Below are 57,671 nucleotides of genomic sequence, written 5' to 3'. Positions count from 1 at the left end.
CGTTTTCAATTCTAGCGCCCCGCCTAGACTTACGGCATGGGAATCACGACATGAGCATCGGCATCCTGCTCGTGTTGGCGGCGCTGTATCTCGTGTTGATGCGTCGCTTCCTGATGCGGCGTCGACGCATCGCCCAGGGATTGCCGGTGAGCGGCCCGTGGCATTTTCCGGACTGGCTGCGCCCACGGGTGCCCCTATGGGCCCGCCGACGTTTCGGGCGCCGGCCCCGCCGACCCCGGTCTGCGCGTCGCCCCCGCCGCATCCGTTCTGCGCGTCGCCCTCGCGGTACGCGTCCGGGCCCACCTTAGGACCGTGGGCCCAGTTTATAGACTGGGCCCACGGACGGGGCCCGGGCCCCGTCCAGGGAGCGGGGCTACTTCTTCAGGGCTCGGATTACTCGGGCCAGGGCTCGGCCGGCGACAAAAAGGAACGGCACACCGACGGCGAGCAGGGCGATGACGTTCGGCTCGAATCGAGCGGTGCTGCCCGCCTTGACATAGGCGCCGATCGGCAGCGATACCCCACCGCCGCCTCCACCGGATCCGGCAGCACCACCTTCGCCGGCATCACCGCCACCGAAACCGTAGTAGCTGAGCGCCACTGGTACGAGGGTGACGCCGTCAATTTGCACGGGATCACCGTAAGCCGATTTCACACCGGCGGAACGGAAGGTGTCTGCGAGTTTTTCCGGGAGGCTGGTCATTCCAACAGGGTAGCCGACTCGTGCCTTATGGGCGAGGCTTGAAAAACGAGGCCGGACGCACGCTTCCCGCCCCGAATCGCTCGGTCACGGAGTCGACCGCCAGCTCGGCGCCCCGCCAGTCCTCGTCGGGATCCCACAGACCCACCGATCCCGACGCCGTACCGAGCTGCTCGGCCCGCACGCCGATCAGTCGCACCCGAATACCCGACGCGGCCAGCAGGTCGAACGCAGCGACTGCTTCCTCATAAATTCGCCGGCCGACATTCGTCGGTTCAGCGAGGGTACGCGACCGGGTAACGGTGCTGAAGTCGGTGTAGCGCAGCTTGAGTGCCACGCGCCGTGCCACGAGATCGCTGCGCCGCAGCCGAGCGGCCACAAGGTCGCACTGCCGCAGCAACTCACTGTGCAGTCGGTCGATGTCGGTCTCGTCGTGCTCAAACGTCACTTCGTGGCCGACGCTTTTCTCTTCCCGCTCGACCGTCACCGAGCGTGGGTCACGCCCCCAAGACAACTCGAACAGCTTCACACCGGAGGCCTCCCCCAGCATCTTTTTCAGCACGTCTAGCGGCGTGTGCGCAATATCGCCGATGAGTTTCAGGCCGAGGCGCGTCAGCATCTGCTCGGTAGCGGACCCCACGCCCCACAGGGCGGTCACGGGCAGCGGATGCAAAAACTCGACCGTCGCATCGGCCGGCACGACGAGCAGACCGTTGGGTTTGGCCAGGCCGGAGGCAAGTTTGGCGACGAACTTGGTCGACGCCGCGCCCACGGAGCAGACGAGGCCGGTTTCGGCAAACACGCGCGCGCGAATGAGTTCGCCGATCACAGCCGGAGAACCGAATAAATTAGTCGCGCCGGCAACGTCAAGAAAGGCTTCGTCGATTCCGAGCCGTTCCACCAGCGGGGTGACGTCGTCGAAGATACTCATCACTCGGTTGGAAAAGTGCCGATACTGTCCCATGTGCGGCTCGAGTACGATCGCGTTCGGGCACTGGCGCAGCGCGAGCGACATTGGCATGGCCGAGTTCACGCCGTATTTGCGGGCAATGTAGTTGGCCGCGGTGACGACCGAACGTCCACCGCGGTGGCCGACGATCACCGGCAGGTGTACGAATTCGGGGTGGGAGAGCAACTCGACCGAGACAAAGAACGCGTCCAGGTCAACGTGCAGCATCGTCGCTGAACGGTCGTCGACGTCGTCCGCCGAAATCTGCCGCCCGCTGCCGTCCTGTCTGCCCACCGAAAAACCCTAACCCGATCCGGACCGGGGGCGCGTCCATTTTCGGGCATATCTCCTGCAATTTGCAGGAGTTATGCGGTGGCGGGGGTGGTTCAGGGCTGGCAGCTACCCGATCGCGGTGCCGAAGACCAGCCCGAGCAGGTAGGTGACCGCGGCCGCGCCGAGGCCGATGACGAGCTGGCGCAGCGCACGCTTGAGCGGCGGACCGCCGGAAAGCAGGCCCACAACGGCACCGGTGGCAAGAAGCGCCACGCCGACCAGCACGGTCGCGACGATGATGGCCGCGTAGCCGCTCATGCCGAACAGGTAGGGCAGCACCGGCAATAGCGCGCCCGAGGCGAAGAAGCAGAAACTCGACAGTGCCGCTCCGGTGCCGGTGCCGACGGCCTCGTGTTCGTCATGCGTGGGAGTCTGCGACCGGACCGCGGAGATCGGTCCGGTCGCCGCGTAGGCGGTGGCCAGTACCCCGCGGGCGTACGCCTCCGCCTCGTCTTCTGACATGCCCCTGGCCCGGTAGACGAGGGTCAGCTCGTTGGCTGCGAGGTCGAGGTGGGAGAGCACGCTCCTGGCCGGCGCCGCGGGCGTGGAAGCGTCGAGCAGTTCCCGCTGGGACCGCACCGAGACGTACTCACCGGCACCCATCGAGAGCGCCCCAGCCAGCAGTCCGGCGACGCCGGTGAACAAAATGGTCGCGGCGGGTACGCCGGTCGCGCCGATGCCGAGCACGAGAGCGAGGTTGCTCACCAGCCCGTCATTGACGCCGAACACGGCGGCCCGAAAGGTTCCCGACAAGCGTTTGCGGCCCCGAGCGGCGAGACCGCGCACAACCTCTTCGTGCACGGTCTCGTCGGCGGCCATGGCGTTGGTCGCGTCGGCATCCGCGTCGTAGGGCGACCGGCCCTCGGCCCGCTGGGCGAGGGCAAGCACAAACACCGAACCGAACCGGCGGGCGAGCAGCGCCAGAAATCGGGTGCGCAGCGCGCCACGTTTGGGCGAGCCCACGTCACTGCCCAGCAGTTGCCGCCAGTGTTCCTCGTGCCTTCCTTCAGCGTCGGCGAGGGCGAGCAAAATCTGGCGCTCTTCGCCGGCGCGACGGTTGGCGAGGTCGCGGTACACCGCGGCCTCGGCCTGTTCGTCGGCCAGGTATTGCCGCCACCGACGGATGTCGCGGGTCGACGGGGTGCGTTCGCCCGGCTCTGGAAAGATCGCGTTCACGCCTCCGGCGCCGCTTCCAGAAAACTCTGCGGGATGCGGGCGGAGTCGTGCGGGCCGGAGCCGTCGAGACCGAAGAACGGCTCCTCGAACTGGACGACCCAAAATCTTTCCCGCACCACGGTGGGCGCGTACAGTCCAGCGCCCTCCGACTCCCCTGCCGCCACGATCACTCCGATCGGGTCGTCGATCAGGGAGTCGGGAAACCGGGTGCGATCGAGCCGCACGATAACCTGCACGCCAACCCCGAAAGCCTGAGTTGTCACCTGCTACTCGATTGTGGCGGCGCGTTCGAGCACGAGTTCGCGCACGCGCGCAGCATCCGCTTGCCCGCGCATGGCCTTCATGACCGCGCCGATCACGGCTCCGGCGGCCTGCACCTTGCCGTCCCGAATCTTGGCGAGCACGTCCGGCTGGCCGAGCAGCGCCGCGTCAATGGCCGCAATGAGCGCGCCGTCATCGGAGACCACGGCGAGGCCGCGGCTGTCGACGACCTCGGCCGGGGTGCCCTCCCCGGCGATGACGCCCTCGAGTACCTGGCGGGCCAGACGGTCGGTGAGGGTTCCGGCCTCGACGAGTTCGATCAGCGCGGCGAGCTGCGCCGGTGTCACGAGCGAGTCGGCGGCGACACCGGCCGCGTTGGCGAGCCGGGCGATTTCGCCGGTCCACCACTTGCGTGCGGCCTGAGCGGATGCCCCGGCTGCGACGGTCGCTTCGACCGCGTCGAGCAGGTCGGAGTTCACGACGTCCTGAAACTCAAGGTTCACAAAACCCCATGCCGCCTGCAGGCGTTTGCGACGAGCCGCGGGCGGCTCGGGCAGGGTCAGGCGCAGTTCTTCAACCCATTCGCGCGACGGCGCCATCGGCAGCAGGTCGGGCTCGGGAAAGTAGCGGTAGTCGTCGGCGTCGCTCTTGGGCCGACCGGCACTGGTGATTCCGGTGTCTTCGTGCCAGTGCCTGGTCTCCTGCGTTATGGTGCCGCCGCTGGCCAGCACGGCAGCCTGGCGCTGGATTTCGTAGCGCACGGCGCGTTCGACCGAGCGCAGCGAGTTGACGTTCTTCGTTTCGGTGCGAGTGCCGAGCACGTTCGACCCGCGCGGGCGCAGGGAGACGTTGGCGTCGCAGCGCACGTTGCCCTCCTCCATGCGCGCGTTGGAGACGCCGAGGGCCTTGGCGATCTCACGAATCGCGGCGACGTAGGTCTTGCCGATCTCGGGGGCGTCGTGTTCGGCGCCCTCGATCATCTGGGTGACGATCTCTACCAGCGGGACTCCGCCGCGGTTGTAGTCGACGAGCGAGTAGTCGGCGCCCTGGATGCGTCCGGTGGCGCCACCCATGTGGGTGAGCTTGCCGGCGTCGTCCTCCATGTGGGCGCGTTCGATCTCGACGGTGACCAGACGACCACTTTCGAGTTCGATCGTGATCGAACCGTCGTGGCAGATCGGGTCGTCGTACTGGCTGGTCTGAAAGTTCTTCGCCGTGTCGGGGTAGAAGTAGTTCTTGCGGGCGAACCGCGAGTGTTCCGCGATCTCACACCCCAAAGCCAGCCCCAAGCGGATGCTGGATTCGATCGCCTTCTTGTTCACCTGCGGCAGCCCGCCGGGCAGGCCAAGGCAGGTGGGACAGGTGTTCGTGTTGGCGCCGGAGCCGAACTCGTTGGCGCAACCGCAGAACATTTTGGTTTTGGTGTTGAGTTCGACGTGCACCTCGAAGCCGAGCACCGGCTCGAACAATTCGAGTGCTTTGTCGAAGTCCATCAATTCAGCCTTGGCCATCAGACGGCTCCCTCTTCGCTGGCAAACATTTCGGTCGGGGTCAGGGCGGGTGCCTGGCTGAGCATGGTGTGTCCCCAGCGCGCTTCGAGCAGCTGCTCGATAGCGGCGCCGACGGTATACAGGCGGGCATCCGCTTTGGCCGGGGCCATGATCTGCAGGCCGACGGGCAGGCCATCTTCGGGCGCGAGGCCCATTGGGATGCTCATGCCGGGCACGCCGGCGAGGTTGGCCGGAATGGTGGTCACGTCGTTGAGGTACATGGCCATCGGGTCGGCGAGCTTTTCACCGAACTTGAACGCGGTGGTCGGGGCACTCGGCGAGACGAGCACGTCGACCTGGCTGAACGCGGCGGCGAAGTCACGCTGAATGAGCGTGCGCACCTTTTGCGCGCTGCCGTAGTAAGCGTCGTAGTAGCCGGCGCTGAGTGCGTAGGTGCCGAGGATGATGCGGCGCTTGACCTCGGGGCCAAATCCGGCCTCGCGGGTGGCGCTCATGACGTGCTCGCTCGTGAGCGAGCCGCTGTCCGGGTTGACCCGGATGCCGAAGCGCACCGAGTCGAAGCGGGCCAGGTTGCTCGAGGCTTCGGCCGGCAGAATGAGGTAGTAAGCCGCGACCGCGTATTCGAAGTTCGGGGCGGAGAGCTCGGTGATCTCGGCGCCGGCAGCGACGAGCAGGGCGAGGGTCTCCGTGAAACGCTGGGTGACGCCGGCCTGGAATCCGTCGCCGGAGAGCTCTTTGATGACGCCGACGCGCACGCCCTTGAGGGCGCCGTCCTTGAGGCCGGCTTGGGCTGCGGCGGCCATGGAGGGCCAGCTGTCGGTCAGCGAGGTGGAGTCCAGCGGGTCGTGCCCGCCGATGACGTCGTGCAGGAGGGCGGCGTCGTATACCGAACGGGAGACCGGGCCGACCTGGTCAAGGCTCGACGCGAGGGCGATAGCGCCGTAGCGGGAGACTCCGCCGTAGGTGGGCTTGACGCCGACCGATCCGGTCACTGCGGCCGGCTGGCGAATCGATCCGCCGGTGTCGCTGCCGAGGGCGAGCGGCGCCTGAAAGGAGGCGACGGCCGCAGCCGAGCCGCCGCCGGAACCGCCGGGGATGCGGTCGCGGTCCCAGGGGTTGCGGGTGACGCCATAGGCGGAATGTTCGGTGGAGGACCCCATGGCGAATTCGTCCATGTTGGTCTTGCCGAGCGGGATCAGCCCGGCTGCACGCAGGCGGGAGACGACGGTCGCATCGTACGGCGGCACCCAGCCCTCGAGAATTTTCGACCCGGCTGTGGTGGGCATGTCCTGGGTGGCAAGCACGTCTTTGATCGCGATCGGAACACCGGCAAGCGGGTTCAGCACTTCACCCGCAGCGCGGCGGGCATCGATCTCAGCGGCGGTCGCCAGGGCGGCGTCGCCGGCGACATGCAGAAAAGCATGCAGGTCGGTGTCGACGGCCGTGATGTGGTCCAGGTGAGCGTGGGTCGCTTCGACGGCGCTGACCTGCTTGCTGACCAACAGTTCGCTCAGCGCGGCGGCGGAGAGTTTGGTGAGATAGGTCATGCTTACTCCTCGTCCAGAATCGCGGGCACGCGGAATTTGTCACCGGCGCGGTCGGGCGCACCGGACAGGGCCTGCTCGACCGTGAGCGATGGCACGACGACGTCTTCGCGGAACACGTTGGTCAACGGCATCGGGTGGCTCGTGGCCGGAGTATCGGCTGTAGCAACCTCAGACACTTTGGCGATCGAGTCGACGATCTGGCCGAGGTCATGGGTGAGGCTGGTGATCTCGAGGGGGCTGAGGTCGATCCGGGCTAGGTATGCCAAATGGGCAACCTGCTCGGCCGTGATTTCAGACATGGTGCTCCGATACGCATTGGGGTGGATACTCCAATCCTATTCGCCAGCCGCCGACCGCCCTTCCCTCGTCTAAAGCCGCAGCGTCGCAAGCGGGCGCGGTCGTGCCGAGTTCGCGGGGCGACCGTCGCAGTTGCCCCCTGGACTAGCAAGACGGCCCGATCAGCGCGGCGACCCGATCAGCGCGACGTCCCGTGCCGCCCCAAGCCCCACAAGGTCGCGGCGACAACAACTCCGTAAGCCAGGTGCGGAGCGATATCGCTTGCCCAGTCCTTGGCGGTCCAGGTTCGGGGGTCGGTCACTTTCAGTACCGTCATCGGCACATTGCCGCCGATTAACGCGCCGACCGTGGCCGCCATGCCGCTCACCACCGGGCCGGGTCGCCAACCGGCAGAGCGGGAGAGTCCGAGGAGTGCCCCAACACCCACGCCCACGACCAGACCGGTCAACGGCCCGATGCCGGCGATCCGATTTTTCCTGACCTCATCGGATCCGGCGATTGTGAGCTGGGCGACGTGGGCGAATTTCTCGACGGTGTCCTGCGGCGTTGTGCTGGCGGGTCTGCCTTTGACCGCCATCTCCAGGTAGCTCACGGCGTTGAGGGCGGTGGTACCTGCCGCGCCGGCAGCTGCACCGCCGAGGAGCCCACGGAGCAGGCTCATGATCGACGAACGAGTTCGGCGTAGAGTCGCTGACTGCATTTGCTGAGCATGACACTCCTTCGTAAAGGGCAATATCGCATCGGTCTGCAACTCGGTCTACACCGGCAGCAACCGCACTTCAAGGGGGGCAGGCTATGTTCAAACCATTTGACGACGAAAGAGAAATCTGCGCGGAGCCATAAATCCCACGGGAAGGCACCGTGTAGGAGCACACTGCAGATATGAAGGCAATTGTTATTGAGCAGAACCCGAGTGGATCCGTGCTTGCGATGCGCGATCTCCCGAGCCCTGAACCGAGCCCGCGTCAGGTGAAGATCCGTGTGCGGGCTGCGTCGGTGAACCGTGCCGACCTTGCCCAGCGCGCCGGAACCCACCAGCCGGTCAGCTCGGGCAGCGCACCGGTCATTGTGGGGCTGGATGCGGCGGGCGACGTCGTATCGGTGGGGCGCGAGGTGACGGGCGTGCGGGTCGGGGACCGTGTCATGGCCATCGTCAGTGGTGGTTTGAGCGAGGAAGTCGTTGTTGACGCTGCGCTGGTCGTACCGATTCCGCATGCGTGGTCCTACGAGGAGGGTGCCGCTGCCATCCTCGGGTTGATGACCGAGCACAACGCGCTCCGCACTGCGGGCGGCCTCAAGCCCGGCGAAACCGTGCTGATTCATGCCGCTGCCTCGTCGGTGGGGCTTCAGTGCGTACAGCTGGCAAAATACCTGGGCGCTGGAGCGGTTATTGCTACCGTTCGCACGGACCGGGCAACGGACCTGCTCCGTTCTCAGGGTGCCGATCACGTGGTCGAGGTTGGCGAGGCCGGTTTCGCTGATCGGGTTTTGGAACTGACGGATGGCCGCGGGGTCGACGTCATCGTTGACCATGTTGGTGGCCCGTATCTTGCGGACAATATTCGCTGCGCCGCACTCCTGGGGCGCCTGGTCGGTGTGGGGCGCCTCGGCGGTGCCCACGGTGTTCTGGATCTGGAAACGCTGGCCTTTAAACGATTGAGCATCATTGGGGTCACCTTTCGTACCCGTGACGCTGCGGAAAAGGCCGCCATCGTCGGTGCGCTGCTGTCCGAGGTCGACCCCTCTTTCGAAGCATTACGCCCATCGATCGATCGGATTCTGCCCTGGACCGAAGTCCAACAAGCGCAGGATCTCATGGCCGCCAACTCCCACCTGGGCAAAATCGTGCTGAGTATCGAGGAACGGTAAGTCAGACCGTCTCGAATGCACATTATGAAAGGACAGCGCATGCGCGAGACTGATTTATTTGACGGCGTCAGGGTGCCCGTCATTGGCCAGGGAACCTGGCATCTCGGTGAGGACGCCGCGAAGCGAAAGAGCGAGGTGTCGGCCCTCTGCGCGGGGATCGACGCGGGCCTGACCGTGATCGACACCGCCGAAATGTATGGTGATGGCGCCTCGGAAGAACTGGTCGGCGAGGCCGTCCGAGGTCACCGCGATGAGGTCGTGCTGGTCAGCAAGGTCTACCCGCATAACGCGAGCCGCAGCGGCGTTGTGGCTGCATGCGAGCGCAGTCTGCGCCGGCTCGGCACCGATCGGCTCGACGTCTATTTGCTGCATTGGTCCGGAAGTTTTCCACTATCCGAAACCGTCGAAGGGTTCGAAACCCTTCGTGCGGCTGGCAAGATTCGGAGCTGGGGTTTGTCGAACTTCGACCGGGATGATCTGAGGCGAGCACCAGACGGATGCGCCACCAATCAGGTGCTCTACAACCTCGGCAGTCGGGGCATCGAATTTGACCTCCTCCCTTGGCAACAACGCCTGCGCATGCCGCTCATGGCATATTCGCCACTCGGTCAGGGTCCGACCCTGCTCAAGCATCCGCTACTGGCCGAAATCGGAGAGCGGCACGGAGTGACTGGTGCCCAGATCGCTCTGGCCTGGGTCATCAGGCAACCGGGCGTCATCGCAATCCCCAAGGCCTCGTCCCTCGAACACGTGCATCAGAATGTCGGCGCGGGTGCGGTGGTCCTCGACGCCGAGGATTGTCTGTCGTTGGATAACGCATTTCCGCCGCCCCGCCTCAAGCAACCGCTCGATATTTTGTGAGGTCTTCTGCTTTTTCGTGACGAGCACGATCCGGCCAACGCACTGCGGCCCAACCCGCACACGAGGGACACTGGCAGGTCAAATGCGATCGTGATAGACCTGAGGTCTACACACTTTTCGCGCAGCCCGCAGCTGTCCGGACATTCATACTCGGTACATCTCCGTCAGTGGAGACGGAACTTCCGTCTTCACGGTCATGAAAATCAAGGAGTGAAGAGAAATGAAGGCAGTCGTTTATAAAGGCCCTAACTCGGTCAGTGTTGAAGACGTTCCGGACGCCAAGATCGAACGCCCCACCGACGTTCTGGTACGCATTACAGCGACAAATATTTGCGGTTCAGATTTGCACATGTACGAGGGACGCACCGATTTCGAAGTTGGACGCACGTTTGGTCACGAGAACATGGGCGAGGTCATCGAGGTCGGTAACGGCGTCGACGCCGTCAAGGTCGGCGATCGGGTCGTGCTGCCGTTCAATATCTCCTGCGGCTTCTGTAAAAATTGCGAGCGCGGATTTACCAACTATTGCATGACTACCCAACCGGACCCGGTCGGCGCGGGCGCCGCCTACGGCTTTGCTGGCATGGGTCCGTATCCCGGTGGGCAGGCCCAAATGCTGCGTGTGCCCTACGGTGACAACAACTGCCTGCGCTTGGGGGAAGACGCGATAGAAAAGCAAAACGATTACGTGATGCTGTCGGACATCTTCCCGACCGGATATCACGCGACCGTGATGGCCGGCGTCATGCCCGGTGACACAGTAGTGGTTTACGGTGCGGGTCCGGTCGGGCTGATGGCCGCCCTGTCTGCGACGATCAAGGGCGCGAGTAAAGTCTGGGTTGTGGACCGACGCCCGGACCGGCTGGCCCTCGCTGAGCAGATCGGTGCAATCGCCGTTGATGACTCAAAGACGGATCCGGTTCAGTTCGTACTGGACCAGACCAAGGGTATTGGCGCAGACCGGGGTTGTGAATGCGTGGGCTATCAGGCCCACGATCCGCAGGGCACCGAAGACCCCGCCATGACTCTGAATCGGCTGATTCAGTCTGTGCGCATCACTGGAGGAATCGGTGTTGTCGGGGTCTTTTTGCCGGCCGATCCTGGCGGCTTCGACGAGAATGCCAAGCAGGGCAAGCTTGCCATTGACTACGGCCTGCAGTGGCTCAAGGGCCAGAGCATGGGCAGCGGTCAATGCCCAGTGAAGAAATACAATCGGCAATTGCGCGACCTGATTGCTGTGGGCAAGGCCAAGCCATCCTGGATCGTTTCCCACGAGATCCCCCTCAGCAAAGCCGCGGACGCTTACCAGAACTTCAACGACCGCACCAATGGTTGGACCAAGGTCATCCTCAAGCCTGAGTAGGCCAACGTCGAACGATCTCGCCGCATTTACCGTGCGAATTCGACCAGTGCAACGGTGATGGCATCAGTCGTTGTCATTGCGGTCCTGGCCAATATTCAGCTTCCCCTTGACCCGCTCGATGCCTTCGGTGACGAGCGCCTTCGCCGAGTCACGGATGACATTCATCTCGTCAGGGTCGCCCTTGAGCAACGCTTCAGCGGTGTTCTTCGCGAACTCACGGGAGATGTGCGGGGGAAGCGGCGGCACGTTTTTGCTCGTGTACGCATCGATGAGGGTGATTCCTCGATTGGCGAACGCGGCGTCCCATGCGGCTTCCACCTCATCGTCGGTCTTGACTCGGATTCCGGTGAAGCCGAGCAACTCCGCCCACCCGGCGTAGTCGACCGACTCGACATTCTGTGAGGTTGGCCACACCGGGTTGGCGTCTTCGGTGCGCATCTCCCACGACACCTGGGAGAGGTCGTCGTTGTGTAGAACCAGGATGATCAGCTGGGGGTTGTCCCACTCGTTCAGGTATTTCTTGATTGTGATGAGCTCGTTCATGCCGAGCATCTGGAAGGCTCCGTCGCCGATGGTGCAGATGACCGATCGGTCGGAATAGGCGAACTTAGCGGCAATCGCGTAGGGCATGGCCGCCAGCATGCTCGCGAGGCGCCCGGAGAGATCGCCCAGCATCCCGCGGCGGAGGCGGATGTGATGGCCATACCAGTCGGCGGTCGTTCCGACGTCGGCGGTGACGATGGCGCGTGGGGGAAGGCGTTTGTTGAGTTCGTGGTACACCCGCCGGGGGTTGACACCGTCCTTATAGGTCACCATCGCCTGGGCTTCCATCTCATTTTCCCAAGCCACCATCTCCTCGGCGATGGTGTTCTGCCAGGACAGGTCGGTCTTCTGGTCGAGATGCGGGATGAGGGCAGCGAGGGTCGCCTTAACGTCGCCCCACAGGTTGAGCTCGGTGGGGTAACGCAAACCCATCTGCTCGGGCTTGAGGTCCACCTGGAGAGCTCTGGCCTGTCCGCTGGCCGGCAGGAATTGACCGTAGGGGTAGTTGGTTCCGAGGAACACGAGGGTGTCGCATCCGCTCATCTGGTGCACGCTCGGCAACGAGCCGAGCAACCCCAATTGCTGGGAATGGTACGGCACGTCGGACGGAATCACCTGCTTGGCGCGCAATGTCGTGATGAGCCCGGCGCCACAGGCCTGGGCTGCTTTCAAGACCTCGTCCGTTGCCCCGTTGGCGCCGTGACCGACGATGAACGTGACCTTGTTGCCGGCGTTGATGAGGGCAGCCGCCCTGAGGATTTCGCTCTGCGGCGGGACGATCGAGGTCGAAGGGGCGACGGCGCTCGAACGAGACACCCAGTTCGCCGGGGCCAGCTTTGGCATCTTCATGCCCTGTACGTCGTGAGGGAGGATGATCACGGCCGGGCCGAGTCGCACGAGGGCGGTTCGAAACGCCGTATCCACGACGGCCTGAGCCTGCTCCGGAGAGACGATCGTCTGCACATAGACGGCGACATCCGCCATGGTGCGCTCTAGGTTGCTCTCCTGCTGCGTGAAGGTGCCCAGGGCATTCAGCCCCTGCTGGCCGATGATGGCGACAACCGGTTGATTGTCCATCTGGGCGTCGTAGAGCCCGTTGAGCAAATGGAATGCGCCCGGGCTCGATGTTGCAATGCAGACGCCGACTTCACCGGTGAATTTGGCGTGTGCCGTCGCCATGAGCGAGCAGATCTCCTCGTGTGTCGGGCGCACGTACTGCAGGCCGACGCCGTCGCGTTCGGCCTTGCCGAGGGCACCGTCGAACTCACCGATACCGTCCCCGGGGTAAGCGAACACCCGGCTGACACCCCATTCCCTCACGCGCTGGATCACGAATTCGCTGACGGTTGCCATGTCTTCACCTCTCTGTGCTTTCCGGCATTTCCAGCATGCTCGCGGCAGTCGAAACTGGCAAGGGCGAGACCAGTCGGTCAGTGAGTAGGTCAGTCGGTCTCTGCGGCGGAGGGTGATTCGGGCGCAGGCGCCAACCCGGCCGGTCCCTCGGTGAGCAGGGTTCGAAACTCGTCGGCGTCGAGAATTCGGATACCGAGGGTTTCGGCCTTGCCCAGCTTGGATCCTGCGCCCGGCCCGGCGGCCACGAAGTCGGTGTTCTTCGACACGCTCGATGCGCTCTTGCCGCCGGCGGCGATGATCGCTTCCTGCGCGCCTTCCCTGGTGAAACCCTCAAGCGATCCGGTGGCGACGACGGTCAGCCCGGCGAGCACTCCCCCGGCGGCCTCGGCCGCGCCCGGCCCCGGGTGCCCCGGCGTGGCAAACTGCACACCGGCCGCGGCCCATTGCGTCACGATATCGACGTGCCAGTCCACCGGGAACCAGTCGAGCACGGCGTCAGCGATAATGCCGCCGACCCCGTCGACTTCGGCGAGTTCCTCACGGGTCGCGGCACGAATGGCATCGAGGGAACCGAAATGGTTGGCCAGCGCTCGAGCAGCGACCGGGCCGACATGACGGATGTTCAGGCTCACCAGAATGCGCCATAACGGCTTCGTCTTGGCTTTCTCAATCTCGACGAGCAGCTTGAGCGCGCTCGACGACGGCTGGAGGCCGGTCAGACCCTGCTTCTTCTCGGCAGGATTCGGATTGCGACAGAACGGCATACGAATTTTCAGGGCCCCGTCGTCGTCCTTCGGCAGGCCCGTTTCGGCGTCGCGCACGATCACCTGGATCGGCAACAGATCGGCAAGTTCCAGGGCGAACAAGCCGGCCTCGGTCGACAGCGGGGGGTCGACTGGCACGGTCGGCTGGGTGAGCGCGGAGGCCGCCACCTCGCCGAGCACCTCGATGTCGAGGCCGCCGCGGCTGCCGATGTGTTCGACCCGTCCGCGCACCTGGGCGGGGCAGCTGCGGGCGTTCGGGCAGCGCAAGTCGATGTCGCCGTCTTTGGCCGGGGCCAGCGGGGTACCACATTCCGGGCAATTCAGCGGCATGACGAATTCGCGTTCGGTGCCGTCGCGCAGCTCGACGACAGGACCGAGCACCTCGGGAATGACATCGCCGGCCTTACGAAGCACGATGGTGTCGCCGATCAGCACGCCCTTGGCCTTGACGACGTCCTGGTTGTGCAGGGTCGCCTGGCGCACCTCGGAACCGGCCACGAGCACTTTTTGCATCACGGCAAACGGGGTGGCGCGTCCCGTGCGGCCGACACTCACGACGATGTCGAGGAGTTTCGTGTTGACCTGCTCCGGCGGGTACTTATAAGCGATTGCCCAGCGCGGCGCCCGGTTGGTGGCGCCAAGCTCGGCGTGCAGGGCGAGCTCGTCGATCTTGATCACGATACCGTCGAGTTCGTGTACGACGCTGCCGCGGTGTGCTCCGTAATACTCGATGAACTCAGCCGCCTCGGCCACCGACGGGACCACGCGAAAGTAGCTGCTGGTCGGCAGCCCCCAGCCCTCGAGCAGACCGTAAACCTCGGACTGAGTTTGCACGGGCGGGTTCTCCCAGGCGCCGATGCCATGAACCAGCATGCGCAGCCGGCCCAGGCGCGCCTTCATGAGGCGCAGCTGGTCGGCGTTCTTGCCGGCGGCTTTCTGCCGCAGTGACCCGGCCGCAGCGTTTCGGGCGTTGGCGAACACCCGCTCGCCGGCCGCGGACTGCGCCGCGTTCAGTTCGTCAAAGGCGACCGTGGGAAAGAACACCTCACCGCGCACCTCCATGAGCGACGGATGCCCGGTGCCGGCCAGGCGACTCGGGATACCGGGTACGAGGTCGATGTTCTCGGTCACGTCTTCGCCGACGACCCCGTCGCCGCGGGTGGCGGCGGAGACGAGCACTCCGTTGGCGTACCGCAGGTTGATGGCGAGGCCGTCGATCTTGAGCTCGCACAGGTAGTGCACCGCGCGGCCGGAGTTCTCCGCGGCTTTGCGAGCCCAGGTCTCGAATTCTTCGAGGGAGAAAACGTTGTCGAGGCTGAGCATGCGTTCGGCGTGGGTGACCGGGTCGAACAGTGTCGTTTCGGCGCGGCCGCCGACCGTCTGAGTGGGGCTGTCCTGACTTTGCAGCTCGGGGTAGAGCCGTTCGAGCTCGGCGAGGCGCTGCACCAGCAGGTCATATTCGGCGTCGGAGATGACGACCGTGTCCTGCCCGTAGTAGGCATCCCGGGCGGCGAGCACCCGGGTGGTAATGTCGGCAGCCTCCGCGGCCGCGACGCCCAGGGCGTCTGGGGTGGTGTCGGCGACGGACTCAGGCATTGACCGGGACGGGGCTGGCCGAAGCGGTGCTTGCTGAAGAGATCGGGACGGCGCTGACCGTGCGGTCGATGGTGCACTGGCCGAGTACCCGGGTGCCGACGTAAACGACGGCGGTCTGCCCGGGGGCGACACCCGCGAGCGGCTCGTTGGGAATGATACGCAGTTCGACAGATCCGTCGATGCCGGTCACACCGGTGGTCGACACGACCTGCGCGACCGCCGGAACCGGATCGGCGTGGGCGCGAATCTGCACGTGGCAGGCGAATTCGGTCTCGGGGTGCTCGGGTGCGAGCCCGGCCCAGGTGTACGTGTTGCCGGCGATCTCCTTGATGGCGAGCGCCTCTTTCGGGCCGACGATGACCGTATTGGTGATCGGGCGAACCTCGAGCACGAAGCGCGGCTTGCCGTCGGCCGCCGGGGTGCCAATTGACAGGCCTTTGCGCTGGCCGACGGTGAACGAAACGGCGCCCTCGTGCTGGCCGAGAGTGTTGCCTTCGCGGTCGAGGATGTCGCCGGCCTTCGGGGCGACGCGTTCGCCGAGCCAACCCTTGGTGTCACCATCGGGGATGAAGCAGATGTCGTAGGAGTCGGGCTTGTTCGCCACCGAGAAGCCGCGTTCGGCCGCTTCTGCCCGCACCTCGGCCTTGGTGGGAGTGGCGCCGAGCGGAAACATGGAGTGGTTGATCTGGTCGGCCGTCAGAACGCCGAGCACGTAGGACTGGTCCTTGGCCCAGGCCGCCGCGCGGTGCAGTTGTTTGTTGCCATCGGCATCCGTGAGAATGCTCGCGTAGTGGCCGGTGCAGACCGCGTCGAAGCCGAGGGCCATGGCCTTTTCGAGCAGGGCGGCAAACTTGATCTTCTCGTTGCAACGCATGCACGGGTTCGGCGTGCGGCCGGCGGCGTACTCGGAGATGAAGTCGTCGACGACGTCGAGCTTGAAGCGTTCGGAGAAGTCCCAGACATAGTAGGGAATGCCCATAATGTTGGCGGCTCGCTGGGCATCCATCGAGTCTTCGACTGTGCAGCAGCCGCGGCTGCCGGTGCGCAGCGTGCCCGGCATTCGGCTCAGCGCCAGATGCACGCCGACCACCTCGTGCCCTGCTTCGACCGCACGCGCGGCTGCGACGGCGGAATCAACACCGCCACTCATTGCTGCTAAAACCTTCACTCAACGAGTGTACGCGGAGTGCCCGTTTGAGCCAACGTCAGCGCCCTGGCACCCGATCGGCCATGCCTGCGGCGAGCGCCTGGGCGTGCGCGGCCGGCAGCGCCGCGAGCAGTGCGTCGACGTCGGCGTCGGTCGACGAGTGGCCGAGGGTGATGCGCAGGGCGCCGCGGGATTCACTCTCGCTGCGTCCCATGGCCCGGAGTACGTGCGAGGGTTCCGGCACGCCGGCTTGACAGGCTGACCCGGTCGACACGGACACCCCGGCGGCGTCGAGCAGAAACAACAGCGAGTCGCCCTCGCAGCCGGGAAAGCTGAAGTGCGCGTTTCCGGGCAGCCGGTTGGTCGGGTCGCCGTTGAGTACAGCGCCGGGAGCGACCCCCGCCACACCGGCAATCACCCGGTCGCGCAGCGCGGCCAGACGCGCGGCTTCGACGCCGCCCGCAGCCGGAGACAACGCGGCCGCCCGCTGTTCAACGGTCAGGGCGGATGCCGCCACCGCGAACGAGACCGCCGCCGCGACATCCTGGGTACCGCTTCGCACCTTACGCTGCTGCCCGCCGCCGTGGATGAGGGGCTCGACGGTCGTCGCCCGGCCAAGCACGAGCGCGCCGATGCCGACCGGGCCGCCGACCTTGTGCGCCGATACGCTCAGCGCCGACACACCGGCGGCGGCGAGCGTGCGAAAGTCGATCGGAATGTAGCCGTAGGCTGCGACAGCGTCGACGTGCACCGGAATGCCGTTGGCCGCGGCGAGCGCTGCCACTTCGGCAACGGGTTCGATGGTGCCGACCTCATTATTAGCCATGATCACACTCACCAGGGCAACGTTCAGGGGGTCGCGCGCAATGGCATCCGCCAGCGCGTCGAGGTCAATGCGTCCCTCATGGTCGAGCGGAATCCACTCGACGATGGCCTCGTCGTGCTGCGCGAGCCACTCCACCGTATCGAGGGTCGCGTGGTGCTCGCCGCCAGGCACCAAGATGCGCCGGCGCGGGGCTCGGGCCCAGTACAGGCCCTTGATGCCGAGGTTGATCGCCTCGGTGCCGCTGCCGGTGAAGACCACCTCGATCGGATCGCAGGCAAGACTCGTGGCCACGATTTCACGTGACTCTTCGAGCATCCGCTTCGCATTCTGGCCCTGGCTGTGCACCGAGGCGGGGTTACCGACGACGCTCATCGCTTCGGCGTAGGCGGCAATAGCGGCGGGAAGCATGGGCGTGGTCGCCGCGTGATCCAGATAGACAACCATTCCACTATTTTACAGTCGAGCGGATGCCGGTGGTCGTCGCACTCCCCCCGCACTGATTACTCTTGAATCCATGAGTTCCACCGACCCCCTGCGCAACCTCGGTGTGCGATTGACCAGCGCGGGCGGTGAACTCCGTGTCTGGGCCGAACACGCCGATGCCATGGAGCTGTGCCTGTTCGACGACACCGATCCGAATTGGATCATCAAGAGCGTGCCGATGGCACAGGACGTGCACGGCGTGTGGTCCGGCAGGTCGCGCACCCTCTCGCCCGGGCGTCGTTACGGCATCCGGGTGTCTGGTCCGGCCAGCCCGCAGAATTCGTTTCACCCGGAAAAAACCCTGATCGAACCGTATTCCCGCGGTCTGGTTCGGGTGGGTGCCGGGCTGTGGCAGTCCACGGTGGTCGACGACTATTTTGACTGGAACGGCACCGAGAAGCCAGCCACAGCCCTCGACCACACCGTGGTCTACGAGGCGCACGTGCGCGGTCTCAGCCGGCTCAATCCGCTGGTTCCGGCCGCGTTGCGCGGTACCTACGCCGGCCTCGCCCATGAATCCACCATCGGCTACCTAAAGGACCTCGGCGTGACCGCGGTTGAACTGTTGCCGGTGCAGGCGTTCGTGTCGGAGCAGCGCCTGATTAAGCAGGGTCTGATCAACTACTGGGGCTACAACACCCTCAACTTCTTTGCGCCACACGCGGACTACGCCACCCAGGCGGCCCATTCCGCCGGGCCGGCAGCGGTGCTTCGCGAGTTTAAGGGAATGGTCAAGCTGCTGCACGAGGCGGGGCTCGAGGTCATCCTCGACGTGGTCTACAACCACACCGCCGAGGAGGGTCGCAACGGCCCGGTCACGAGTCTGCGCGGCATCGACAACGCGGCCTACTACCGGCAGGACGAGTCCGGCGCCTACATCGACGTGACCGGGTGCGGCAACACGGTCAACTTCGGCCACGACGTGCCCAAACGGCTCGTGCTCGATTCTCTGCGCTACTGGGCCAACGACGTGCAGATCGATGGCTTCCGTTTCGATCTGGCCGCGACGCTCGGTCGCGACGCTGGTGTCGTCTACGACCCGGAGCATCCGTTGGTCACTGAGATTCGCGACGACCCGGAGCTGGCCGGCGTAAAGCTCATCGCAGAACCATGGGATGTCGGCCAGGGCGGCTGGCAGACCGGCAATTTTCCGCCCGGCTGGACCGAGTGGAACGACCGCTACCGCGATCGCATGCGGGACTTCTGGCTCTCCGATATGAAGAGCCTGCGCCAAAGCGGCTCGGCCGGCAGCGGGATCGGACGGTTCGCGACCCGGGTCGCCGGTTCCTCGAACACTTTCTCCGAGAAGCGCGGCCCGCTCGCCTCACTCAACTTCATCACCGCGCACGACGGGTTCACCCTCGCCGACCTGACCGCGTACGACGTGAAGCACAACCTCGGCAACGGCGAGTCGAACCGTGACGGCACCGACAACAACAGCTCGTACAACCACGGGGTGGAGGGGCCGACTCGCGACGTGGCCATACTGGCCACCCGCCGTAAGGCCATGCGCAACCTACTCGGCACTCTGCTACTGTCGGCCGGCATTCCCATGCTCACCGCCGGCGACGAGTTCGGGCGCAGCCAGCGGGGCAACAACAACGCCTACTGCCAGGACAGCGAGCTGACCTGGCTGAACTGGGATTTCGACGACTGGCAGCAGGACCTGCACCGGGTCACTCGCCGCCTGCTTCAACTGCGCCGCGAGAACCCGGCGTTGCGTCCGGTGCACTTCGGGCGGTTCGGCGAGACCACGCCGAGCGCCAGCCAGCTGGACTGGTACAACGTCGCCGGTGAGGCGCTCACCGGCGACGCCTGGAACTCACCGACCGAGCGCACTCTGCAGTACATGGCGGCGTCGACCCCCGAGCATGAAGCGTTCAACCGCATCCTGCTCGTGATCAACGCGCGGGAGCAGGACGAGACCGTCATACTGCCAAGGCATGAGGGAGTGGATGCGTATACGCTGCTCTGGGATTCCAGTCACGACGACCTGCGCGACTCGGTCATCGAACACAGACCGGGAACTTCCCTGTTTGTTCCGGGTGCCTCGATGCAGCTCATGCGCGCTCACGGCGCGTTCGTGCCGCGCCGCACGCCGCTTGCCTAAGCCAGTTCGGGGTCTTCGGATTCGAAGGCCCCGAACAAGCTAACTTGCGACGGCGACCAACCCCATTTCGGCCGGGCTGATCAGCAGGTCATTCTTGGGAACGACGCGCACGGTGTAACCGAAGGCTCCGGCCCGGTCGAGTTCGACCGTTCCCGTGAACAGGGTGGCTCCCCCGGCCGGTGCACCTTTCACGAGTGCCGGTTCGAGCGCCTGAGTCGCCACATCGCGCAGTTCGTCGGTGCCGAGGCTTTTACCATAGACAACCTCGACGGTCACGTCGTCAGCAACGAGTCCACCGAGCTGCACGTGCGCGCGCAGGTGCAGGTCATCACCCACTTCGGGCACCGACGAAACGCCGCCCGATTCGACGTGGGTCACCGCAACCTGCGGCCAGGCCGCAACGATCCGTCCCTTCCACGCCGCCAGTTCGCGGGCCGCGCGGTAGTTGTTCGCCGACATGAGCGCCTGGTAGTGCCCGGCCGGGCGATACAGACGCTGCACATACTCGCTGACCATGCGGTCAGCGGACAGTGCGGGCGACAGGGTACTGAGAGTGTGCCGGATATTTGATACCCACCGTGCGGGTACATCGTCACCGTTGCGTTCATAGAACGTCGGCGCGACCTGGTGTTCGATGAGGTCGTACAGCGCTTCAGCTTCGAGCCGGTCGCGTTCGGCGGAGTCGCCGGCCGAATCGGCCGACGGAATTGCCCAGCCGTTCTTGCCGTCGTAATATTCAGGCCACCAGCCGTCGAGGATCGACAGGTTGAGGGCGCCGTTCAGTGCCGCCTTCATGCCGCTCGTGCCACAGGCCTCCAGCGGGCGTAGTGGATTATTGAGCCAGACATCCGTTCCCGGATACATCAGCTGGGCCATGGCAATGTTGTAGTCGGGGAGAAAAGCGATGCGCGTGCGCAGGGCAGGATCCGCCGCGAACTGCACGATCTTCTGGATCAGTCGTTTGCCCTCTTCATCGGCGGGGTGTGACTTGCCGGCGATGACGATCTGAATCGGATGCTCCGGGTGCAGCAGGAGGGCGCGCAGCCGTTCAGGGTCATGCAGCATCAGGGTCAGGCGCTTGTAAGTGGGGACTCGGCGGGCGAATCCGATGGTCAGCACGCTCGGGTCGAACACTCGGCTAATCCAGGCCGGAGGGATCCCGCCCGGATTCTGGTCGCGCCAGGCATTGAGCAGACGGCGGCGGGCATCCTCGACGAATTGCAGGCGCATCTGCCCCCGCACCGACCACAGGTCCTGGTCGGACACATCAGGGGAGGCCCAGTTTGCCGTCGAGGTGTCGCTCGTGCCGAGCTTCGTGTTGGCGAGGCTCTTCAGGGCCGGGTCGGTCCAGCTCTGCGCGTGGACACCGTTAGTGATCGACGTGATCGGCACATCCGCTGAATCAAAACCAGGCCAGAGCCCGTTGAACATTCTTCGACTGACCTCGCCGTGCAGGGTCGATACGCCGTTGGCGTGCTGGCCGAGGCGTAATCCCATAATGGCCATATTGAACACCTCGGAGGAGCCGCCGGAGTAGCTCTCTGCTCCCAGCGCGAGCAGGTCTTCCACGTCGACACCGGGCAGCAGATCGGTGCCGAAGTAGCGCCGCACGAGGGAACGCTCGAAGCGGTCGATGCCAGCGGCGACCGGGGTGTGGGTGGTGAAGACGGTTCCGGCGCGGGCAACCTGCAGGGCTTCCTGAAAGCTCAGTCCCTCGCCGATCAGGCTGGAGATACGCTCGAGGCCGAGGAACCCGGCGTGGCCCTCATTGGTGTGGAACACTTCCGGCTCTGGCAGTCCGTGCAGCGAGCTCCACAACTTCACGGCGCGGGCACCGCCGATACCCAGCAGAAGTTCCTGAAGCAATCGGTGTTCGCCGCCGCCGCCGTACAGGCGGTCGGTGACCAGCCGCAGGTCGTCAGCGTTCTCGGGAATGTCGGCGTCGAGCAGCAGCAGTCGAACCCGACCGACCTTGGCCTGCCAGACGCGGGCATGCAGCGTGCGGTCGTCGGGCAGAGCGAGGGAAACCTGCACGGCCGAACCGTCGGCTCGACGCAGCACGGCGAGCGGCAGCCCGTCAGGGTCGAGCAGCGGGTAGCTCTCCATCTGCCAGCCGTCAGGCGAGATGGCCTGGCTGAAGTAACCGGCGCGATAGAACAGCCCCACGCCCACCAGTGGCAGGCCAAGGTCGGACGCGCTCTTAAGGTGGTCACCGGCCAGAATGCCCAGGCCCCCTGAATACTGCGGCAGGGCGGCAGCGATGCCGAACTCCGGTGAGAAATACGCTATCGCAGCGGGCTTTTCGCCCTCGAGCTCCTGGTACCAGCGTGGCTGTTCGAGATAGTCGCGCAGGCCGTCTCTGGTGGAGTCAACCTGGGCCACGTAGTCGTGGTCCTGCGCCAGCTCGTCGAGGCGACGCGGGTCGACGGCGCCGAGCAGGGCGACCGGGTCGGCACCGATCTCGCGCCAGAGCTCAGGGGCGATGCGCTCGAACAGCTGCCGGGTGGGTTCATGCCACGACCAGCGGAGATTGCCGGCAAGCTCCTCGAGAGCCGCGAGGGGCTCGGGGAGAACGGCTCGGACGGTAAATTTGCGGATGGCCTTCACGAGGTCAACCTTAGGGGTGCTGGGTGTCCAATCTGTAACCCTCGATCAACGCACGCGGGCAAGCCCAACCGAAGGGGAGCGCCATGGCCGCGGTTCACGCTACGGTCATGGTGTGGCCAAGACAGCAGCGAAAAAGACGATCCCGCCGGCAGTATCGAGCGAGGCTCGCACGACCGTGTCCGCAGACGCCGGGGCGGGGAGCCGTTTCGCCGCCGCCATTGGTCGTATCCCGGTTCTTGACCTGTCTCCTCAGCTGGGCGACAATCGCTGGCCGGTCCGCGCCTTCGTCGGCGAAGTCGTACCGTTTGGCGCGACCGCTTTTCGCGAGGGGCACGACCTCATCGGTGTCGACCTGCAACTCACGGCGCCGGACGGCAGCACGACGCGGCATCCGATGGTGCTGCAGGCCGACGGCACCGACCGCTACGGTGTCGAGGCGCAGCTCGGCGTTCCGGGTCGCTGGCAATATCGGGTGCGCGCCTACGCCGACGACTTCGCGACCTGGGAACACAACGCGGCGATCAAGATACCGGCGGGCATCGACGTCGAGCTCATGTTCACCATCGGCGGGGTTCTCCTGGCACAGGCCGGCCTCGACACGGGCCGCCCAGTCGCTGCCCGTCGTTTATTCCAGGCCGCTGCCAAATCGCTCGCCGACACCGGCAAATCGGCTACGGAGCGTTTTCTCACGGTAGCGGATGCCGCGCTGCGGCAGGCCATCGCTGCCCGCCCCCTCGCTGGCCTGGCCTCGCTCTCGGCCGAACGCACGATCATCGTCGAACGAGCAAAAGCCGGTGTCGGTGCCTGGTACGAGTTCTTCCCGCGCTCTGAGGGCGCCGTTCGCCGCGCCAACGGCAGCTGGAAGAGCGGAACCTTTCGCACTGCAGCCAAACGCCTGCCCGCCGTGGCCGCCATGGGATTTGACGTGCTTTATCTGCCGCCGATCCACCCCATCGGGCAAGCCTTCCGCAAGGGCCCGAACAATTCGCTCACCGTCGTCCCCGGCGACCCGGGGTCGCCCTGGGCGATCGGCTCGTCTGACGGCGGGCACGACGCCATCCACCCAGACCTCGGCACCGTCGCCGATTTCAGCTATTTTCTGAAAAAGGCAGCCTCCCTTGGCCTAGAACTCGCTCTCGACTTCGCCTTGCAGGCCTCCCCCGATCATCCCTGGGTAGCGGAGCACCCGGAGTGGTTCACGAGCCTGCCCGACGGCACAATTGCCTTCGCGGAAAACCCACCAAAAAAATACCAGGACATTTACCCGATCAATTTCGATAATGATCCCGCCGGCATCCGGGCCGAGGCGCTGCGACTGCTGCGCTACTGGATCAGCCTCGGCGTGCGCATCTTTCGCGTGGACAACCCGCACACCAAGCCGCTCGACTTCTGGGAGTGGCTCATCGCCGCGGTCAATGCAACTGACCCCGACGTGGTGTTTCTGGCCGAGGCATTCACCCGTCCGGCGCTCATGCAGGCCCTCGGCAAGGTCGGCTTTCAGCAGTCGTACACCTACTTCACCTGGCGCAACACGAAGAGCGAGCTCGAGGAATTTTTCGACGGTCTAGCCACCGACACCCCCGACTTTCTGCGCCCGAACCTGTTCGTGAACACCCCCGATATTCTCACCGAGTATCTGCAATTCGGCGGCCCGGCGGCGTTCAAGATTCGGGCGGCGCTCGCCGCCACAGCCGCGCCGAGCTGGGGGGTATATGCCGGTTTCGACCTGTTCGAGAACGTCGCGAGGCCCGGTGCCGAGGAGAGCATCGACAACGAAAAGTACGAGTACCGGCCGCGCGACTGGAACACGGCCGAGGAGCTCGGAAGGTCTCTCGCGCCATATCTCACCCTGCTCAACCGCATCCGCTCCGAGCATCCCGCCCTGGGCCAGCTGCGCAACCTCGACATCCACTCGAGCGACGATGACTCGATCCTCGTCTACAGTAAATTTCTCGACGCTGCCTTCACCGGTACGGGTCAGGCGGATGCCCTCATCGTCGTCGCCAACGTCGACCCGCACTCGGTGCGCCAAACGGTGGTACACCTCGACGTGACCCGGTTCGGCATTGCCCGCGGCGACAACTTCGACGTGCACGACCTCGTCTCAGGCGCCACCTGGACCTGGTCGTCCGATAACTTCGTGCGTCTCGACGCTTTCACCGAACCGGTGCATATTTTGCACGTCACGCCACACGATCCAACCCGGGTCCGCCCATGAGCGGCGGCAAAGACAAAGACAAAAAACGCAAGAAACAAGAAACAGCAAACACGAAGGGTCAGGGAAAGAACATCGACGGCAAGAAGGCACAGTCCCCGAAATCCGGGACCAGGAAAGTCCAGAAGCACGCGGCCCCGATCGAACTGGTGCCCGACCACGTGCTCGAGGCCGTCGCCGCCGGCCGCTATTACAACCCGCACGAAGTTCTTGGCCAGCACCTCGCGAACCACGACGGTGGGTCAGACCCGGTCGTCATCATCCGGGCACTACGTCCACTCGCCACCGAGGTGTTCGCCATTCTCGCCAACGGATCGCGAGTCGCGCTGACCCACCTCGCGCACGGTATCTGGCAGGGCGAGAGCATCGTCGGACTCAGCGACTACACGATCGAGGCCCGCTATGAGAGCGCGCCGGCCTGGATCTGTGGTGACCCGTACCGGTTCATCCCGACGCTCGGCGAGCTGGACCTGCACCTGATCGGTGAGGGTCGCCACGAACGGCTCTGGGACGTGCTCGGGGCCCACCACCGCCGGCACCAGGGTGTCACGGAGTCATCCACCGGCACCTCATTCGCGGTGTGGGCGCCGCACGCCAGCGCCGCCCGTGTGATCGGCGACTTCAACGGCTGGAACGGCGTCACCCATTCGATGCGCAACATGGGCAGCACCGGCGTCTGGGAGCTGTTCATTCCGGGCCTCGAACTCGGCGCCAACTACAAGTTCCAGCTGCTCGCGCAGTCCGGCGACTGGGTTGAGAAAGCCGACCCGATGGCCCGGCTCGCCGAGGTGCCGCCGCAGACCGCGTCGATCGTCACCGAATCGCACTACGAGTGGTCGGATGCCGCCTGGCTCGCTAATCGCAAGTCTAACGATCCCCACAACCAGGCTATGAGTGTCTACGAGATGCACGTCGGTTCCTGGCGCCCTGGCCTCGGGTACCGAGACCTGGCCGATGAGCTCGTCGGGTACCTGCACGAACTCAACTTCACTCACGTGGAATTCATGCCGCTCGCGGAGCACCCGTTTGGCGGTTCCTGGGGTTACCAGGTGAGCGGCTACTACGCTCCGACCAGCCGGTTTGGCTCCCCCGACGACCTGCGTTATCTCATTGACCGGCTGCACCAGGCCGGCATCGGCGTGATCATGGACTGGGTTCCCGGCCACTTTCCGAAAGACGACTTCGCCCTCGCTCGCTTCGACGGCCAGGCGCTCTACGAGCACGCCGACCCGCGTCGCGGCGAGCAGCTGGACTGGGGCACCTACATCTTCGACTTCGGTCAGATGCAGGTGCGCAACTTCCTGGTCGCGAACGCCCTGTACTGGCTCGAAGAATTCCACATCGACGCGCTGCGTGTCGACGCGGTCGCCTCGATGCTCTACCTGGACTATTCGCGCGAAGATGGCCAGTGGGAGCCGAACCAGTACGGCGGGAACGAGAACCTCGAGGCGATCAGCCTGCTGCAGGAGATCACCGCAACGGCGTACAAGCGCAATCCGGGCACCATCATGATCGCCGAAGAATCCACGAACTGGGGCGGGGTGACGGCGCCGACCAGCGGGGGCGGGCTCGGCTTCGGCTTCAAGTGGAACATGGGCTGGATGCACGACTCGCTGGAGTATATGCAGGTCGACCCGATGTACCGTTCGTACCACCACAACGACATCACGTTCTCGTTCATTTATGCCTTCAGTGAGAACTTTCTGCTGCCAATCAGCCACGACGAGGTCGTGCACGGCAAGGGTGCCCTGGTATCGAAGATGCCCGGTGATTCCTGGCAGCAGCTCGCCAACGTGCGGGCCTACCTCTCCTTCATGTGGGCGCACCCGGGAAAGCAACTTTTGTTCATGGGAAGCGAGTTCGGTCAGCGCTCGGAGTGGAGCGAGGAGCGCGGACTGGACTGGTGGATGCTCGACCAGCCGGCGCACCGTGGCCTGTTCAACCTGGTTGCCCAGCTCAACCGGGTCTACCGCGACAATGCGAGCCTGTGGAGCCGCGATAACGACCCGGGCGGCTTCGAACTCCTCGACGGCGGCGCAGCGGCCCAGAATGTCGTGTCGTTTCTGCGCTGGGACAACCACGGCGTTCCGGTCGCTTGCTTCTTCAACTTCGCCGGGCAGCCGCACACCGACTACCGCGTCGGCTTGCCGTTCGCCGGGCAGTGGGAGGAGATTCTCAACACGGATGCCGGCGACTTCGGTGGGTCGGGCGTGGGAAACCAGGGCGCCGTGGAGGCCTACAACGAGCCGTGGGCCGGTCGTCCGGCATCCGCTACCCTGACCCTGCCGCCGCTGGCCGGCTTATGGTTGCGTCTGCGCCGCTAGCGCATCCCGCTCGAGCGCACAGGGGAAATCAGTACAGGGTAAATCAGTACAGGAGGGCAGTGAGCCGCGAACGGGTGGGGGGAACCCGTGGATCATCCTGACCGACGACCTCGAACAGCTCGAGAAGGCGCTCGCGAATCGTGTTGCGGCCTGCGGCGGGCTGTGCCGTAAAAAGTCCCAGCAGGCGATCGAAGGCGTCCTCGATGTGACCACCGGATAAGTCGAGGTCGGCGACCAGTAATTGTGCATCGAGATCGTCGGGAGCGGATGCCGCGCCATTGCGAATCTGGTCGATGGTCTTGCCCTGCAGCCGGGCGAGCAGGCTGACCTGGGCCAGACCGGCAACGGCCATCGTGTCGTTCGGGTTCTGCGCCAGCGCGGTGCGGTACTCACTCTGAGCGGTGGCATAGTCGCCGGCCTCGATCGCTGTGTACGCCTCAAGGTGGTGCGGCGGCAGTGGCTCCGGGGCCGCGGCGATCGGTTCGGCGTCGGCGTCCGCGTCTGTGGCCTGGGCCGTGCCCGTCACACCCTGCTGCGCTGCGAGCTCCAGAACACGACCGAGCACCTCGGTGATCTGCTCCTCACCGAGCGGACCGTTGAAAAGCTGCACCGGCTGACCGGTGATGACGGCGGCGACCGTCGGCACGGACTGGGCCTGGAATGCCTGTGCGAGCTGCGGATTCGTGTCGATGTCGACGCGGGCCAGCACGAACTTGCCGGCGAAGCCCAGAACGATCCTTTCCAATGCGATCATGAGCTGCGTTGAGGGTTCACTCCAGGATGCCCACAGTCCGACGACTACGGGAACGCGGGAAGACAGCTCGAGCAGTTCACCAAAGTTGGCGTCGGTACCGTCGAGAACAAGGCTCGGCAGGGTGACTGCGCCGGAGGGTGCAGCAGCCTCGCCGGCCACGGGTGCGCCAGTGGTGGCCGCCGGGGTCGTTCCCGCCGGGGCACGGTTCACGAGCGAAGAAAGATCGACCGCTCCGCGCAGGTTCGATCCGAGAGGGGGCATATTCGTCATGGGAGCTCCGCCGATGTGATGAGGCCCTGGGCAAAGCCCAGAAGCACGATTTTGTCGCTAGAACCGGCCGTGGGTACGTAGAACAGCAGTTGGTCGCGGTAGGTGTTTTGAAAGCCCTTAGCCGTGGTGGTGATGCCGGATAGCGCCTTCGTGGCGAGGGCATCGGCGGCCGGGCCCACCGTGGCCCCGGTATCGACCGGTTTGACCGTTTCAGTCTCCGTCATGCTGACCGCCACGATGCTGCCAGAGTCGTTGGTCGCGAGGGCTACGGCCTCGTCGCTGCCCGCAGCCGCTGCGAATTCGATCGAAGCGGTCGACGGCAAAGCGGCGATCTTGGCCGCGTTCAGGTCAGCAACCTGTACGCGAAAATTATCCCCCTCGCTCTCGAACAGTCCGAATGAGGGGCTCGCCTCGCCCTGCAGCAGGATGTCGGCATACGCTGCGGCCAATTCGTTCGGCGGCAGCAACAACAACTTGTTGTCGGGAGCGATGGCGGGGGCGCCGACGACGGCCGGCGCCACCTTCGGAACGTGCGCCGACTGCTCCAGTGCGAACAGATACTCCACTTGATAGTTTGTGCGGGGTGATTCCTGCTTGAGGATGACCGCCATGGTCGGGATGCTGGGTTCGTTTTCGTCTTGAATCACCGTCATGACGACACGAGGCCAGGAGTTAGTCTGCTGCGGCAGTGTAAACGTGAGGGGCGCACCCGCCAGAGCAATCAGGGGGGCTACTGCCGGATCGACGGCACGAATCTTGTAGTTGGCCAGTCGTTGTTCCAGTGCCGGGCCGGTGAATCGCGTTGCAATAGTCTCTGCATTCAGGTTCACATCGGCGTCCGCGCTGAGCAGCGAGATCTCGCTCATGATCGTTTCCAGCTGGGAGACCGTGACGGCGGGCGGCGGCAGCTCGGCGGCGGCTTCGACGGAATCAGTGGGCTGAGGCGTCGGTGTTGGCGTCGCGGTAGCCGTGCTGGCCGTGCTGAAATCGGGCCACAGGTCGGCCGAACAGCCGCTCAGCGCCAGGCCGGAGACCACGATCATGGGAAGAATGGCCACCCGGCGGGCGATCCCCCGCCGCGAAGTCGTGATCTGACTGGCCTTAATAGCCTTCGGGCGTGGTGCGCGCGGCAAACGCGGCATGCGAGGACCGCGTGGGACATTGCGACGCGGCCTGCGCGAGCGCCGCAGATGCAGCAGGGCCAGCACGTACAACACCAGGCCGGCCAACAGAAGCACGGCACCACCAGCGAGCAGCGGGCCCGCCCACGGGGTGGAATTGTCGGACGCCCACGACAAACGGATGCTGGACGGTGCCGGTTCGATCCCGTCCGACGCGACGAGCACAGAAATACCCTCCGGCAAGGTCAGCGTGGTAGTCACAGAGTCCGTGCCGGTGTATTCCTCGAGCCACAGGTCTGAGCCAGCCGGATTCACAATCGCGGCGTCGGCATCCGGTGTGGCGGCATCACCCGCGGTTCCCTCGGCATCATCGGCGGTTTCGGCGTCGGTGACTGTGGCGGTGAGCTCGCCCGTTTTCTCGCTGAGGGTGACAGTGGCGTACGCGTCGTCCGCGATCCAGGCCGCGACGTCTTCCGAACGCCCGTACGCGAGGAAGATCGCGCCATCTCCGCGCACGTCGATGGTCTGGCTGCCCGTCGACGCTGCCAGCGCGCTCGGATCTATCACGGTGTATTTCGCGTCGCCGGTGACGGAAGATGTCAGGGAAGTAAAAGCGGGCTCGAGCAGGATCGTTCGCTGTGCGATGCCGAGAACGATCATCACGGCAGCAAGCACGAAGGCCACAATGGCAAGAACAAAACGCACGTATCACCCTTCAGCTTGTGGCTGGTTGGTACTCTTCAGTCACTCTGGCTGACTCCTGTGCCTGAAGGTGCTCCGACACAGACGTTCTACGTTACTGCCTTCTCCTGAGAGGTGCCTAATAGCGCCAGAGAGCCCACCGTCGAATGGGCGGGTACTCGCGGCGGCGCCAACACACTAAAATTGGGGGTGTTCCCCGTCATGCATGATCCACCGAGGGCCGGGGCCCCATTTGTAAGGAGTAATACGTGTCTGACGACGAGGCTGATTTCACCCAGGTATTTCGCGGCTACGACAAGGACGAGGTCGCCAAGGCCATCCAGTCCCTGCGTCGCGAACTGATCCAGGCCAACACTCAAAACGCCGAGGCCGGTCGTGAAGTCAAACGGTTGGTGACGCGTATTGACGATCTCAACGCTGAGATCGAAGAGGTCGGCAGCCCCACCTTCTCCGGCCTCGGGACCAAACTGGAGAATACCCTTCGCGTGGCCGAAGAGCAGTCCACCCGAGTCATCGCCCAGGCCGATATCGACGCGGAGAAGCTGCGCGCCGCGACGACCGATGAGGTGCAACTGCTTCGCCACAATGCCCTCGAGCAGGCCGAACGCACCCTGTCTGATGCCGCCGTCAAGGCACGTCGGGTACTCGATGACGTGCGAGTTGAAGCAGATGACGTGCGCGCCCGCGCCCAGGACGACCAGGCGCAGGTTGTCCAGGATGCGGTTCGCGATGCCTCCCTGATTCGGGGCGCTGTCGCCACCGAGGCCGCCGAAGCGCGGGCAACGGTCAAGCGTGAGGTGTCGGCCATCCGCTCTGAAGCCGATCGTGAGGCGGCAGAAGTGCGTGTAGTGGCCCAGCGGGAAGCCACCGAGGCTCGTGAGATCGCGGCGGGGCTTACCCACGAAACCGAACTCACCCGCGCGGAAGTGGCCTTGGAACTCGACCAGCAGCGCGCTGACCTGCAGCGCGAAACGGAACAGGCCCGCGTCGATCTGGCCGCCGAAACGGAGCAGGCCCGGGTCGATCTGTCCAGGGAATCCGAGCAGGGGCGGCTGGCCGGCGCCCACGAGGCAGACCAGGCCCGCACCTTGCTCGCCGCCGAGGTCGAGCAAGGGCGAATCGACCTGGCCCGCGAAATCGAACAGGCACACGCCGTGACCGAGGTCGAACAAGAGCAGGCCCAGACCGATCTCGCTCGCGAGCTCGATCGCAAACGCGCCGGTCTGGCCCGCGAGATCGAGCAAGGCCGCGCTGCCCTCGCCGCCGAGGTTGAGCAGGCCGCCGCCGACCTGGATCGGGAGAACCAGCAGGCCCGCATCGACGCCGAGGCCGAGGCCGAGCAGGCCCGCATCGATCTGGAGAACCACCTCACCGCCACGCGCAAAAAGGGCGAGCACGAGGCGAGCCGGCTGGCCAGGGAGATCGACCAGGCGCGAGCCGACTTTGATGTCGAGCTGAAAGCCCGCCGCGACGAAGCCGAGCAGGGGCACCTCGCCCGGCACCAGGAGGCCGTGGCGCAGACTCAGAAGTTTCAAGCGGATGCCGCCAGGCAGCTCACCGAGACGAGCGAGCGCACGGCCGAGCTGCGCACCCTCAACGAACAACTCGATGCCGGCGCCCGCGAAGAGGCCAAAGCGAACAAGGAACTCGCCGAAGAGAACGCCGCACGCATTCTCAGGGACGCGCACACCGCTGCTACCGCTCTCGTGACCGACGCTACAACACGCTCACGCACCCTCGTGGCAGACGCCGAAGACCGGCTGTCCCAGATTAGAATTGAGCGCGACGCCGTGGCCGGTTACTTTGAAAGTCTGCGTAGCGTTTTGACCCAAGCAGAACGGGTCGCAGCCGAGTAATTCCCCACTCCTGGAGTCGACACGTGAGAATACAAAATGCCTTCCGGTTCGGACTCGTCGGAACGTTGGGCGTTGGCCTTGGCCTACTGATCATCACCTCGGTGATCACCCTGCAGACGATCATCATCTACGTCGGGGCCGCGCTGTTCATCGCGCTCGGCCTCGACCCGGCCGTCTCGTGGCTGGAGAAGAAGAAGTTCCCACGCTGGGCGGCGATTCTGACCGTGGTCGCAGCGGTGCTCGGCGTGCTCACCGCGGTGATTTTCGCGATCGTGCCGATCATCGTCGGCCAGGTGTCCAAGTTGTCCAAGCTCGTTCCGGAGCTGGTGCGAGGGGTGAACAGCTCGACCTTTCTGGACGATCTGAAAAAACAGTTCCCCGGTCTCGACATCGACGAAATCACGAAGACGACCACCGATTTTCTCGGCGGCAACCTCACCAACATCACCACGACGGTCGTTCAGTCCGGCCTCGCCATTGTCAACGGCCTTTTCGGCGGCCTCATCATCCTCATTCTCACGCTCTACTTCACGGCCTCACTGAACAGCATGAAGCGCGCCACCTATCAGCTGGTTCCCGCGTCCAAGCGGGAGCGGTTCACCGATATCAGCGAGCAAATCATCACAGCCGTCGGTCGCTACATCGTGGGACAGGCCGCTCTGGCCTCGGTGAACGGCGTGCTGAGCTTCATCTTTCTCTCGATCATCGGAGCCCCGTTTCCGGCGCTGCTCGCGTTCATCGCCTTCCTGCTCTCGCTGATTCCGCTCATCGGTACCATCTCGGGTTCGGTCATCATCGTGCTGACCTGCCTGATCCCCGAAATCGGCAGCTCTCCGCAGACAGCCCTGGCCGCAGCGATCTATTACCTCATTTATATGCAGGTAGAGGCGTACCTGCTCAGTCCGAAGATCATGAACCGGGCCGTGTCGATTCCGGGCGCGGTCGTCGTGATCGCGGCCCTGGCCGGGGGCAGCCTGCTCGGCATCCTCGGCGCGCTGATCGCCATCCCCGTCGCCGCGTCGGTCATCATGATCGTCAAACAGGTCGTTATCCCCCGCCAGAACGAACTCTGAAGCCGGTACCACCGCACGTTCAAGAAGCGTTGGGCAAACCGGTGTTCCACTCAGTCGGCAGGGGAAGTGCGCCGGGGTTCACGGTGGCAACGATCTCGCTGAGGACGCGGCGGGTCAGATTCTCGCCAACCCACAAGTGTTTGCCACCCTCAACGGCGACAAAGCGAAGATCGGGCACGCTGGCGAACCGCAAGCGGGCGGCGTCCGGCCTGAGATAATCGTCGAATTCGGGGATCACAGCTACCAATTCTCGTTCGTTCCCCGCCCACGCCGCCAACTCTTCGTTGGTCGTGCGGTGCAGCGGGGGTGACAATAGAATGGCGCCACGGATGGGATGCTCCAGGCCGTATTTCAGGGCCAGTTCGGTGCCGAATGACCAGCCGACCAGCCACGGGTTGGGCAGGTGACGCTCGGCGACGAAGGCCATCGCCGCGGCGACATCGGCCCGTTCGGTCAGTCCGTGACCGAAATTGCCGTCGCTCGTACCGCGCGGCGATGACGTGCCGCGGGTGTTGAACCGTAGCACGGCCAGATCAGCCAGGGCGGGCAGCCGGTTTGCCGCCTTCCGAAGAATGTGCGAGTCCATGAAACCGCCGGCGGTGGGCAGCGGATGCAGCGTCACGAGCGTCGCGACCGGGGTGCTGCCGACCGGGGTGGCCAGTTCGCCGACCAGGGTGAGGCCGTCGCTCGTTTGCAGCTCGACGCTTTCGATGGTGGCCGGCAGTTCGATGCCGCCACGAATGTCAACCGACACGGTCGCTGGTTCTCCTCTGCTCTCGGGGCCATTGGTCACTTGATTTTCCAACAGTGGGTGTGCCAGTGCCGCCGGTTGGCGAGGTCGGCATCGTCACCGAGCACCCCATCACCGCGCCACGTGACGATGTGCGCGGTACCAGGGGCGATGCCCTGGGTGCATCCGGGACACAGGTAGGACTTGATTGCCTGTTTGGCGGGAACCGGTTGAACGTGCCAGAGGCCGTCACGTCGAACTTCGCTGCGACGCCACCCCTCGAGCAGATGATTCAGGCTAACGTCTGCCTCGTCGTCGCCCGACTGCGGGGCCTTGCGGCCTCGGGGTCGATTGCTGCGCGCCATGGTCCCAGTCTAAAGTGCGGGCCTGGTGCCGAACGCCAGCAGGCTCAGCGCACCAGAGCGCGCCTAGTACCAGCCCGAAGCCTGGGACTTCTCCCAGGCGCCACACGGAGTGCCGTAGCGGCCCGTGATGTACCCAAGACCCCACTCAATTTGGGTCCCGGCGTTTGTGGCCCAGTCGTCGCCAGCGCTAGCCATCTTCGAGCCGGGCAGCGCCTGCGGAATACCATAGGCACCACTCGAACCGTTCTGGGCGCTCACATTCCAGCGTGACTCTTTCTGCCAGAGCGAAACCAAGCAGTTGTACTGGTCTTCACCCCACCCGCGACCCGCAACGGCGTCGTAGGCGTATGCCTGGGCCGAGCCTGGATCGGGTACAGCAGCCGATGGAGCGGTGAAGCTCTGGGTCTTCTTTTCTACCGCGACCACGACGGGCACCGGTTTGGGCTTTTCGGTGACGGCATAGCCGTCCCGAGTGATGGTATTCGTGTAGCTGCCGGCGACGAGAACGGCCTGGGCGGGCCCGTCGTCGGTCGTACTGCCAGCTATTTGAAAGTATGGTGACGCCGTAGCACCCGAGTAGGGGTCGACCACGGTGACGAGCACGAACGCGCAGGCTGCGGTGAACCCGAAAAGAAAGTGCGCTGGCTTCACCCGGGATCGAGTTCGACGAACAGTCGGCCGTGCCGTGGCCGGGACAGTGTCGATTACTTGCAGATGCCTACCCATTACTAAATGACCTTAGCCGACAAATTTGATAACGGCCAAGCAACGGTGACCAAGTCAGCGGACCGCGAGCATGACGTCCACGACGCTGTCCAACACGAGGTCTACCTGCGCTTCCCGGTATCCTCCACGTTCAGGCCGAAATACTGCCGTTCGCACCTCATCGACCGTGAGCTCACGACCGTCCTGGAAATACTTCACCAATTTGTTGGCGAGACGGTCAACGTCCACTCGTTTGTAGCCGACCGCCAGAACGCTCGTGCGCGTGAAGCGGTAGCCTGGGGGGCGGCTGAGCCGAGCGACGATCACCTCAGCGGTGCCCTCGGCGTCAACCATCCACGCCCGCTCTCCCCCGTCTCTGGTCGCCTGATCGCGTTCTCGAGCGGCAAATGCGTCTTCAAGCCGTTCCAGTGCCGCATCGACCTGGTCGGGCGAGTATCCGCCCTTGTGCATTGCGAAGGCGGTGTGCCGGATCCCCTCGGCCGTCAAGCTCGCACCGGTGCGGGTTTCTTCCGCCTCGGCTCCTTCCGCGACCAGCGCGTGGATGGCCTCGGCGCCGTCGGCGGCGCCCGACCCGTCGCCCATGGTCGGCGGCAGCGTGGTGTCGGTCTCGGCACCGGCGGCGATCTCGTCAACGGATCCCACAGCACCGGTATCAGCATCGAGTTCGTCGTCGTGGGGGTCAGGCTGGTCGTATGCGCGCCGGGCCGCAGCCAGAAACGCATCGACCTGGGTGACGTTGTAGCCGAGGGACTTCTTGCCCACTCGCGAAAATATGGTGCTCATACCTTTATTGTCTCGTACCGGGTTCGCGGGGGGAAAATCGGTTGCGCTCACGCAAAGACCAGATAGAGGGCGTAGGCGGCAGCGGCCGACGGCAGAATCGAGTCGAGCCGGTCCAGAAAGCCGCCGTGTCCGGGCAACCATGAACTCATGTCCTTGATTCCCAGGTCGCGTTTAATGAGCGATTCGGCCAGGTCGCCAAAAGTCGCGGTGAGCAGAATGACGGCTCCGAAGACCAAACCGAACCACCAGGGCTGGTCAAGCATAAAGATCGAGAGCAGCACGCCAGCGATCATGCAGATCAGTCCGGCGCCAACAAAGCCCTCCCACGTCTTCTTCGGGCTGATCGAAGGCGCCATCGGATGCTTGCCGAAGTTCAGGCCGCTGACGTACGCACCGGTGTCGGCAGAAATGACCAGGATCAGAAAGGCGAGCGTCCACCACTGACCGTGGTCCTGGGCGACCAGCAAAACGGCAAAACTCGCGAGAAAGACGACGTAGACCTGAATCAGGATGCCACCGCCCACGTCGCCGAGGAGGGAACGGGCGGTGGCGCGGTGCGACGGCAGCACGAGCAGGGCCAAGCGCCACAGTCCGATTAGTACGATGCCGCCGAGCATGACGAGCCATTGGCCGGTTGCCCCGCCGTAGAACGCAGCCGGAACGATGGCAACCGCAGAGATGATCACGGGGATGCGCGGCACGTTGCGTCCGGCGCGCCGCAGGGCCTGCGCCAGTTCGAACGCACAGAATCCGACAATTACGACCGCGAAGATCATGAAGAGCTGTTTGATGATGATGAGGCTGACCAGCATTGAGCCGCCGAGCACGAGTCCGATCAGGATGGCCAAAATGAGGTTGCGCCCGGTGCGCGCTGCGATGCGTTCGTTCGTTGCATCGAGTTGAGCCCGGGTGGCCTGCACCTGGCGTTCAAAATCGGCCTTGGTGGTCTGCACCTGACGCTCGAAATCAGCGCGCGTCGTTTTCACTTGCGCCCGAAACTCGGCGCGACTGACACCGTGACCGCGTTTGTGCGGCTGGCCGTTTTCCGGTTGCTCGGTCATCTGAACGCTTCCTAGATCTCGAGGAGTTCGGCTTCCTTGCGTTTGAATGCGTCGTCAATACCGTCCACGTGGCTCTTGGTGATCAGCTCGAGCTCTTTCTCAGCACGACCGACCTCATCGTCGCCGACCTCGCTCTTGAGCGCATCGAGCTCGTCCTTGGCCTTGCGGCGAATGTTGCGCACTGAAATGCGGGCATCCTCTGCCTTGGCCTTGACGATCTTCACAAATTCCTTGCGGCGTTCCGTGGTGAGTTCGGGCAGCGTGGCCCGGATGGTGGTGCCGTCGTTACCGACGTTGGCGCCCAGATTCGGAGTGTCGCGGATGGCGATCTCAATGTCGCGCAGCGCTGCCTTGTCGTAGGGACCGATCAGCATGGTGCGCGCTTCCTGGTTTTGCAGCGATGCGAGTTGTTCCAGCGGGGTCAGTGTGCCGTAATAGCTCACCAGAATTTTCGCGAACATTTGCGGGTTGGCGCGGCCGGTACGCACGGTGCCAAAGTCGTCTTTGGCGGCCTCGAGGGCCCGGTTCATGCGCGCAGTGGCGTCGGAAAGAACATCCGCGATCACGGTGACTCCTTTATTGGTGGTGGAACAATTCTAGTTGGAGACGCGAGTGCCCAGATCGGCGCCCAGGATGGCCGCGGTGACGTTGCCTTCCGGTGCCATGCCGAAGACCTGCATGGGCATGTGGTTGTCCATGCACAGGCTGAACGCGGTCGAGTCGACCACTTTGAGGCCGCGCTGGAGGGCTTCCAGGTAGGTGATGTGGTGGATCTTCTGGGCGTCGGGATTCGTACGGGGGTCGTCGGAATAGACGCCGTCCACGCCGTTCTTGGCCACGAGCACAACGTCGGCATCGATTTCGAGGGCGCGCTGCGCGGCGACGGTATCGGTCGAGAAGTAGGGCAGTCCGGCGCCGGCACCGAAAATAACGACACGTCCCTTCTCCAAGTGGCGTTCCGCGCGCCGCGGAATGTACTGCTCCGCGACCTGGGTCATCGAGATGGCTGACTGGACGCGGGTTTCCGCCCCGGCCTGTTCGAGAAAGTCCTGCAGGGCCAGAGCGTTCATGACGGTACCGAGCATTCCCATATAGTCGGCGCGTCCGCGGTCCATGCCGCGCTGGGAGAGCTCGGCGCCGCGGAAGAAGTTTCCGCCGCCGACGACGATGGCCACTTCGACCTGCTTGGCACCCTCGGCGATCTCTCTGGCCAGCGAGCTGACCACATCAGGGTTCACCCCGACGGCGCCGCCGCCGAAGGCCTCACCGGACAGTTTAAGGAGCACCCGTCGCTTCTTGACGACCGCGGTGGGATTCAGTGGGGTGGTGTCAGTCATGTCGTGCGGGGCCTTCCGAGAGGGGGTGGAACCAAACTACCAAGTGCGCAGCGTGTACCCACGAGGGGCACACAAAAACGGAGGCCGGATCGCTTTCGCAATCCGACCTCCGTCATTTTGTGTTAGGCGCCGACCTTGAACCGGGCGAAGCCCGACACGGTCAGTTTTGCATCATCCAGAACCTTGGCGACGGACAACTTGTTGTCTTTCGCGTAGTCCTGTTCGAGCAGGGCAACCTGCTTGAGGTAGGCCTTGACGCGTCCCTCAACGATCTTGGGCAGTGCCGCTTCCGGCTTGCCCTCATTCTTCGAGATCTCGGTGACGATCTTGCGCTCGGTCTCCACGAGGTCAGCAGGAACATCGCTCGCCGCGAGGTACTCGGGGTTGGCGAACGAAATGTGCTGGGCTACGCTGCGGGCGGTCTCCACGTCGGCTCCGGAGAAGCCGAGAACAACGCCGACCTGCGGGGGCAGGTCCTTGCTGGTCTTGTGCAGGTAGATCGAGAACGACTCACCGGTGACGGCGGCAACACGGCGAAGTTCGAACTTCTCGCCGATGATTGCCGCTTCGCCGTCAATGAGCTCGGCGACGGTCTGGCTGCCGGCCGTGGCGGCCAGTCCGGCCTCAACCGTGGTCGCGCCAGCGGCGGCGATCGCGTCGAGAACCTTATCGGCCAGAACGACGAACTTGTCGCCCTTGGCGACGAAGTCGGTCTCGCAGGCCAGTTCGATCATGTACGCGGTCGTGCCGATTTCCTTGGCAGCGACGAGTCCCTCAGAGGTGGAACGGTCAGCGCGCTTGGCGTTGCCCTTGGCACCCTTGAGACGCAGGATCTCGATGGCCTTGTCCATGTCTCCGTCGGCTTCAACGAGGGCATTCTTGGTGTCGACCATTCCGGTGCCGAGGTTCTCGCGAAGAGCCTTGACGTTTTCGAGTGTGAAGTTTGCCATACCGGGTTCCTTACTTGGTCTCGTCGGCAACAACGGTCGTGTCGTCCGCGACGGCAGCCAGTACGGCTGCAACGTCGGAGTCGGCGACAGCGTCGGCGATGGTGGGCTCTGCAACGACGGCCTCGTCGGCTGGGACGGTAGCGTCGGCAACCTTCTCGGTCTCGGCGGAGGACTGCGCTGGGGTGGTCTCGGTGTCGGAGGCCTGGAGCAGTTCAGCTTCCCACGCGGCGAGGGGCTCAACTTCGGCCTCCGGCTTGGCGTGGCGCTGGATGAGTCCTTCGGCTGCGGCGTCCGCGATGATGCGGGTCAGCAGACCAACGGAGCGGATGGCGTCGTCGTTACCCGGGATCGGGTACTGCACGTCGTCGGGGTCGCAGTTGGTGTCGAGGATGGCGATGACGGGGATGCCGAGCTTGCGCGCCTCGTCAATGGCGAGGTGCTCCTTGTTGGTGTCAACGACCCACAGCGCAGACGGGGTCTTCGTGAGGTTGCGGATTCCGCCGAGGCTCTTGTGCAGCTTGACGAGCTCGCGCTTCTTGATGAGCATTTCCTTCTTCGTGAAACCGCTCTTGGCGGTGTCTTCGAAGTCGAGCTCTTCGAGTTCTTTCATGCGGGCCAGACGCTTGGACACGGTCTGGAAGTTGGTGAGAAGTCCACCGAGCCAGCGCTGGTTGACGTAGGGCTGGCCTACGCGCTGCGCCTGCTCTGAGATGGATTCCTGGGCCTGCTTCTTGGTGCCGACGAAGAGAATGGTGCCGCCGTGGGCAACCGTCTCCTTGACGAAGTCATAGGCCTTGTCAACGAACCCGAGCGACTGCTGCAGGTCGATGATGTAGATGCCGGAGCGCTCGGTGAAGATGAAGCGCTTCATCTTCGGGTTCCAACGGCGGGTCTGGTGCCCGAAGTGCACGCCGCTGTCGAGCAGCTGGCGGATGGTTACGACGGCCATGTGCCGTACTCCTGTTCTGATGCAGACTGGAAAGCCACATCAATCGGTTTGTGTAACGATCGGTCGATCGCTACTCCTGGTGCCCGGCACACGTCCGCCCTGTTCACGTAAGTTTCGCGTGAGACGGGACCGATTGGACATGGCGGCCAAATGGGCACGCGTAGTCAGCGCACAAAGCGCTGCTGGGGATAGCGTATCACCGCCGGGCATACTGCTGCGACCGCCTCCTGCACAGGTCAGGTAACGGTGGATGCCTACACGGATGTGCCCGATGCCCGGGCGGGATCGGGGCCGAGCGGCAGGGTAGGGGCATGCAGAACTTACGCGCACTGGCTGCATCCGCTCTCATCATTGTGATCCTGGGTGCGGGCGCTGGCCAGTCGTCGGGTGCCGCGTTGGAGCGGACGGCGGTTTCAGCCCCCACCATGGCAGCGACCTGGGTGTGGCCGGTCGCGTCGCCGCACCGGGTGACCCGGTCCTTCGAAGCACCGGAGTCGCAATATACGAGCGGTCATCGCGGCATCGATCTGGCTGCGGCGGCGAATGACGCGGTGTTTGCGCCGCACGACGGCGTCGTATCGTTTGCGGGTCGTGTCGTTGATCGGCCGGTGCTGTCGATCACCCAGCCGGGTGATCTGATCTCGACGGTCGAGCCCGTGATCGCCACTGTCGAGGAGGGAGACCGTGTACGCGCCGGAGAGGTGATCGGTACAGTGGCGAGCGGTGGCCATTGCCCTCCCGGCTGTCTGCATTTCGGTGTGCGACTGCACGGGCTATACGTGTCGCCCCTACTCTTTCTCGGGACAGTGCCGCGCGCGATTTTGTTGCCGTTGGTGCCGTGATGGGGCCGTGACCCGTGCACGAAACGATATCTCCCTCGGCCGGGTCAGGCGCGGGGGTGGGCGAGCCCGTAGCTGGCTTTGAGGCGTTCCGCCGACACATGGGTATAGATCTGGGTGGTACCGAGACTGACATGCCCGAGAAGTTCCTGCACGGCGCGCAGGTCGGCTCCGCCGTCGAGCAAATGGGTGGCAGCGGTGTGGCGCAGGGCGTGCGGTCCGGCCGGGCCGGTGCCGGGGACCGCGGCCAGCAGCGCCGCTACAAGGCGGTAGACGCCGCGCACGCCGAGGCGCTGGCCCCGGCGGCCAAGGAACAGCGCCGGGGCATTTGACGCGTTGCTGATTGGTGCCGCGGCGTCGAGCGCCCCGGCGTTTGATCGAGCTTTTGTCGTTGGCCCGGACGTCACGGCGTCTGCCGAGACCGCGGCAAGTACGTTCCGCCCCTGACGCAGGTAGTCGACGAGGGCGCGCTTTGCCGGAACGCCGAACGGAACCACACGTTCCTTCGCCCCCTTACCGGTTACGCGCACGGTCAACCGTTCCAGGTCCACGTCGGCGACATCGAGGCCGACGAGCTCCGAAACTCGCAGCGCCGAGGCGTAGAGCAGCTCGACGATGGCGAGATCACGCAGCGCGACGGCCTCTCCCCCGGTGGCGCGGGCCGCCAGCAGTTCGAGCAGTTCGCTCATCTGGGTCTGGGCGATCACGCGCGGCAACGTTCGACCCGGTTTCGGCGAGCGCAGACGCGCCGCCGGGTCTGTGCTGTCGTCGTGACTGCGCGCGAGCCAGGCGGTGAAGCTGCGCGCCGACGCCGACCGGCGGGCCAGCGTGGTCCGGGCCAGGCCGGCCTGGGTTGCGACCCAGAGCCATTCCCGCAAGAGTTCGAGGCTCAACTCAGCGGATGCCTCGGCACCCCGTTCCGCCGCAAAGCTCGCCAGCTGGGCCAGGTCGGTGCGATATGCCCGAACGGTGTGCGCCGAGTAGCCTCGCTCGGCGCTCAAGTAGCGTAAAAAGTCTTCGATATCCTCGGTCAGCAACACGGCTTCTCGCTCCCTCGACAGGCCTGTGCCGGCGGGTACCCGGTTTTCGTTACAGCCTTCGCCGTCATCGCTGCCGCGAGAATGCTTGCAAGCGTTCCCCGGGTGTAAGCACCCCGAGCTGATCGACATAGTCAGACGGAAACTGTGTGACGGTGGCGAAGGCCCCGAGGGGCACCTGTGAGTGCGTGATCTGGTCGGCGTAGACGTGCACCAGATTGATGGTCTGACCGCCGTTCACGCCGATGAGTTCACGCTCGGGGGCGCTGAGGTCCATCGTGTAGCAAGTGGCCGCTGCGACAGATACGGGAATGCCGGCGAACATGCCCTGGGTGGAGTAGTGCAGGTGCCCGCCGAGAATGGCTCGCACGTCACTGCCGGCCAGAATGGCGGCCAGTCGCGGCTGGTCCTGCAGTTCGAGCACCTTCATCAACGGAATCGGCGTGGGAATCGGCGGGTGATGCAGCGCCAGAATCGAGCCGTGGCGGGCGGGCGTACTCAGCACCGCACGCAGCCACTCCAACTGGGCGTCGCTGACCTCGCCGTGGTGATAGCCCGGAACGCTCGTGTCGAGGGCGATGACGCGCAAGCCGTCGATGACGTGCACCTGGTCGACGGGGTCCTGATTTCCAGTGCCCTGGTCGACGGCGCCGCGATCAGCTGCGTCCGCCGATTCGCCAGAGTGGCGCTGGCGCAGCAGGGTAGAACGAAAAGCGGCGCGCTTGTCATGGTTGCCCATGACCCAGATGATTTTGGCCTCCCATTCGGCGGCGGCGGCTTCAACAATGTCGCGAATGCGACGGTAGGCATCCGCTTCGCCCCGATCGGCGACGTCACCGGTGAGAACGATCGCGTCGGGGCAGATACCCGACCGATGCAGCTGCTCGAGGGCACGATGCACCGTGTGGTCGGTGTCGACGGTACCGTAGAGGGCCGCAGCATCCGCTAGAAAATGCGTGTCGCTCAGGTGAACCAGTAACTTCTCGGCGGGCGCATGCTGGCCCCAATGCACGGTCGCCATGCCTCGTCCTCTCGTTGGAATCCACCCTACGGGCTGCCACCGACAGAAGCGTCGTGCGGGGCTATCATGGCGGCATGTCTGCCCAGCCGGACGCCTACACCAAGGCTCTGGATCGTGCACTTCTGCACGCCCAGGCCTGGCTTGCGTCGCTTCCTACCCGCCCGGTCGGCCCCCGCGTCGACGCCGATACCCTGGCCGCGCTGTCGGCCGGCCCCCTTCCCCCGACTCCGACCGCTGCGGCCGAGGTCATCGATGAGCTGGCTTCCTTCGCGGAGCCCGGTCTGATGGCGATGCCGTCCGGTCGGTTCTTCGGCTGGGTGATTGGAGGAACCCTGCCAGCGGCCCTCGCCGCCGACTGGCTGGTGACCGCGTGGGACCAGAACGCCGGAATGCGGTTTGCCACTCCAGCGGCTGCCGTGCTGGAGGAGACCGCCGGCGGCTGGTTACTCGATCTGCTTGGCCTGCCACCCGGAGCGGATGTCGGATTCACCACTGGCGCGACGATGGCCAATTTCGTCGGCCTCGCCGCCGGTCGGCAGTGGGTTCTGGATCGGGCCGGATGGAACCTGGACCGGGACGGTCTGGCCGGTTCGCCGCGAGTGCGGGTTTTCGTGGGGGCCGAGCGTCACGACGTCATCGATCTCGTGCTGCGCTACCTTGGCCTCGGCGCACCCATCGTGGTGGACGTCGACAGTGAAGGACGGTTACGTCCCGAGAGTCTCGCCGAGCTGATGGCCGCCGGCGTCGGCCCGGCCATCGTCTGCCTGCAGGCCGGCAATTTGCATTCCGGAGCATCCGACCCAATGGTCGCGGCGATCGACGTGGCGCACCGGCTGGGAGCCTGGGTGCACGTGGACGGGGCCTTCGGTCTCTGGGCGGCGGTCAGCCCGAGTTCTCGCGACCAGCTGACCGGTCTGGATGGCGCTGATTCCTGGGCGACAGACGCCCACAAAACGCTCAATGTTCCCTACGACTGCGGGGTGGCGATCGTGTCCCGGCCCAAAGTCGTGCGCAAGGTATTCGGCGTGCACACGAGCTATCTGGTGGCAGCCGATGGTGCTCCCGGACACGTTGGCCCCGGCGACCCGTTCGAAAAGGTGCCGGAGCTGTCCCGTCGGGCGCGAGGCGTTCCGGTGTGGGCGGCGCTCCGATCGCTCGGTCGCGATGGCACGATCGCGCTGGTTGACGGTCTCGCGTCCAATGCGCGCGCCATGGCCGACGGCCTGCGGTCGATGCCAGGGGCCGAGGTACTCAACGAAGTGGTGTTCACGCAGGTGTGTGTGAGTTTCGGCAGCGACGATCGCACCCGTCGGGTGACGCAGCAGCTCATAGCCGACGGTTCGGCGTGGATGTCGGGGTCGCGCTGGCACGACCGGGACATTCTGCGCATCTCGGTCAGCAACTGGTCGACGGATGCCGCGGACGTCGCGCTCTCCCTCGTCGCCGTGGAGCGGGCCTGCGCGGCCGTGGACGGTGCCGATCACCTAGCCGCGCACCCAGACTTTGTCGCCCCGGAAGTCGCAGCCGACCGCAGACCGGCCGCCACGTCCTCGGCTGCGCACCCGTCGGCAACGACGCACGCGATCCCTCGCCGGACGCTGTGAGCCCAGCCACGGGAGGGTCGCTCCAGCCGGCTCCTCTTTACGCCCGGCGTACCCAGCCGGCCTCCCGCTCCTGGGCTGCCCCATCGAGATCGAGCCCGCCAAGGGCGCCGCGCACGGCCGAAGTCGAGAGCCCGGCGCGGCGTGACAGATCGGCGACCGTGCGAGGCGTGCGACCGCTCAGGGCGTCGAACACGCGCACCTGGTCGCTCGTGCGGGGTATCGGGCCCGGGCCGGCATCAGTGTCGCAAAAGTCCAGGGGCACCTGGATCGACCGCTCACCAACCAGCTCGGCCATCTCGGTCGGGTTGGTCACGCACACCGCGGCGAATTCGCGAATGAGGCGATGACAGCCGGCCGAGGTGGGGCTCGTGATCGGCCCGGGCACGGCGCCGAGCGGCCGGCCCAGCGCCGACGCGTGCCCGGCGGTGTTGAGCGAGCCCGACCGCCAGCCGGCTTCCAACACGATCGTTGCCGCACTCGCTGCGGCGATCAATCTGTTTCTTTGCAAAAAACGCCATTTCGTGGGGGCGGCGCCGCAGGGCAGCTCGGAGATAACGGCGCCGGCGGCCACGATGCGGGTGAGCAGGGAGTCGTGTCCACTCGGATAGAACCGGTCGACTCCCCCGGCGAGGAAGGCCAGGGTCATGCCGTCACTGGCCAGCGCTGCACGGTGGGCCATCCCGTCGATACCGTAGGCGGCACCAGACACGACGGCAAAACCACGGTCGACCAGCCCGGCCGAGGCCTCCATAGCGATGTGCTCGCCATAGCCGGTGGCAGCCCTGGCTCCGACCAGGGCGATGGAGTTGGGCAGCGCGGCCAGGGCGCCGGGCACACCCCGCCACCACAGCGCCAGCGGCGCATGCTGCTCAAGGTCATCGATCGCCGCGGGCCAGAGGGTGTCCGTGGCCAGCAGTAACCGGGCGTCGACGCGAGCTGCTTGTTGCAGCGAGCGGATGACGTCACCCGAATTGAGCCGCGGCCGCCAGCGTTGAAGTCCCGCGTCGAGGGCCTGTTCCAGCTCGGCGCTGGTGTCGGCATCCGCTTCGGTGTGATCGGAGCTGGGACTGGTGGCAAAGACGACATCCGGGGCGCCCGGCTCATCAGCGAGAACGTCGCGCACGAGGGCGCCGATGCGCACGGGGCTCCATGCCTCGAGAATGGCCGTCAGCGCTACGCTCGCGCCAAGGCTCGCCACGAGCAGGCCGGCCGTACCATCACCGGGTTCGGCGATGCCCGACCAGGCGGCGCGGGCGAATACCTCGCCGGCCGTTGCGAGGGCGTCGACCGGCATTCCACCGCGCACGCCTGCGATGAGTTCGCTTACCCGGGTCTCGTCGAGGCCGAACAGCGTCATGATGTCATTCCTTTGCGTAGGTAGAGGGCGTGGCCGATTTGGTCTGGGCCGGGACTGGTGAGACCGTCATAGTCGGCCAGGGTCCAGGCGATGCGCAGAACCCGGTCGTAGCCGCGCATGGTGATTCCGCCGCGTTCGAGCGCCCGGTCGAGGCCCGCGGTGGTGTTCGGGGCCAGTCGAGTCGATGTGCCGCGCAGCCACGGGCCAGGTACCTGGGAGTTCAGGGTCCAGGGGGTGCTGCCGAGCCGCTCGGCCGCCGCCGCACGGGCAGCGACCACCCGCTTTCGGGCGGTGACGCTCGTCATCCGCTGCGTATCGGTGGCAAGGCGCAGCTGGGCGGCGGTGATGCGCTTGACGTTGAGCTGGATGTCGATGCGGTCGAGCAGCGGCCCCGAGATGCGAGCAAGGTAACGGCGGCGTGCGTTGGGCGGGCACGTGCAGCTGAGGTCTCCCGCACCGTACTGTCCGCACGGGCATGGATTAGCTGCCATTACCAGTTGAAACCGGGCCGGAAAATGCGCGACGGCGTTGGCGCGGTGAATGCTGATCCAGCCAGATTCCAGGGGCTGGCGCAGGGCGTCAAGCACCGGAGTAGCGAATTCGGGGGCCTCATCGAGAAAGAGAACTCCGTGCGAGGCCTGCGACGCGGCCCCCGGCCGAATCTGTCCATTACCACCGCCGACCATGGCCGCAGCGGTCGCCGTATGGTGTGGCGCTTCCCAGGGCGGCCGGGTGATCAGGGCTCCGCCCAATCCGAGCCCGCTGAGCGATCGGAGGGAACTAACCTCCAGAGAGCTCGCCGGGTCGAGGTCGGGCAGCAGGCCGGGCAGCCGGGCCGCGAGCATAGTCTTTCCGGCGCCGGGCGGGCCGAGCAGAAACACGTGGTGCCCGCCCGCGGCGGCTATCTGCAGGGCCAGAATGGCGTCATCATTGCCGATCACGTCTGCCAGGTCGGGTTCGGCGGCCAGGTTGGCCGGCACGGTCGCCGCCAGAATGGCCTCGACCGGTATCGGCGGGAGTGTGGCGCCGTGGAAGATCGCCGCCTCACGCAACGATGCGACACCGATGACGCGAATATTGGGTACGAGTCGTGCTTCAGCCTGGTTGCCGATCGGCACCATCACCGTTGTATGCCCGAGGCGAGCCGCGGTCATCACACCCGGAAGAATGCCCAGCGTCGGCCGTAGTCTGCCATCGAGGGCGAGCTCGCCGAAGTGCACGACCTGACCGACCGATTTTTCGGAAACGGTGCTGTCGGCGGCGAGGCAAGCCAGCGCGATCGCGAGGTCAAAGCCGGCACCGTGCTTGGGCAGCGCGGCCGGCGACAGATTGATGGTGAGGCGGTGAACGGTGAGCGGGCATCCGCTGTTGGTGGCCGCAGCGCGCACCCGCTGGGTGGCCTGTGCGAGGGCCGCATCGGGCAGCCCGATCAAGATCATGCCGGGCAGTTGCGCCGAGATGTCGGCCTCGACCTCGACGAGCGCTCCGGTCAGTCCGAGCATTGCTACGGCGTGAGTGCGGGCGATGCCCATCAGAACACGCCCTCGAGGTGTTCGATGACCGGTTCGCGGCCGACCGGGGCGATTACCGCGATGACGTCGAGCCGGATTTGGCGCGGCCAGCGCTCGGCCTGCACACACCAGGCGGCGGCCAGGCGCCGCATCCTGGCCAGTTTTTTCACAGTGATGGCTTCAAACGGATGCCCGAAACTCAGGCTGCTGCGCGTCTTCACCTCGACAAAGACAACGGCAGCGCCCTGTTGCACGACGAGGTCGATCTCCCCCTCTGAGCAGCGCCAATTGCGGGTCAGGATCGTGTAGCCGGCGCCCTGAAGAAAGCGCGCGGCCTGATCTTCGCCGAGTTTGCCGAGTTCGTCTTTGCGCGCCACGAGTACCTCCGAAAACCAGAGTGACGTCTCGGGGCTCAGGTGACACCGGCCGCCGCAAAATTGGTGGAGAAGGCCGCAACGTGGGTGCCTGTGGAGGAAGCGCTACTCGTCGTGCATCACAAACAGGCGGCGCACGACGTCGCCGGCGACGAGCGCATCCAGGCTCTCGTTGAGGTCGGCGAGTGGGCGGGTATCGGTGTGCAGCAGTTCGACCGGCAAGAGGCCGTCTCGCCACAGCTGCAGGTAGCGCGGGATGTCCCGGCTCGGCACCGAATCGCCCATGTAGGATCCGAGCAGCCGATGGCCGAGCCCGGCAAACTGGAGCGCCGGCGTGGTGATGGTCTGCTCTGGATGCGGCAGGCCGACCGAGACCAGGGCGCCGCCTCGGGTGAGCAGGGCGAGGCTGGCTTCCATTACGCGAGCGCTGCCGACGGCCTCGATGGCGAGGTCGACGCCATCTCCGGCGTGCGTTCGCACGAGCTCGGCCGCCTGGTCGGGCGGCCCGGCATGCTGGGCGCCTAATCGAAGGGCCAACTCCTGCTTCTGCGGCAACGGATCGATCGCGATCACGGTCGTGCCGACCATCTGTGCCGCGGCCATGACGGCCATCAGGCCGACCGCGCCGAGCCCGAACACGATCACCGACTGCCCGGGAGCGAGGGCGCCGGTGTTGAGCACGGCGCCGATGCCGGTCAGGGCCGCGCAGCCGAACATGGCGGCGACGTCGAAGGGAACATCCTGGTCGATCGCGACGACAGATTCCCGGGCGACAACCGCGTACTGCGAGAACGCCGAGACGCCCAAGTGGTGGTTGATGCGCTCCCCAACGTCACTCGCCAGCACCGCCGGGCCGTGCAGCAGGTCGCCGGTTCCGTTCGCCGTCGCCCCGCGGTGGCAGAGTGCGGGGCGCCCGGCCAGGCAGGCCCGGCACTCGCCGCAGCTTGGCACAAACACCAGCACGACTCGGTCGCCGACGGCGACATCATCGATGCCGTCACCGATGGCTGCCACGGTGCCGGCCGCCTCGTGACCGAGCGCCATCGGCAGGGGGCGAATGCGCGAGCCGTCAATGACCGAGAGGTCTGAGTGGCAGAGACTGGCACGTTCGATGCGCACGAGCACCTCGCCGGCGCGCGGAGCCGGGACTGGAATCTGCTCGAACGTCAGTGGACGGCTGTCGGCGTAGGGCCGCGCCGCGCCCGCGCCGCGAAGAATCGTGCTGAGCATCGTTGCTGGAATCATTCCTCCAACCTATCGTCAGCGCCACGTACGCTTGGCGTATGAAGACGCTGCGCCATCGGATGACTGACTTCGGCATGCACGCCATGAACGGCGTGCACCGGATGCTGCTGGCTCTTTCGGGCGGACGCCTCGGCTGGACCATCGGCACCATGCAGACCGTCGAACTGCACACGATCGGCCGCAGTAGCGGACAGCGTCGGTCGACGCTGCTCACGGCGCCGGTGCAGGAGGACGGTCGATACATTTTCGTGGCGTCCAAGGGCGGCGACGACCGGCATCCGTTCTGGTACCTCAACCTCGTGGCAGAGCCGGATGTGGACCTGACCATACGCACGGTGACGCGACCGTTCCGGGCGCGCACCGCGTCATCCGCTGAGAAAGCCGAGCTGTGGCCGCGCATCGTCGCCGCCTACCCCGGCTATGGCGCCTACCAGGGCAAGACCGAGCGCGACATCCCCGTGGTCATCTGCGAGCCGCGCGTCTAATCGCGGACGGGGCCCGGGCCCGGACCCCGGGCCCAGTTTATAAACTGGGCCCGTGGACGGGGCCCGGGCCCCGTCCAGATCACGTAGGTCAGGCGACCGGCTCGAGGGTTTCGGCGGTGAGGATGGCCGGGAAGATGGGCGCGTGCACGCCGGACATCTCTTCGAGCACCCGGATGACCTGGCAGCTGTAGCCGTATTCGTTGTCGTACCAGACGTACAGAACGGCCTTCTGGTCGGTGACGATGGTGGCCAGACCGTCGACGATCCCGGCGCGACGGGAGCCGAGAAAGTCGCTCGACACCACTTCGGGCGAGTCGATGTAGTCGATCTGCCGGTGCAGCGAGGAGTGCAGCGACATGGTGCGGAGGTACGTGTTGAGCTCGTCCTTGTCGGTCGCGAGGGCAAGGTTGAGGTTGAGAATGGCCATCGAGACGTCGGGGGTGGGAACGCGGATAGCGTTGCCGGTGAGTTTGCCGGCGAGTTCGGGCAGGGCCTTGGCAACGGCCTTGGCCGCTCCGGTCTCGGTGATGACCATGTTGAGCGCGGCGGAGCGGCCGCGGCGGTCACCGGAATGGAAGTTATCGATGAGGTTCTGGTCGTTGGTGAACGAGTGCACCGTTTCGACATGACCGTCGATGATGCCATAGCGGTCGTTGATGGCCTTGAGCACCGGAGTGATGGCGTTCGTGGTGCAGGACGCCGCGGTAATAATGCGGTCGCTCGCCAGAATATCGGTGTGGTTGATGCCGTGCACGATATTTTTCAGCGCGCCCTTGCCCGGTGCGGTCAATAGCACCCGGGCGATGCCTAGGCACTTGAGGTGCTGCGACAGGCCTTCTTCGTCGCGCCACTTGCCGGTGTTGTCGACGACGATGGCGTCGTGGATGCCGTACCGCGTGTAATCGACGCTGGCCGGGTCACCGGAGTAGATCACCTGGATGAGTGTGCCGTTGGCGAGGATGGTGTCGTTCTCCTCGTCGATGGTGATCGTGCCCTCGAACGGGCCGTGCACCGAGTCGCGGCGCAGCAGGCTGGCACGCTTCACGAGGTCATTGGCGGAACCGCGCCGCACGACGATCGCGCGCAGGCGTAAGCCCTGGCCGCCGCCGGCGTGTTCGATCAGGATGCGGGCAAGCAGCCGGCCGATGCGACCAAAGCCGTAGAGCACGACGTCGGTGCTGGTGCGCGCGTCGAGTCCGTGCTGGCCGACGACGTCGGCGAGTTCGGCGCGCAGGTACTCTTCGAGAGTGACGCGGCCGTTCTGCTCGCGAAAGCCGAGGGCGAGCCGCGCGAGGTCGATCGACGCTGCTCCGAGGTTGAGGCCGTCGATGGCCTGAAGAATCGGGAGGGTCTCTTCGAGCGGAAGCTCGACATCCGCTATATGGCGGGCGAACCGGTGTGCCTTGAGCAGGCCGACGACCGACTTGTTGACCAGGCCGCGGCCGTAGACGCTCGTCACGACGGTGTTGTCCCGGTAGAGGCGCCCGATCAGGGGAATCATCGCCTCAGCGAGAGCCTCACGATTACTCCACGTTGCACGGGCACGATCAGCGTCCTGGATCACAGGGTTGCCTTCCTAAACCTTCGTTGGTTAGTCCGTTAAACGGAACATGTCCGGCCACCCACGGCCCCGGAGTCATTGCTTATTCGTCGATTGCAAGTTCCTTGGGAAGTTCGAAGTCCTTCGACGCGAGTTCTTCCACGTTGACGTCCTTGAAGGTCAGCACGCGCACCGCTTTCACGAATCGGTCCGAGCGGTAGACGTCCCAGACCCAAACGTCCTTCATGGTCAGTTCAAAGTAGAAATCGTGTTCCGTGTCACGGCGCACCAAATCGACCTCGTTGGCGAGATAGAAGCGGCGTTCGGTTTCGACGACGTACTGGAACTGGCCAACCACGTCTCGATATTCCCGGTACAGGGCCAACTCGACCTCGCGGTCGTAGTCCTCGAATTCGTCTTCTTCCATGGTGATCTCATCTTACGCTGAGATTTTGAGCCACGATTTGCGGTGTAAGGGGGTCGGCCCGAGCACGTCGATCGCGCTCAGGTGGGCGGCGCTGCCGTAGCCCTTGTTCGAGGCCCAGCCGTAGCCGGGCGCGTCGTCGTGCGCGGCGATCATGAGGCGGTCGCGGTGCACCTTGGCGATAACGGATGCCGCCGCCACCGACCCGCAATCCCGGTCGGCTTTGATACGCGTCACCACGTTCAACGGGGTGGCCAGCGCCTTGTTCAGCCAGTCGTCGCTGCCGTCGAGCAAGACGATGCTGCCGGCCACATCGACACCCTGCGTATACAGCTCGGCCAACGCACGCTTGCCGGCCAGCCCGAGGCAGGCGATGATTCCGAGCTCATCGACCTCGGCGGCCGAGGCGAGCCCCACGGCCGAGTATGTCGCCCAGGCGACGGCGAGCGGTGCGAGCAGTTCCCGGCGCGGTTCGCTGAGCATCTTCGAGTCGCGCAGTCCCACTGGCATGCTCAGAACGGATGCGTCCACCGCGGCGAATCCGACAGCCACCGGCCCGGCGAGAGCTCCGCGCCCCACTTCGTCACAGCCGATCACAAAGCGTGCGCCGGTGCGCAACAGATCGAACTCCACCTCGAGGGTGGGGTCGGACACCGCCACTACTCGGAGCCCTGGTCGGCCTGCTCCACCTCACGGAACACGTCCGGATAGTCATCGAGCCACGCCCAGTGCGCGAGCGGCCAGCTCACGACGAGCGCGCGACCGACGACGTTGTCGATCGGGACGTACCCCTTGCCGACCGTGTCACCGTTGTAGCGGGAGTCTTTGGAGTTGTACCGGTTGTCGCCCATCATCCAGAGTGAGTCCGCCGGGATCGTGACATCGAAGTCGTCCTTGGAGACCTTGGTATCGCCAGCCGGCAGCAGCACATAAGCCGATTCGTCAAGCGGAACATCGTTGACGCTCATCTGGCCGAGGGCGTTGCAGCAGACCACGTGGTCGCCGGGTAGTCCGATCACCCGTTTGATCAGGTGGTCGTTGCTGTCGGGCGCGGACAGTCCAACGACCGAGAGCAGCCAGTCCACCCCCGCAATGATCGGATTTTGCACGATCTCAGCCTGCGGCAGCAGCCATCCGCCGGGATCTTTGAACACGATGACGTCGCCGCGGGAGATCGGGATCAGCTCGGGTTCGAGCTGATTCACGATGATGCGGTCGTCGATCTGCAGGGTGTTCTCCATCGACCCGGATGGGATGTAGAACGACCGAATCAGAAAGGTCTTGATCAGAAAGGAGATGAGCAGTGCGACCACGAAAATGATGAGGAGGTCGCGGATGAACAGCAAGACGCTGCGTTGTTTGCTTGGCGCCTTCTTGCTGCGTGCCATCGTGCTTCGGGACTTCTTCGACTCTGATACCCGACGATCGGACCTGGAGGCGAGCACTTCATCTGTCATTTAACCGCCTGAGCTCCCCATCAGTTTAGGTGATGGGGAGCTCAGGGAAGAATCCGATTGGATCTTTGCAAAAGCGCGAAAGTTAGCGCTTTTCCTTGATCTTGGCTTTCTTGCCACGCAGGTCGCGCAGGTAGTACAGCTTCGCGCGACGAACATCGCCGCGGGTCACGATCTCGATGTGGTCGATGACCGGGGAGTGCACCGGGAAGGTACGCTCGACGCCGATCTGAAAGCTGACCTTGCGAACGCAGAACGTTTCGCGCACGCCTTCGCCGGAGCGGCCGATGACGACTCCCTGGAAGACCTGGATACGAGAGCGGGTTCCCTCAATGATGTTGACGTGAACCTTGACGGTGTCGCCGGCACGGAAGTCAGGAAGATCCTTCTTCAGCGATGGGGCGTCTACCGCGTCGAGAATATGCATGTTGTTTCGCTCTCTGTACCCGCCACAGGTCGACTACGCTAGGTGCTTCATTCGAAGCAATCAGTATGAGGATGTGCACCGCAACGAGCAGGTTCCCCTGTGGCAGAGTCCTGCAGCGGCACAAGCGCTTATTCTGTCATGAACTCGCACCCGTTGCAAAGCGGAGCCGGGCGGGTCAGAGCCGATCGCGCTTTTCTTCGATGACGATGACCTCTGGCTTGGCACCTCGGCCAAAGTTCGGTGCCGGCTTGGTCTCGCGGGGGCGTGGCCGGTTCGGCAGTGGATGCTGGGCCCCGGCCGGGGCAGACTGCCCGTGCGCCTGCTGCTCCACCAGGTCGACCATCGCCAAAACTCGGCGCCGGGCTGTGTCGAACAACTCCCAGACGGCGAACCAAAACACAGCGAACCCGCCGATGATGACGAGCACGCTCAGCCAGCCGGCGGCATCCGTGGAGAACGGAATGGCGATGATGAGCGCGTGCCAGAGGGCGAGCACGCCGACGTCGGCGTAGGAGACGGCCCGGGTTTCGCGCACTTCTTTGCGCGCATAGACGACGAGGGCAACGAGGAGCAACCCGAGGCCGATGAGTATGGCGCCGAAGAAGATGCCCAGCACGGCCCAGGCGCCCGATCCGAAGATCGACGACCCGATGAGGAGCCAGAGCGGCAGGGCTCCGGCGGCGATGAATTGCCAGTGGTAAAAGGCGCGGCGGATGATCACTGGGTCAGTTTATCGATGGGGGCTGACACTAACCTCGGCGTTCGCTGGAGGCTGAAGTCATGAGATCGTGGGCGGCAGAAGGTCGGGCCGCACGCGTTCGGTGCGTTCAATTTGCTGCTGGTGGCGCCAACTGCTGATGGCGCCATGGTTGCCGCTTCGCAACACCGGCGGAACGTCGAGGCCGCGCCAGCTGGCGGGCTTGGTGTAGCTGGGGTATTCGAGCAGCCCGTCTTCGTGGGACTCCTCGACCAGGCTTTCCGGGTTGCCGACGACGCCGGGAATGAGTCGGCCGATCGCTTCGATCATGGCCATCACGGCCACCTCTCCCCCGTTGAGCACGTAGTCGCCGAGGCTGACCAGCCGCACCCGGCCGCGCTGCTCGTAGTGGTCGACGACGCGCTGGTCGATGCCCTCGTAGCGGCCACATCCGAAGACGAGGTGTTGCTCGAGCGATAGCTCGCGGGCCATCCGCTGGGTGAACTGGTCCCCCGCCGGCGAGGGAAAGATGACGATGGGGCCGTCGTCGACCGGCTCAGGGTCAGCGCCGAGTATGGCATCGAGGGCGTCACCCCAGGGCTCCGGCTTCATGACCATGCCAGCGCCGCCACCATACGGGGTGTCGTCGACCGAATGGTGGCGGTCGTGGGTGTGGTCGCGCAGGTTGTGCACGCCCAACTCGATCAAGCCGCTCTGGCGGGCCTTGCCGAGCAGCGACAGATCCAGCACATCGAAGAATTCGGGAAATATGGTGACGATATCGATGCGCATGGTCAAATTCTAGAAGATTTGGGCTTGCTCTTTCGCCTCGAGGTACCGGTCGACGACCAGGTCAACCAGAGGAGCCGGGGCCGTTTCACCCGGCAGCAGCAGCGGGGCGGTGACCCGGTCGGCGCCCACGCTCTGGGCGCGCGTCAAGTCGAAGAAGAATCCGGGCGCCATTAAATAGGTGCTCACGGTGACGCTGGCCCCGCGCAATCGAGCCGCGGTGACGGCGCAGGCCAGCCGGGGCGTGGCCGCGGAGAGAAAGCCGACGGTGACGCGAACGCCGAGGCGCTGTTCCAGCAGGGCACCGACCGTGCGGCAGTCGTGCACCGCGCGCGCGTCGCTCGAGCCTGCGGCGGCGAGCACGATCTCCTGGCCGGGGACACGTTTGTCGAACCCGTCGGCGCGCAGGCGATGTTCGAGTACGTCGATGAGTCGGTCGTCCGGGCCGAGCGCCCGCGACACGGTCGTCACGCGGTCGTGCGCGCTGGTCTCCCGTTGCAGGTCGACGTGCACGTGGTAACCGGCGGAGAGCAACAGTGGCACCACGACCGCGGCAATATCCGGGGGAACCGCACCGAGGCTCGCCGCGACATCCGGCTGTTGCACGTCGACGAAACCACCGATCACGGCAAGTTCGGGATGAGCGAGTGTAACGGCCTCGACGAGGGCAGCGATGGCGGCCTGGCCGTCAGCCGAGTTGGTGCCGTGTGAGATAGCGACGAGCGCGGCGGGTGCTGGCGTTGCGCGCTCGGCACCGCTGTGCTCGGCACTGCGCCCGGAGGTGCGGTGCCAATCGATGCTGTGCTGTGCTGCACGAGGCCGTTCGCCGAGTAAGGTCATGCCGCCTCGAGCAGCCCAGACTCGACCGCAACCTCGATGTAGCCGCCGACAACGCGGGTTTCGTAGGTATTCAGCACGAGCGTCGGGTTGGTGAAGCATTCCCCGGTGCCGAGGTCGTAGACCTCTTTGTGCAACGGTGAGGCGATGGTCGGGCGGTCACCCTTGGAACCGACGATGCCGCGGGCCATGACGTTGGCCTCGGTGTGCGGGTCACGGTGATCGACGGCGTAGATTTCGGTCGGCGAGAGCAGGAACAGTGCGATCTGCTTCATGCGAATGAGGGCGGCTTCGCCCCAGCTGGGTTCCAGATCGGCCACGGCACAGGCGCGCTCCCAGATCAGGGCGGGGCGGGTGGCTGCAGCGGTCAGGCGGGTGTCGGCCAGTGTCATCGTCATCGTGCGCTCCCAGGGGGTGTGGTTTAGGCGTCGTCGCGTTTGTGCGTCGGTCCCACGGTAGGCGTGCCATATTTCGACCAATCGCCCGCCATGTTTCCCCCGAGTGAAACCCGCCTCACAGTGCGTGCGCTCCGCTGTGGGGCTTTCGACCAGTCCGGGACACAGGAGCGACACGAGCGGGAAACTGCCCCGAACTACGCTCACAATTGCCCCGCTTTGAAAGGATGCTGATGCCAGCTTCTCGTGAAACCGCCTCCGCGTATTCTGCCCCAGCCGCCACAGCATCCGCTATGGACGCGACGCACGCCGTCACAACAGTGAGACCAGCGGATGCCGCCAGCACCCACCCAGACACACCGCGCCGCGTCATCGTGATCGGTGGCGGCCCCGCCGCACACCGCCTCACCGATGCCCTGCACTCCCGCGATACCGAGCACGCCCTCTCGATCGTCGTGCTAGCCGAGGAGAACCACCGGCCCTACGATCGGGTGGCGCTGAGCCAGCGCCTGGCCGGAAAGTTCGACCTCACTCTCGAGCCCACGGCACCATGGGACAGTGAGCGCGTCGCGCTGCGCATCAACGAGCGGGCCACCAGCATTGATCCGCTCGCACACACCGTCACTACGTCAACCGGGGCCGTGCTCGACTACGACGACCTCGTGCTCGCCACCGGATCCAGTGCTCCGGTCCCCCAGATGCCGGGTCGCGAACACATTCGGGTCTACCGCACCCTCGACGACGTCGACGCCCTCGTCGACGAGCTCGCCGCCCTCACCGCCTCCCTCGGCCGCACCCCCAAAGTCGTCGTAGCCGGCGGCGGTCTGCTCGGCCTCGAAGCGGCCGGCGGACTGCACAAGCTCGGCGCTGAATCCGCCATCGTACATTCCGGCGGCTGGCTCATGTCGGCCCAGCTCGACGAGGGCGGTGGACAGGCCCTCGGTCGGATCATCGTCGCTCAGGGCATCGAGCTACACCTCGGCACCAGGGCCCGAACCATCCTCCGCGACGACGACAACGCGGTGACCGGCCTTCAGCTCGGCAACGGCCGCGAGATCGCCGCCGATATAGTCGTCTACGCGATCGGCATCTCGCCGCGCGACGAGCTGGCCCGCGCCGCCGGACTGGCCGTTGGCGTGCGCGGCGGCATCACGATCGGCAACGACTGCCGAACGAGCGACCCCAGCATCTGGGCGATCGGCGAGGTCGCCAGCTGGAAGGAGCGCTGTGTCGGTCTCGTCGCACCGGCCAACGCCATGGCCGAGGTTGTCGCCGACCGTCTGCTCGGCGGCAACGCCGAATTCACGAGCGTCGACGATGCCACCAAACTCAAACTCTCCGGTGTCGACGTCGCCAGCTTCGGTGACGCCCTCGCCAGCACGCCGGGCTCACTCGAAATCGTCTACGCCGACCCGGCCCGCGGGCTGTACCAGAAGCTCGTCATGACCGACGACGCCAAAACCCTGCTCGGCGGCATCTTTGTCGGCGACGCCACGCCCTATTCGACTCTGCGGCCGATGGTCGGCCGCCAACTCAATATTGAGCCCGCCGCATACCTCTCCGCGGCCGGTGCGGAGGCCCCGGGCGGCGACGAACTGCCCGACGATGCCCTGGTCTGCTCCTGCAACATGGTCTCGGCCGGCGCCGTACGAAGCGCCGTGCTCGGCGACGAGCACACCGATGCCTGCACCGAACTCGGGGCGCTCAAGGTCTGCACGCGGGCCGGCACCCAGTGCGGTTCGTGCGTGCCGTTGGTCAAGAAGATCCTTGAGGCCGAGCTGACGGCATCCGGTCAAACAATCTCGCACGCCCTGTGCGAGCACTTCGAGCTGAGCCGCCAGGAGCTGTTCGATTCTGTGCGGGTGCTCGGGCTCGTGTCGAGCGATGAGATCTTCTCCCGCTTCGGCACCGGCCGCGGCTGCGATGTCTGCAAGCCCGCCGTCGGCTCGATCCTGGCCAGCCAGAACACCACCTATATTCTGGATGCCGGCCGCGGCACCCTGCAGGACACCAACGACCGTGCCATGGCCAATATGCAGAAGGACGGCACCTACTCGGTGGTTCCGCGCATTCCGGGCGGTGAGATCACGCCGACCAAACTCGCCGTCATCGCGCAGGTCGCG

51 protein-coding genes and 1 riboswitch (2 of these 52 cut by a window edge) are annotated in these 57,671 nt (G+C 65.1%); of the genes, 12 read left to right on the top strand and 39 right to left on the bottom strand.

Annotated elements, in window-relative coordinates:
* Positions 1-7: riboswitch (TPP riboswitch) on the bottom strand; it reaches 103 nt to the left of the window's first position.
* A 366-nt stretch (positions 8-373) separates the two neighbouring features.
* From E3T39_RS01755 to E3T39_RS01720, 8 genes are all read right to left on the bottom strand, one after another.
* A complete protein-coding gene (locus tag E3T39_RS01755) occupies positions 374-703 on the bottom strand; it encodes a hypothetical protein (protein ID WP_134513040.1) in 330 nt (109 codons plus the stop codon).
* Positions 704-728: 25 nt separating this feature from the next.
* Positions 729-1,943 (bottom strand): DNA polymerase IV, encoded by a 1,215-nt coding sequence (dinB, locus tag E3T39_RS01750; RefSeq protein ID WP_134513039.1) that lies wholly within the window; start codon positions 1,941-1,943, stop codon positions 729-731.
* Positions 1,944-2,048: 105 nt separating this feature from the next.
* Positions 2,049-3,158: a VIT1/CCC1 transporter family protein gene (locus E3T39_RS01745; protein WP_241979450.1), complete on the bottom strand. Its 1,110-nt coding sequence runs from the start codon at positions 3,156-3,158 to the stop codon at positions 2,049-2,051.
* The gene (locus tag E3T39_RS01740) at positions 3,155-3,421 is read right to left on the bottom strand and encodes a hypothetical protein (protein ID WP_134513038.1); all 267 of its coding nucleotides are present in this window, start codon (positions 3,419-3,421) and stop codon (positions 3,155-3,157) included. The genes E3T39_RS01745 and E3T39_RS01740 overlap by 4 nt, the downstream gene beginning before the upstream one ends.
* A 3-nt stretch (positions 3,422-3,424) precedes the next feature.
* Positions 3,425-4,930 (bottom strand): Asp-tRNA(Asn)/Glu-tRNA(Gln) amidotransferase subunit GatB, encoded by a 1,506-nt coding sequence (gene gatB, locus E3T39_RS01735; protein ID WP_134513037.1) that lies wholly within the window; start codon positions 4,928-4,930, stop codon positions 3,425-3,427.
* Positions 4,930-6,477 (bottom strand): Asp-tRNA(Asn)/Glu-tRNA(Gln) amidotransferase subunit GatA, encoded by a 1,548-nt coding sequence (gene gatA / locus E3T39_RS01730; protein WP_134513036.1) that lies wholly within the window; start codon positions 6,475-6,477, stop codon positions 4,930-4,932. The genes gatB and gatA overlap by 1 nt, the downstream gene beginning before the upstream one ends.
* A gap of 2 nt (positions 6,478-6,479) precedes the next feature.
* Positions 6,480-6,776 (bottom strand): Asp-tRNA(Asn)/Glu-tRNA(Gln) amidotransferase subunit GatC, encoded by a 297-nt coding sequence (gene gatC / locus E3T39_RS01725; protein WP_105036454.1) that lies wholly within the window; start codon positions 6,774-6,776, stop codon positions 6,480-6,482.
* 176 nt (positions 6,777-6,952) lie between these two features.
* The gene (locus E3T39_RS01720) at positions 6,953-7,474 is read right to left on the bottom strand and encodes a hypothetical protein (RefSeq protein ID WP_241979449.1); all 522 of its coding nucleotides are present in this window, start codon (positions 7,472-7,474) and stop codon (positions 6,953-6,955) included.
* Positions 7,475-7,656: 182 nt separating this feature from the next.
* Between E3T39_RS01720 and E3T39_RS01715 the strand changes: the two genes are divergently transcribed.
* The 3 genes from E3T39_RS01715 to E3T39_RS01705 all read left to right on the top strand — a co-directional run bounded on the left by E3T39_RS01715 (position 7,657) and on the right by E3T39_RS01705 (position 10,867).
* A complete protein-coding gene (locus tag E3T39_RS01715; protein WP_134513035.1) occupies positions 7,657-8,643 on the top strand; it encodes a zinc-binding dehydrogenase in 987 nt (328 codons plus the stop codon).
* Between the two features lie 39 nt (positions 8,644-8,682).
* Entirely contained in the window at positions 8,683-9,504 is an 822-nt protein-coding gene (locus E3T39_RS01710; RefSeq protein WP_134513034.1) for an aldo/keto reductase, read from the top strand.
* A 220-nt stretch (positions 9,505-9,724) separates the two neighbouring features.
* Positions 9,725-10,867, top strand: a complete 1,143-nt coding sequence (locus E3T39_RS01705; RefSeq protein ID WP_134513033.1) for a glutathione-independent formaldehyde dehydrogenase — start codon at positions 9,725-9,727, stop codon at positions 10,865-10,867.
* A gap of 63 nt (positions 10,868-10,930) precedes the next feature.
* On the opposite strand, the gene E3T39_RS01700 is transcribed toward E3T39_RS01705, so the two are convergent.
* The 4 genes from E3T39_RS01700 to E3T39_RS01685 form a co-directional block, all read right to left on the bottom strand.
* On the bottom strand, positions 10,931-12,763 hold the full coding sequence (locus E3T39_RS01700; RefSeq protein WP_134513032.1) for a thiamine pyrophosphate-requiring protein: 1,833 nt from the start codon (positions 12,761-12,763) through the stop codon (positions 10,931-10,933).
* 89 nt (positions 12,764-12,852) lie between these two features.
* Entirely contained in the window at positions 12,853-15,123 is a 2,271-nt protein-coding gene (ligA, locus tag E3T39_RS01695; RefSeq protein ID WP_134513031.1) for an NAD-dependent DNA ligase LigA, read from the bottom strand.
* Positions 15,116-16,273 (bottom strand): tRNA 2-thiouridine(34) synthase MnmA, encoded by a 1,158-nt coding sequence (gene mnmA / locus E3T39_RS01690; RefSeq protein ID WP_134513266.1) that lies wholly within the window; start codon positions 16,271-16,273, stop codon positions 15,116-15,118. Before mnmA ends, ligA begins: the two co-directional genes overlap by 8 nt.
* Positions 16,274-16,328: 55 nt before the next feature.
* Positions 16,329-17,540, bottom strand: coding sequence for a cysteine desulfurase family protein (locus E3T39_RS01685; RefSeq protein ID WP_134513030.1), 1,212 nt, complete (start codon positions 17,538-17,540; stop codon positions 16,329-16,331).
* Positions 17,541-17,610: 70 nt separating this feature from the next.
* On the opposite strand from E3T39_RS01685, the gene glgX reads away from it, so the two are divergent.
* A complete protein-coding gene (gene glgX / locus E3T39_RS01680; protein ID WP_134513029.1) occupies positions 17,611-19,689 on the top strand; it encodes a glycogen debranching protein GlgX in 2,079 nt (692 codons plus the stop codon).
* A 39-nt stretch (positions 19,690-19,728) separates the two neighbouring features.
* Here glgX and glgP read toward each other — a convergent pair whose 3' ends face one another.
* Positions 19,729-22,296 (bottom strand): alpha-glucan family phosphorylase, encoded by a 2,568-nt coding sequence (gene glgP / locus E3T39_RS01675; RefSeq protein ID WP_134513028.1) that lies wholly within the window; start codon positions 22,294-22,296, stop codon positions 19,729-19,731.
* 112 nt (positions 22,297-22,408) lie between these two features.
* On the opposite strand from glgP, the gene E3T39_RS01670 reads away from it, so the two are divergent.
* Both E3T39_RS01670 and glgB read left to right on the top strand, forming a co-directional pair.
* The gene (locus tag E3T39_RS01670) at positions 22,409-24,514 is read left to right on the top strand and encodes an alpha-1,4-glucan--maltose-1-phosphate maltosyltransferase (RefSeq protein ID WP_420898126.1); all 2,106 of its coding nucleotides are present in this window, start codon (positions 22,409-22,411) and stop codon (positions 24,512-24,514) included.
* Positions 24,511-26,835, top strand: a complete 2,325-nt coding sequence (gene glgB, locus E3T39_RS01665; protein ID WP_134513026.1) for a 1,4-alpha-glucan branching protein GlgB — start codon at positions 24,511-24,513, stop codon at positions 26,833-26,835. The genes E3T39_RS01670 and glgB overlap by 4 nt, the downstream gene beginning before the upstream one ends.
* 43 nt (positions 26,836-26,878) lie before the next feature.
* Here glgB and E3T39_RS01660 read toward each other — a convergent pair whose 3' ends face one another.
* Both E3T39_RS01660 and E3T39_RS01655 read right to left on the bottom strand, forming a co-directional pair.
* Positions 26,879-27,859 carry a tetratricopeptide repeat protein gene (locus tag E3T39_RS01660; protein WP_134513025.1) on the bottom strand — a complete coding sequence of 327 codons (981 nt, stop codon included), beginning with the start codon at positions 27,857-27,859 and terminating at the stop codon, positions 26,879-26,881.
* Positions 27,856-29,685 carry a DUF8094 domain-containing protein gene (locus tag E3T39_RS01655; RefSeq protein ID WP_134513024.1) on the bottom strand — a complete coding sequence of 610 codons (1,830 nt, stop codon included), beginning with the start codon at positions 29,683-29,685 and terminating at the stop codon, positions 27,856-27,858. Before E3T39_RS01655 ends, E3T39_RS01660 begins: the two co-directional genes overlap by 4 nt.
* Before the next feature lie 245 nt (positions 29,686-29,930).
* Between E3T39_RS01655 and E3T39_RS01650 the strand changes: the two genes are divergently transcribed.
* On the top strand, positions 29,931-31,538 hold the full coding sequence (locus E3T39_RS01650) for a coiled-coil domain-containing protein (protein WP_134513023.1): 1,608 nt from the start codon (positions 29,931-29,933) through the stop codon (positions 31,536-31,538).
* Between the two features lie 23 nt (positions 31,539-31,561).
* A complete protein-coding gene (locus E3T39_RS01645; protein WP_134513022.1) occupies positions 31,562-32,611 on the top strand; it encodes an AI-2E family transporter in 1,050 nt (349 codons plus the stop codon).
* Between the two features lie 19 nt (positions 32,612-32,630).
* On the opposite strand, the gene E3T39_RS01640 is transcribed toward E3T39_RS01645, so the two are convergent.
* The 9 genes from E3T39_RS01640 to rpsB all read right to left on the bottom strand — a co-directional run bounded on the left by E3T39_RS01640 (position 32,631) and on the right by rpsB (position 39,512).
* Entirely contained in the window at positions 32,631-33,365 is a 735-nt protein-coding gene (locus tag E3T39_RS01640; protein WP_134513021.1) for an alpha/beta hydrolase, read from the bottom strand.
* Between the two features lie 35 nt (positions 33,366-33,400).
* Positions 33,401-33,706 carry a hypothetical protein gene (locus E3T39_RS01635; RefSeq protein WP_134513020.1) on the bottom strand — a complete coding sequence of 102 codons (306 nt, stop codon included), beginning with the start codon at positions 33,704-33,706 and terminating at the stop codon, positions 33,401-33,403.
* Between the two features lie 63 nt (positions 33,707-33,769).
* Entirely contained in the window at positions 33,770-34,357 is a 588-nt protein-coding gene (locus E3T39_RS01630; RefSeq protein WP_241979448.1) for an aggregation-promoting factor C-terminal-like domain-containing protein, read from the bottom strand.
* Positions 34,358-34,486: 129 nt separating this feature from the next.
* On the bottom strand, positions 34,487-35,215 hold the full coding sequence (locus E3T39_RS01625; RefSeq protein WP_241979447.1) for a DivIVA domain-containing protein: 729 nt from the start codon (positions 35,213-35,215) through the stop codon (positions 34,487-34,489).
* Between the two features lie 47 nt (positions 35,216-35,262).
* A complete protein-coding gene (locus E3T39_RS01620; RefSeq protein ID WP_134513018.1) occupies positions 35,263-36,276 on the bottom strand; it encodes a phosphatidate cytidylyltransferase in 1,014 nt (337 codons plus the stop codon).
* Positions 36,277-36,287: 11 nt separating this feature from the next.
* Positions 36,288-36,842, bottom strand: coding sequence for a ribosome recycling factor (gene frr, locus E3T39_RS01615; protein ID WP_092108831.1), 555 nt, complete (start codon positions 36,840-36,842; stop codon positions 36,288-36,290).
* A 30-nt stretch (positions 36,843-36,872) separates the two neighbouring features.
* The gene (gene pyrH / locus E3T39_RS01610) at positions 36,873-37,613 is read right to left on the bottom strand and encodes a UMP kinase (RefSeq protein WP_134513017.1); all 741 of its coding nucleotides are present in this window, start codon (positions 37,611-37,613) and stop codon (positions 36,873-36,875) included.
* Between the two features lie 122 nt (positions 37,614-37,735).
* Complete coding sequence (gene tsf, locus E3T39_RS01605) at positions 37,736-38,563, bottom strand: translation elongation factor Ts (protein WP_134513016.1); 828 nt, start codon at positions 38,561-38,563, stop codon at positions 37,736-37,738.
* A gap of 10 nt (positions 38,564-38,573) precedes the next feature.
* Positions 38,574-39,512: a 30S ribosomal protein S2 gene (gene rpsB / locus E3T39_RS01600; RefSeq protein WP_134513015.1), complete on the bottom strand. Its 939-nt coding sequence runs from the start codon at positions 39,510-39,512 to the stop codon at positions 38,574-38,576.
* A gap of 311 nt (positions 39,513-39,823) precedes the next feature.
* Here rpsB and E3T39_RS01595 point away from each other — a divergent pair, with 311 nt between their 5' ends.
* A complete protein-coding gene (locus E3T39_RS01595; RefSeq protein ID WP_134513014.1) occupies positions 39,824-40,354 on the top strand; it encodes a murein hydrolase activator EnvC family protein in 531 nt (176 codons plus the stop codon).
* Between the two features lie 44 nt (positions 40,355-40,398).
* Here E3T39_RS01595 and E3T39_RS01590 read toward each other — a convergent pair whose 3' ends face one another.
* Positions 40,399-41,391, bottom strand: a complete 993-nt coding sequence (locus E3T39_RS01590; protein WP_241979446.1) for a tyrosine recombinase XerC — start codon at positions 41,389-41,391, stop codon at positions 40,399-40,401.
* A 64-nt stretch (positions 41,392-41,455) separates the two neighbouring features.
* The gene (locus E3T39_RS01585; protein WP_134513012.1) at positions 41,456-42,409 is read right to left on the bottom strand and encodes a metallophosphoesterase; all 954 of its coding nucleotides are present in this window, start codon (positions 42,407-42,409) and stop codon (positions 41,456-41,458) included.
* Positions 42,410-42,483: 74 nt separating this feature from the next.
* On the opposite strand from E3T39_RS01585, the gene E3T39_RS01580 reads away from it, so the two are divergent.
* The gene (locus E3T39_RS01580) at positions 42,484-44,013 is read left to right on the top strand and encodes a pyridoxal phosphate-dependent decarboxylase family protein (protein ID WP_134513011.1); all 1,530 of its coding nucleotides are present in this window, start codon (positions 42,484-42,486) and stop codon (positions 44,011-44,013) included.
* A 37-nt stretch (positions 44,014-44,050) separates the two neighbouring features.
* Here the strand turns inward: E3T39_RS01580 and dprA are convergent, their stop codons facing one another.
* From dprA to E3T39_RS01560, 4 genes are all read right to left on the bottom strand, one after another.
* Positions 44,051-45,370, bottom strand: a complete 1,320-nt coding sequence (gene dprA, locus E3T39_RS01575) for a DNA-processing protein DprA (protein ID WP_134513010.1) — start codon at positions 45,368-45,370, stop codon at positions 44,051-44,053.
* Complete coding sequence (locus E3T39_RS01570) at positions 45,367-46,902, bottom strand: YifB family Mg chelatase-like AAA ATPase (protein ID WP_134513009.1); 1,536 nt, start codon at positions 46,900-46,902, stop codon at positions 45,367-45,369. The genes dprA and E3T39_RS01570 overlap by 4 nt, the downstream gene beginning before the upstream one ends.
* A complete protein-coding gene (locus E3T39_RS01565; RefSeq protein WP_134513008.1) occupies positions 46,902-47,258 on the bottom strand; it encodes a YraN family protein in 357 nt (118 codons plus the stop codon). The genes E3T39_RS01570 and E3T39_RS01565 overlap by 1 nt, the downstream gene beginning before the upstream one ends.
* Before the next feature lie 102 nt (positions 47,259-47,360).
* Positions 47,361-48,500 carry an alcohol dehydrogenase catalytic domain-containing protein gene (locus E3T39_RS01560; protein ID WP_241979445.1) on the bottom strand — a complete coding sequence of 380 codons (1,140 nt, stop codon included), beginning with the start codon at positions 48,498-48,500 and terminating at the stop codon, positions 47,361-47,363.
* A gap of 38 nt (positions 48,501-48,538) precedes the next feature.
* On the opposite strand from E3T39_RS01560, the gene E3T39_RS01555 reads away from it, so the two are divergent.
* Positions 48,539-48,985 (top strand): nitroreductase family deazaflavin-dependent oxidoreductase, encoded by a 447-nt coding sequence (locus E3T39_RS01555; RefSeq protein ID WP_134513007.1) that lies wholly within the window; start codon positions 48,539-48,541, stop codon positions 48,983-48,985.
* 88 nt (positions 48,986-49,073) lie between these two features.
* On the opposite strand, the gene E3T39_RS01550 is transcribed toward E3T39_RS01555, so the two are convergent.
* From E3T39_RS01550 to nirD, 9 genes are all read right to left on the bottom strand, one after another.
* Positions 49,074-50,549, bottom strand: coding sequence for a glyceraldehyde-3-phosphate dehydrogenase (locus tag E3T39_RS01550; RefSeq protein ID WP_134513006.1), 1,476 nt, complete (start codon positions 50,547-50,549; stop codon positions 49,074-49,076).
* A 79-nt stretch (positions 50,550-50,628) separates the two neighbouring features.
* Positions 50,629-50,952: a DUF2469 family protein gene (locus E3T39_RS01545; RefSeq protein WP_134513005.1), complete on the bottom strand. Its 324-nt coding sequence runs from the start codon at positions 50,950-50,952 to the stop codon at positions 50,629-50,631.
* A gap of 12 nt (positions 50,953-50,964) precedes the next feature.
* On the bottom strand, positions 50,965-51,609 hold the full coding sequence (locus E3T39_RS01540; RefSeq protein WP_134513004.1) for a ribonuclease HII: 645 nt from the start codon (positions 51,607-51,609) through the stop codon (positions 50,965-50,967).
* Complete coding sequence (gene lepB, locus E3T39_RS01535; RefSeq protein WP_420898125.1) at positions 51,609-52,406, bottom strand: signal peptidase I; 798 nt, start codon at positions 52,404-52,406, stop codon at positions 51,609-51,611. Before lepB ends, E3T39_RS01540 begins: the two co-directional genes overlap by 1 nt.
* 82 nt (positions 52,407-52,488) lie before the next feature.
* A complete protein-coding gene (gene rplS, locus E3T39_RS01530) occupies positions 52,489-52,830 on the bottom strand; it encodes a 50S ribosomal protein L19 (protein WP_092108884.1) in 342 nt (113 codons plus the stop codon).
* A gap of 175 nt (positions 52,831-53,005) precedes the next feature.
* The gene (locus tag E3T39_RS01525) at positions 53,006-53,551 is read right to left on the bottom strand and encodes an MFS transporter (RefSeq protein WP_134513003.1); all 546 of its coding nucleotides are present in this window, start codon (positions 53,549-53,551) and stop codon (positions 53,006-53,008) included.
* Between the two features lie 57 nt (positions 53,552-53,608).
* On the bottom strand, positions 53,609-54,319 hold the full coding sequence (gene trmD, locus E3T39_RS01520; RefSeq protein ID WP_134513002.1) for a tRNA (guanosine(37)-N1)-methyltransferase TrmD: 711 nt from the start codon (positions 54,317-54,319) through the stop codon (positions 53,609-53,611).
* Between the two features lie 9 nt (positions 54,320-54,328).
* Positions 54,329-55,156 (bottom strand): sirohydrochlorin chelatase, encoded by an 828-nt coding sequence (locus E3T39_RS01515; protein WP_134513001.1) that lies wholly within the window; start codon positions 55,154-55,156, stop codon positions 54,329-54,331.
* Positions 55,153-55,551, bottom strand: coding sequence for a nitrite reductase small subunit NirD (nirD, locus tag E3T39_RS01510; RefSeq protein WP_104191593.1), 399 nt, complete (start codon positions 55,549-55,551; stop codon positions 55,153-55,155). Before nirD ends, E3T39_RS01515 begins: the two co-directional genes overlap by 4 nt.
* A gap of 290 nt (positions 55,552-55,841) precedes the next feature.
* On the opposite strand from nirD, the gene nirB reads away from it, so the two are divergent.
* Positions 55,842-57,671 carry the 5' portion of a nitrite reductase large subunit NirB gene (nirB, locus tag E3T39_RS01505; RefSeq protein ID WP_134513262.1) on the top strand. It continues 807 nt past the right edge of the window, so the window shows 1,830 of its 2,637 coding nt (coding positions 1-1,830); the start codon lies at positions 55,842-55,844; its stop codon lies beyond the right edge, outside the window.

The organism is Cryobacterium suzukii (genome assembly GCF_004403185.1).
Taxonomy (GTDB): Bacteria; Actinomycetota; Actinomycetes; order Actinomycetales; family Microbacteriaceae; genus Cryobacterium; species Cryobacterium suzukii.
The sequence above is the reverse complement of the archived record's forward strand: the minus strand, read 5'-3'. Positions and strand labels throughout refer to the sequence as shown.

Coding starts and splice junctions, on each gene's coding strand:
- E3T39_RS01755 (WP_134513040.1), bottom strand. CDS start 703: ATGACCAGCCTCCCGGAAAAACTCGCAGACACCTTCCGTTCCGCCGGT.
- gatB (WP_134513037.1), bottom strand. CDS start 4,930: ATGGCCAAGGCTGAATTGATGGACTTCGACAAAGCACTCGAATTGTTC.
- gatA (WP_134513036.1), bottom strand. CDS start 6,477: ATGACCTATCTCACCAAACTCTCCGCCGCCGCGCTGAGCGAACTGTTG.
- gatC (WP_105036454.1), bottom strand. CDS start 6,776: ATGTCTGAAATCACGGCCGAGCAGGTTGCCCATTTGGCATACCTAGCC.
- E3T39_RS01720 (WP_241979449.1), bottom strand. CDS start 7,474: ATGCAGTCAGCGACTCTACGCCGAACTCGTTCGTCGATCATGAGCCTG.
- E3T39_RS01715 (WP_134513035.1), top strand. CDS start 7,657: ATGAAGGCAATTGTTATTGAGCAGAACCCGAGTGGATCCGTGCTTGCG.
- E3T39_RS01710 (WP_134513034.1), top strand. CDS start 8,683: ATGCGCGAGACTGATTTATTTGACGGCGTCAGGGTGCCCGTCATTGGC.
- E3T39_RS01705 (WP_134513033.1), top strand. CDS start 9,725: ATGAAGGCAGTCGTTTATAAAGGCCCTAACTCGGTCAGTGTTGAAGAC.
- E3T39_RS01700 (WP_134513032.1), bottom strand. CDS start 12,763: ATGGCAACCGTCAGCGAATTCGTGATCCAGCGCGTGAGGGAATGGGGT.
- ligA (WP_134513031.1), bottom strand. CDS start 15,123: ATGCCTGAGTCCGTCGCCGACACCACCCCAGACGCCCTGGGCGTCGCG.
- mnmA (WP_134513266.1), bottom strand. CDS start 16,273: ATGAGTGGCGGTGTTGATTCCGCCGTCGCAGCCGCGCGTGCGGTCGAA.
- E3T39_RS01685 (WP_134513030.1), bottom strand. CDS start 17,540: ATGGTTGTCTATCTGGATCACGCGGCGACCACGCCCATGCTTCCCGCC.
- glgX (WP_134513029.1), top strand. CDS start 17,611: ATGAGTTCCACCGACCCCCTGCGCAACCTCGGTGTGCGATTGACCAGC.
- glgB (WP_134513026.1), top strand. CDS start 24,511: ATGAGCGGCGGCAAAGACAAAGACAAAAAACGCAAGAAACAAGAAACA.
- E3T39_RS01660 (WP_134513025.1), bottom strand. CDS start 27,859: ATGACGAATATGCCCCCTCTCGGATCGAACCTGCGCGGAGCGGTCGAT.
- E3T39_RS01635 (WP_134513020.1), bottom strand. CDS start 33,706: ATGGCGCGCAGCAATCGACCCCGAGGCCGCAAGGCCCCGCAGTCGGGC.
- E3T39_RS01625 (WP_241979447.1), bottom strand. CDS start 35,215: ATGAGCACCATATTTTCGCGAGTGGGCAAGAAGTCCCTCGGCTACAAC.
- E3T39_RS01620 (WP_134513018.1), bottom strand. CDS start 36,276: ATGACCGAGCAACCGGAAAACGGCCAGCCGCACAAACGCGGTCACGGT.
- pyrH (WP_134513017.1), bottom strand. CDS start 37,613: ATGACTGACACCACCCCACTGAATCCCACCGCGGTCGTCAAGAAGCGA.
- tsf (WP_134513016.1), bottom strand. CDS start 38,563: ATGGCAAACTTCACACTCGAAAACGTCAAGGCTCTTCGCGAGAACCTC.
- rpsB (WP_134513015.1), bottom strand. CDS start 39,512: ATGGCCGTCGTAACCATCCGCCAGCTGCTCGACAGCGGCGTGCACTTC.
- E3T39_RS01595 (WP_134513014.1), top strand. CDS start 39,824: ATGCAGAACTTACGCGCACTGGCTGCATCCGCTCTCATCATTGTGATC.
- E3T39_RS01585 (WP_134513012.1), bottom strand. CDS start 42,409: ATGGCGACCGTGCATTGGGGCCAGCATGCGCCCGCCGAGAAGTTACTG.
- E3T39_RS01580 (WP_134513011.1), top strand. CDS start 42,484: ATGTCTGCCCAGCCGGACGCCTACACCAAGGCTCTGGATCGTGCACTT.
- dprA (WP_134513010.1), bottom strand. CDS start 45,370: ATGACGCTGTTCGGCCTCGACGAGACCCGGGTAAGCGAACTCATCGCA.
- E3T39_RS01570 (WP_134513009.1), bottom strand. CDS start 46,902: ATGGGCATCGCCCGCACTCACGCCGTAGCAATGCTCGGACTGACCGGA.
- E3T39_RS01560 (WP_241979445.1), bottom strand. CDS start 48,500: ATGATTCCAGCAACGATGCTCAGCACGATTCTTCGCGGCGCGGGCGCG.
- E3T39_RS01555 (WP_134513007.1), top strand. CDS start 48,539: ATGAAGACGCTGCGCCATCGGATGACTGACTTCGGCATGCACGCCATG.
- E3T39_RS01545 (WP_134513005.1), bottom strand. CDS start 50,952: ATGGAAGAAGACGAATTCGAGGACTACGACCGCGAGGTCGAGTTGGCC.
- lepB (WP_420898125.1), bottom strand. CDS start 52,406: ATGACAGATGAAGTGCTCGCCTCCAGGTCCGATCGTCGGGTATCAGAG.
- rplS (WP_092108884.1), bottom strand. CDS start 52,830: ATGCATATTCTCGACGCGGTAGACGCCCCATCGCTGAAGAAGGATCTT.
- trmD (WP_134513002.1), bottom strand. CDS start 54,319: ATGCGCATCGATATCGTCACCATATTTCCCGAATTCTTCGATGTGCTG.
- E3T39_RS01515 (WP_134513001.1), bottom strand. CDS start 55,156: ATGACCTTACTCGGCGAACGGCCTCGTGCAGCACAGCACAGCATCGAT.
- nirD (WP_104191593.1), bottom strand. CDS start 55,551: ATGACGATGACACTGGCCGACACCCGCCTGACCGCTGCAGCCACCCGC.